Genomic DNA, 57,520 nt, shown 5'->3' on the forward strand with positions numbered 1-57,520 from the left:
CCTTGATGAATGGACGCTGCCAGTCCTCCAGGAATTCGATGTAGGCGTTGAGCTGCTCGGTGAACCGTGAGGCCATCACGCCACCGAACACCCGGATCACCGGCTGCGCCTCCAGGTAGGACGAGGCCTCACCGTTCATCCGTTCCACCCAGGTCTGCGAGACCGGGATCTTGGCGGCGGACTGGATGACCATGCGGTACAGCGTGATCAGGTATCCCAGCACCGGGATCAGCAGGATCAGGGCCAGTCCCCAGTCCACGGTGAACAGGTACACGAGCACCGCGATCGGGGCGACGACCGCGGACACCGCGTCGATGACGGCATGGGTCACCAGGTAATGCAGTGAGAGCGTGTTGTCGGCGACGAGGCTCTTGATTGAGCCCGCGGTGCGGGAGGTGAACCAGCCCAGCGGAATTCGGGCGAGTTTGGTCAGAAGACTCTGTCGCAGATCATGATTGAACCTAGCATCGACCGTGTGGAGCCAGAACAGCAACGCCGTCTCCAGGAGCACCCCCACCCCCAGCAGGCTCAACGCGAGCAGGCCGATGAACCACAGTTGTGAGGTGTCGGCGCCCGTCAGCAACCGCCGGGCGAGTTCGACGAGCAGCACGTACGGGGCGAGCTGCACCAGGGTGACGATCAGCTGCAGCACGCCGGCCAGCATCAGCGTGGGCCGCAGTGGCGCGAGGAGTCGGCCGGCTGCCGCCGCACGCCACTGACCCTGCTGTGCCGCCGGTTGCGCAGCCGCGGGCTCCGATGCAGGTCGCTCCGCGACGGCCTCGGCCGACGCCCGCGGTGCGCCGTCCGCTGCGACCACCGGCGTCACGCCGACGTCGCCGCCGACGGACTCAGCATTGGTGTCGGGGCCCTGTTGTTCCGGACCGCGGTCGGTGCCCATCGCCTTGCCGCGGGCCCAGTAGGCCTGCGCGTGGATCTCGGACCGGGGAAAGCCGAATTCCTTGAGGCGCTTTCGGATCTCCTTCAGCGAGGCCGATTCCGGTCCGGCCCACACGTACCAGTTGGACCAGTCACGATTCTCCAGTGACGTGGCGAGTGAGGTGGCGTCGGCACGACCGACCCACCGCAGGCGCAGCCGCGGATGGGTGACGATGGCGAGGTCGCGGTCGGCCGGGTCGTGTTGTTCGAGGTAGGCCTCGATGGGGATGTCGTCGGGGACCGCGGCGATGATCGAGTTGATCGCCGGGACGGATGCGGAATCGCCGATGAGCAGATATCCGGCGGGCCGGTTCTTCTCGGGCACCTCGAACGGGGTGGAACTCATGTACATCACCGACAACGTCTGCCCGGACTCGGCCTGCCGGGCCCACTGCGCCGCCGGACCGGACGGCTCGTGCAGGACGAAGTCGATCGCGAAGGTCCCGGCGTCGGCGTCGGCCTCGGAGAAGGTGTAGCCGCGCTGATGCTCGCGTCCCTGGCCGTCGGGGAACCAGCCGCGGACCCACGACGTCGGGCCGGCGAGCGCCTCGTCGAAGAGGGTGTCGGAGGTGAATCGGACCCGAATGCAGTGCGAGGTTCGTTGTTCGGTTCCGGTCACCGTGACGAGATGGTCGCGCGCACCGAACGCGCGCATGACCGCTCCGCCGAACCCACGTGACATGACGCCCCCATCTTCGTTGCAGTGGTCGGTCGCCGAAGCGACTTAGGCCACGCTAACAAAGTGGGCGCGCTATGCCGAGGGTTCGGTGCGGGAAGAATCACCGCCGTTCGGCAATGATCACCGTCGTTTGACGATGGCGCCGATCCCGACGAGCGTCAGGACGACCCCGGCGTGCGCCGTCAACCACAGGCCGATCCCGACGTGCACGCCGAGGGCGGCGAGATCTCCGACGCTGCCGATGTCGACGACCGCGACGATGACGGTGAGCACGCCCGCGAGCAGTGCGACGATGCCGGCGATCGGGTGGATCGCCGATCGCTTCCGGATCAGGGCACTCACCATGCCGAGTACGGCGGCGAGGGCGCCGAGCACCAGGGTGATGATCCCGTCGGTGGCACCGACGTCGGAGGTGCCGATCCCGTTGACGGTGATCAGGCCGCTGACCCAGGGCAGGAAGGCGGCGACCGCGGTCAGCAGGCCCGCGCCGACGATCCCCCACGCGATCACGCCGACGGCTCGCGACACCACTGCCGGTGCCTGAGGTTGCGACGCGTCGGTGAGACCGGGTGCCGACGGCGGAAGATGGTGGCCGCGCGCAGCCGGGATCTGGTCGGCCGGATGTGGGGCGTCGAATCGCGGGACCATCGGGCCGTGGGAAGCAGTTCGGGAGACGACGACCGTCGGCTCACCGCTCTGGAACCGACTGTGCTGGGCCCCGTGGGCGTGAGCCGGGTGGACGGCTCGTCCGGGAACTGGGCGTCCGGGAAGTGGGTACGACGGGAATCCCTGGTGCTGCTGGGGTGGTCTCATGATGTCTCTCGGGTTCGGTGTGGCTGGGTGCACCCACCGTAGGAGGCGGTCACGCTCGGGCGCACCACTCACTCATCTCTTTGTGGGACGTGGCCTGACCTGCACCGAATGTGAGTAGCGGACTACTCGTGTGGCCCCGATCGGGCGGCGTCGCACGGAGGCTGAGAGGACTCGTCGGGCGTTCCTCCGATCGAAGGAATCATCGCGCGGACGACCGATCCACGGGTGATACTTCTACGGGCGCTCCCTGCCACCGGAGTACATCTCCATCGATCGCACTTCTGGAGGCCCCGTGTCGGTTCCCGTCTTCACCCCACTGCCCGGCGAACGCGTCATCCACCATGCCGAGTTCACGCCTCGCCTGATCCTCCGGCACCTCAAGGTGACGGTGATCCTGACCGATCAGCGGGTGTACATGTCCGAACCGCATACCCTGTTCGCGGTGATACCGCATGGCGGGTACACGAATTCGGTTCCGCTGAACACTATTTCCGATGTCGCGGCCGGCAATCACACGTCGTCGCGGGGACTGTTCTGGGGAACCTGCTCGATTCTGCTGGGATTGCTGATGCTGATCCTCCCCGGAATCGCCGGCGTGGGGCACGGGGTCGGTTTCGTGATGTTTCTGCTCTTCGGGATCGCGGGTGTGATCATGATCGTCACCGCGGGATCGGTCGGGTTGCGGATTCGCAGCTTCGGCGGCCAGAGTTCGGCGGCACCCGCGGCGGCCGTCGAACGACCGCAGCTCGAGGCGCTCGCCCACATGATCCTGGCGCAGATGCTGGTCGATCGGTCACGTACTCCCGGTTCACCGGCACCCCTCTCGCCGACACCCATCTCGCCGGCGCAGAGTTCCCCGGCTGCCGGTCCGCCGGTGTCCGCCCCCACGCCGGCGCCCCCGACGCCCGCTGCCCCGACACCGGCCCCGCTGCCGCCGATACCGGCACCCGCGGTCGGGCCGTCGGCCACCACCATGCCGCCTCCGCCTCCCGCATATCCGCCCGCCCCGGCGGCACCGACGGCCTCGCGACCACCGCAGACAAATGGGTGGACGACGCACCGCAGCGAACGTTCTCCCGCGGGCCCGGCGACCGCGCGCCCGGCAACCGGTGCCACCCCGACGCATCAGCGAGCCGACCCGTCGGCGACCGACTTCATCGCCCGGCCCGGTGTGGCGTCGAAGGACACCCCTCCCGGTGGCCCGCCGCCACCGGGACGGTGATGCGCCCTACTGCACCTTCGCCGCTGCCGCCGCCAGCTGCGGTGTGAGTCCGTTGAGCGCGAATCGCAACGATTCCGGTGTGCCGGCCGACATGGCCTGCGCGATCGGGTCGGTCTCCCCCAGCTCGATCGCCCGGCCGTCGCGCACCACCGGCAGCGAATTGATCAGATTGTCGTTCTGTAGGTCGGCCAACGGCATACCGATGGTGGAAAAGACCGCGACCTGAGAATCGAGGGAGGACACCTTCTCCACCGGGACGCTGGCGAAGAAGCCTTGTGCCTGCAGCGACTTCACCGGCCCGAACTCGACGAAGCCCAGTTCGGCGATGGTGTCGAAGCGGGCGTCACCAGGCAGGTAGGCGCCGTAGGCGGTACCGAACTTGGTACCCCAGACGAAGGTCTTGCCGGCGAAGTTGGGGTTCTGCGAACGGATCTGCGATTGCAGGTCGGTGGTCTCGGCGATCTGTCGCTCGCCCTCACTGGACTTGCCGAGCGCGTTGGCGATCAGTTGGGTTTGCAGCTTCCAGTTGATCGCGTAATCCGGGGTTCCCTCGGGGGCGGTGACCACCGGGGCGATCGCCTTGAGGCTGTCGGTGACCTTGGAGTCGGCCTTGGCGCGGACGTTGAGAATCAGATCCGGTTTGAGTTCTTTGATCTGCTGATAGTTGAAGTCGCCGGCGCTGGCGGCGGAGATGATCGTCGGCGTCGAGTCCCCGAATTCGGCGCTCGCCCACGATCCGACACCCTTGTTGGCCTCGCCGAAGGACATCCAGTCGTAGATGGCGACCGGTTTCACACCGAGGCTCAGCGCGATCTCGCCGTCCGACCAGCCCAGGGCCACCACGCGCGGATTGTCCGGCAGGCCGAGGTCCGGGGTTTCCGACGGATTCGAGTACACCTGATTCTCGGTCGAATCCGATTGCACACAGCCGGTCACGACGAACAGTGCCGCGAGCACGATTCCCAGCAGGCTCAGCAGTCGTCGTGGTGATGGGAACATGTGATCTCCTCTGATCGATGTGGTGGTACGAATGTCAGGATTTGGCACGCAGATTCGTGGTGTCCCCGGGCACCTCGTCGAAGGACACCGCGCCCTCGCCGAGTGGAATGACCAGCGGCGTACCGGTTTCCGGGTCGTCGATGATGCGGGATCGCACCCCGAAGGTGCGTTCCACCATTGCCGCGGTGATCACCTCGCCCGGTGGTCCCTGTGCGATGATCTCGCCGCTGCGCATGGCGATGATGTGGGTGGCATACCGCGCGGCCTGGTTGAGGTCGTGCAGGACCGCGACAAGTGTGGTGCCACTGCCGTTGAGCGTGGTGCACAGTTCGAGCACCTCGAGTTGATGGGCGAGGTCGAGGTAGGTGGTCGGCTCGTCGAGCAACAGGATCGGTGTCTGCTGCGCCAGGGCCATCGCGATCCAGACCCGTTGGCGCTGACCGCCGGACAGGGCCTGCACCTGCCGCTGGGACAGGTCGGTGAGGCGGGTGACCTTGAGCGCGAAGTCGACGGCCGCCTGATCGTCGTCGGTCCACTGCCGGAACATCGTCTGGTACGGGAACCGCCCGCGCGACACCAGATCGATGATGGTGATGCCCTCGGGCGCGATGGACTGCTGCGGCAGTAGCCCGACCTCGCGGGCGAACTCCTTGCCGCCGAACGACTTCACGTTCTTCTCGTCGAGGAGGACCGCACCGCCGGTCGGGGCGAGCAGCCGGGACAACGCGCGCAGCAGGGTGGATTTGCCGCAGGCGTTGGGGCCGACGATGACGGTGAACGATCCGTCGGGGACGACGACGTCGAGGCCGTCGATGATGGTGTGTTCGCCGTAGCCGACGACGAGGTTCTCGCCGGTGAGCCGCCCGGTGGCCGCGGCGGTGGTCGGTTGTGCGGCCGGTTCTGCGGTCATGGCCGGGCCTTTCGTGACTGGGCGATGAGCAAGCCGAGCAGGTACACCCCGCCGAGGGAGGTGGTGACGACGCCGACGGGCAGTTGCACAGTGGGCGCGAGGATGGTGCGGGCGATGGCGTCGCAGCTGACCAGCAGCGCCGCACCGACCGCCGCCGAGGTCACCAGCGGGATGCCGGGACTCGGCGAGATCCGGGCCGCGAGTTGAGGGGCCACCAGCGCGACGAACGCGATGGGGCCGGCGATGGCGGTGATGACGGCGGCGAATCCGACGCCGAGGACCAGCAGGATCACCTGGGTGCGGTTGACGTCGACGCCCTTGGACTGGGCGGAGTCGGCGCCGAGTTCGAACATCCGCATGTGCGGCGCGACCACGATGAGGAACGGCACGAGAATGATCAGGCCGATGATGACCGGCAGGGTGTCGGACATGCGGATGTCGTGCAGGTTGCCCATCCCCCAGGCGGCCGCGGACGCCGCGTTCTGCAGGTTGGCCGTCGCGATGAGGTAGCCGTTGAACGCGACCAGCATCGCGTTGATACCGATGCCGACGACGACGAAGCGGTATCCGCTGGTGCCGCCACGCATGCCGAGGAAGTAGACGGCGGCGGCGGTGAGCAACGAACCGATGAGGGCGCCGAGGGTGGCACCGGTGTAGTCGAGGTTCATCACCAGCATCGCGATGAGCGCACCGGTGTAGGCGCCGGTGGTGAATCCGATGATGTCGGGACTGCCCAACGGGTTTCGGGTGATGGTCTGGAAGATGGCCCCGGACAGGGCGAGTGCGGCGCCACCGACCATGGCGATGACCACGGTGGGCAGGGCGGCCGCCACGAGGTCGGCGGGTGCACCGGAGACCTGTCCGGCAAGCACTTTCAGTGTCTGGACGAAGCCGAGGCTCGGGCTGTCGGTGGTGCTGACACCCATCGAGAACACCGCGACCACCAAGGCCGCGAGGACGAAGAAGACGGAAATGGCCAGGGCCGCCATGTCGACCTTGAGGCTCAGCCCGGCGACTCGGATGAACCGGACGCGTCGCGGCCATCGCGCGGACTCGGTTAATGTCGCCTCTGTTTCGGGTGCGGGCTCCTTGATCGTCATTCGCCGGTGCCTCCTTTTCTGCGGACCAGCGCGATCAGGACGGGTGCACCGATGAAGGCGGTGACCATGCCGACGGGCAGCTCACTGGCGGTGGCGACGCGGGCGACGAGGTCGGAACCGACCATCACGATGGGGCCGACGATCATGCTCACGGGCAACAGCCACCGGTTGTCCGGGCCGAAGAGGATCCGGACGACGTGCGGGACCATCAGACCGACGAAGGTGATCGGGCCTAGGGCCGCGGTTGCGGTGCCGCACAGCACGGTCAGCAGGACGAAGCCGGCCAGGCGGACACGGCGCACCGGGATACCGAGGGCCTGGGCGCGATCGTCGCCGAGGGCCAGTCCGTTGAGGTACGGGATCAGGATCATCGACAGCGCCGCGGCGGCGAGGATCGGGATCCAGACCGCCGACACCTCCGGCCAGCCGCGGCCGTCAAGGGTACCGACCTGCCAGGAGCGGATGGTGTCGAAGGACTTCGGGTGGATCATCGTGAGTCCGAAGCCGATGCCGCTGAAGATGGAACCGGCGGCGACACCGGTGAGGACAAGTTTTTCCGGGCTGGTCCCGGACATGCCGCGGGAGCCGACGAAGTACACGACGGTCGCCGCGACAAAGGCGCCGATCACACCCGCCACCATGTAGCCGGTGGTGCCGGTGACGCCGAACGCGACGGTGGCGACGACCATCGCGAAGTAGGCGCCGGAGTTGACGCCGAGGATGCCCGGATCGGCGAGGGGGTTGCGGGTCAGGCCCTGCATGATGGTGCCGGCCGCGCCGAGGGCGATACCGACGAGCAGGGCGAGCAGGGTCCGCGGCACCCGGTTGTTGCGGATGACCTCCAGCGTCGTCGGGTCACCGGTGTTGAACAGGGCGTGCCAGGCGTCGGCGATCGTGTAGTCACCGGATCCGACGAAGAAGCCGACGAAGGTGAGGCCGACGGCGACGCCGATCAGGATGAGCAGGATCGCCGCGTGCGACAACGACCCCAGCCGGGCGCCCGGGGATGAGGGCGCGGATGGCCGCGCCGCAGGTTCCGCGGTGTCGACGCTCACGTGCACCACCTGGCGGTTCCGCTGACTTACCGATATCTGTCAAGCAGACTATAGGTGAGGCACTCCTAAATCTCGGGGTGATTGAAGGGCCGCGGTGCGTGGTGTTGTCTCGTGTGATGACCGATATCGCCGTGGCCTCGTGGAACACGCAGTGGGCGCCGCACTCCGGACGCGGAGTCCGGGTGAAGGCCCACATCGCCGACCTCGACGCGGACATCCTGGTGATCACGGAGGGGCAACACTGGTTGCTTCCCGACGGTGGTCACGCGGTCGATGCCGGTACCGACTGGGGTTACGACGCTCCGGTTCATCGACGCAAGACGCTGTTGTGGTCGCGGTGGCCGCTGACCGACGTCGTCCGGTGTGATCGAGGGGCGGGCAACGGGCGGGTGGTGGCCGCGCGGACAACGACACCGATCGGACTCGTCCAGATACTCGGCGTCTGCATCCCGTGGATGAGCGCGCACGTCACCACCGGCCGCAAGGACACCCCCAACTGGTCCGAGCATCTGGAGTGCTGCGACCAGATCGCGGAGATCGTGGCCGGGTGTGAGCCCGACGTGCCGGTGATCATGGCCGGCGACTTCAATCAACGGATTCCGCGCGGTCGGCAACCCGTCCGCGTCGCCGAGCGTCTGTCTCAGGTGTTGGCGCCGTTCACCGTTCACACGGCCGGGGACGTCGAGCACGGGCCGCTGATCGATCACATCGCGTCGACGCTCGAGTGTGTGGGGATGCGGACCTGGCCGGGACGCGACGACGGTGGGGCACTGAGTGACCACTCCGGGGTGGTGTGCCGGTTACGATCGGCGAGCACGGACCAAACCTCGGCGTAGGGAGACAGTGCATGCCGGACACACAGGTGACCACCCCGAACGGCAGCATCGACGCGGTGCTGGCGACACCGTCGACGCCGGGCCCGTGGCCCGGCGTGGTGATCGTGCATGACGCTCTCGGCGTCACCGACGACCTCCGCGACACGGCCCGGCGTTTCGCCGATGCCGGCTATCTGGCGATCGCGCCCGATATGTATTCGCGGGGCGGACGCGTGAGGTGCATACGGTCGGTGATGCGGGATCTGATTGCCGGCAACGGCCGGTCGGTCGACGACATCCTTGCCGCCCGCGATCACCTCGCCGCCCTGACAAACGACTGCACCGGACAGATCGGCGTCGCCGGGTTCTGCATGGGCGGCGGATTCGCACTTCTCGTGTCACCGAAAGGTTTTGGTGCGTCGGCGCCGTTCTATCCGTCGATCCTTCCGCGTTACGACACGCTGGTGGAGGGGGCGTGCCCGATCGTCGCGAGCTTCGGCAGCCGTGATCCGCTCAACATCGGCACCGGCAAGCGCCTCCGAACGACCCTGGACCGCAAGGGAATCGCCAACGACGTCAAGGTGTACCAGGGCGTGGGCCACAGTTTTGCCAATCAGATGCCCGGGCAGCCGATCGCCCGGATCGTCGGATTCGGTTACGACGCCACGGCCACGGCGGATGCGTACGAGCGCGTCTTCGCGTTCTTCGGTGAGCATCTCGTGGGCGCGCAAGCCTGACTCGGCCGGTGAGTCGCCTGACATCCTTGCCACTGACGAATCATCGACTGGCGCGGGTGGTTCTCGTCGACGCGGCACTCCCGCGTGCACGCAGCTATTGCAAAGCATGCGCGAATGAAGAGAAATCGCGGCGGCGAGAGCCGACCGCGTTGGGGTGAGCTGAGCTGCTCGTGGTGGGCGAAGGGGGACTTGAACCCCCACGTCCCGAAGGACACTGGCACCTGAAGCCAGCGCGTCTGCCATTCCGCCACTCGCCCGTGACCGCCGATTTCTCGACTGGCATGACCGGTGATCGTTGGGTTCGATCAACGGCCTGGAGAACGATAGCACGCACCCCACCCGGAAAGAAAAATCGTTCCGCCCGACCCAAATCCCGCGGATTGTCATTCGAGCGGAGGGCATGTCGGGGGTGGACGTCAAAGTGCTGGTCAGGGATCATTTCCAGGACCCGGGGCAGACATCCGGTGCCGTGGTGCGCGTGATGCGGGCGGTACTGCAGTTGCTTGATGACAGCCCTGGCCGTCAGTATCGGTATCATCCATGAAGGCCATACGCACGGCGACACGCCAGACAACAGCCGCGAAGGGAGGTCGACGGTGGGGATATTGCAACGCTTCGAGCGCAAGCTCGAGGGAGCTGTCGATGATGGCTTCGCACGCGTCTTCGGTGGCGAGGTCGCTCCGCAGGAGATCGAGAACGGCTTGCAGCGCGAAGCCGAGGAGTCATTGGAAGATCTCGGCGGCGGTACCGTTCTCGCCGCCAACAGCTACACCTTGCTGTTCAGTCCGACCGATCACGAGCACATCGCGGCCGAGTACGAACTGAATCGCAAACGTTTCTCCAAGCATCTGGAGAACTACATCAAAGACAACGGGTGGCAGACATACGGTGAGGTGGTCGTCGAGTTCGATCAATCGCCCTCGTTGCATACAGGTATCTTTCGTGCGCGCGGCACGGTCAACCCCGACGCCCGGCCCCGGCCGGCGACGGGAGGCCCCGCCCCACGTCCCCAGTCACAACCGCATCCCGACGGTGCGGCCCGAGAAGTAGGAGCCCCAGAAATGACCCAGAACCCCGGATACGACCAGCGCAGGGGCCCGGATCCGGCCTATGACCAGGGCGGCTACGGCCAGCAGGGCGGGTATGACTACCAGGGCTATGACCAGCAGGGGTACGGCCAGCAGGGCGGCTACGACCCGCAGGCCTACGGTCAGCAGGGTTACGACCAGGCCGGCTACGGCCAGCAGCCGGGCCACGCCTCGCAGCCCGGATACGGCTCGCAGCCGGGTTACGGCCAGCAGGGCTATGAGCAGCAGGGCTACGACCAGGCGGGCTATGGCCAGCAGGGCGGCTACGACCAGGGCTACGCGCAGCCTCAGCCGGGTTACGGCCAGGGCTACGAGCAGGGTGGCTACGGCCAGCAGGGCGGCTACGGATACGACCAGCAGGGTTACGGCCAGCAGGGCGGCTACGACCAGGGTTACGCACAGCAGGGGTACGAGCAGGGCGGTTACGGCCAGCAGGGCGGCTACGGATACGACCAGGGCTACGGCCGCCCGGCCGCCGGTTACGCGCCGACCGCGATCACTCTTCTTCTCGAGGACGGCAGCAACCGCACCTTCCAGCTGCGAGAGGGCTCCAACGTCGTCGGCCGCGGACAGGACGCCCAGTTCCGTCTCCCCGACACCGGCGTCTCGCGTCGTCACCTGGAGATCCGTTGGGACGGCAGCACCGCGATGCTGACCGACCTCAACTCCACCAACGGCACCACCGTCAACGACGTCCAGGTCAACAGCTGGGAGCTCGCCGACGGCGATCGCATCCGCGTCGGACACTCCGACATCACCGTGCGTTTCCAGTAGCGGCAATACCCCGGTCGACCTCGGCGATCGTCCACGGCAACCCGCGTTGCCGTCGATCGTTGATATGTAACTGACACATCCGAATGGCCGAAGACCGGGATCCAGCCCATAAGATGCACTCGGGTCCGTTGTGCGGTCCCCTGTCGGCCTGCCCTCGTATCCTGGGGGGCCGATTGCCGATCGGTGACGAAAACGCACAAGTGACGACGAACGCACGGAGGTGGATGACGACATGCAGGGGTTGGTGCTGCAACTGACCCGGCTGGGGTTCTTGATTCTGCTCTGGCTGTTCGTCTACGCCGTGATCCGTACCGTGCGTGCCGACGTCGCGACCGCCTCCGGTTCGCGGATGCCCCGGTTCCGTTCGAGCGGTGACAAGAACAGGGGCAAGCCGACGACCCGCGGGGCGGCGAAGTATCTGGTGGTGACGCAGGGCAACCTCGCCAACACCCGCATTACGTTGGGCGCCCAACCGGTGCTGCTGGGTCGCGCCGACGACTCCACCCTCGTCCTCACCGACGATTACGCCTCAGAACGCCACGCACGCCTGTCCCGTCGGGGGGATGACTGGTATGTCGAAGACCTGGGCTCCACCAACGGCACCTACCTGGACCGGTCCAAGGTGACCACGGCGGTGAAGGTGCCGTTGTCCACGCCGATCCGCATCGGCAAAACCGTGATCGAGCTCCGCCCGTGACACTCGTATTGCGCTATATCGCGCGCAGCGACCAGGGTTTGGTCCGAGCCAACAACGAGGACTCCGCGTACGCGGGGCCGCGCCTGCTCGCCCTCGCCGATGGTATGGGCGGCCACGCCGCGGGCGAGGTGGCCAGCCGACTCGTCATCGAGGCGCTGCGGTCACTCGACGACGACGACGCGAGCAGCGATCTGCTCGGCGCGCTCAATCACGCCACCCAAGTCGGTAACCACGCCATCGCCGCGCAGGTCGAGGAGAAACCCGAACTCGACGGCATGGGCACCACGCTCACCGCAATCCTGTTCGCAGGCAACCGAATTGGCCTCTGCCACATCGGCGACTCGCGCGGCTACCTCTACCGCGACGGGGAACTGACGCAGATCACCCGCGACGACACGTTCGTGCAGACCCTCGTCGACGAGGGGCGCATCACCCCGGAGCAGGCACACACCCATCCGCAGCGCTCGCTGATCATGCGGGCACTGACCGGCGCCGAGGTCGAACCGACCCTGACCGTCCGGGAGGCCCGCGCCGGTGACCGCTACCTGCTGTGCAGCGACGGCTTGTCCGATGTGGTCAGCGAGGAAACCCTCGCCGAGACCCTCGGTTCGATCACCGACTACCGCGAATGCGCCGACCGCCTCATCGAGTTGGCGCTGCGCGGCGGCGGACCCGACAACGTCACCGTCGTCCTCGCCGACATCGTCGACACCGACTACGGCGACTCGCGACCCATCGTCGGCGGCGCCGCCGGGCACGGCGCGGACGCCTATACCCCCGATCCCAAGACCGCTGCCGGCCGGGCCGCGGCCCTGCGCCCGCCCCTCGCGGCGCCGCAGCAGCCGACGATCCTGCCCGACGAGGAACCGGCCGCTCGGCGCGGCCACAAGGGACGCTGGATTGCCGGTGCCGTCGCACTTCTCGTCGTGGCGGCACTGCTCGCCGGCTTCTTCTTCGTCCGCTCGTACCTGCATCGCACGTACTACGTCGGCGAACAGGACGGCAACGTCGTGGTGTTCCAGGGCTCGCCGGATTCCGTGCTGTTCTACACGGTGCAGAATCTCTCGCAGAAGGGCTGCATCGTCGATCCGGCGTCGAAGGACGCGGAGATCACGTTCATTCCCGCCGACAGCACTGACCAGTGCACCGAACTGAAGATCAGCGACCTGCAACCGGCGCCGCAGGGCACCGTGCGTGATCACGGGATCTCCGGCATCTCGCTCGACGACATCCCGGCCAGGACGTCCGAACTGGAACTCAAGGATCCGTGCCCGCCGGCCCCACCGGTCGAGGACAAATCGACGCCGGCACCCGCCACGCCGGGTGCGCCGGAGACCAGTGCTCCGACGACCACCACCCCGCAGCAGGCGACGTTCGCGCCGGCGACGGCCGTTCCGACACCCGCACCCGCGACGACCACACCCGAAGCGTCCCCACCGAACGCATCGTCACCGAGCGAATCGTCACCGGCGACCTCCGCCCCGCCGAGCACGACGCCGAACGAGCCACCGTACTGCCGCCAGGTTGGCGAATGACCCAGACCGCGGCCTCGACGCATGCGCCTGCCAGCCAGCCCGAGCAGTCCGGACGCACCGCCGAACTGGTGTTGCTCCTGTGTGCCATCGGGTTGGTGACGGTGGCGCTGCTCATCGTCCAGAGCGCCCAGGGCGAGTCACTGACCTGGGATATCGCCAAGTACGTCGCCGCGTACGTGGCGCTGTTCGGTGCGGGGCACTTCGTGATCCGGCGCTATGCGCCCTACGCCGATCCGGTGTTCCTGCCGATCGTCGCGGTCCTCAACGGGCTCGGTCTGGTGCTGATCCACCGGCTCGACCTCGGCTCCGGCAACACCGGTGAGTCGATCAATCCGACCACCCGCACCAACAACGCCGACCAGCAGTTGCTGTGGGCGTTCCTGGGGATGATCGCGTTCGCGGCCATCCTGATCCTCATCCGCGATCACCGGACGCTCTCGCGATACGCCTACACCCTCGGCCTCGGTGGCCTGATCTTCCTCGCGATCCCGGCGATCCTGCCGTCGTCGCTGTCGGAGATCAACGGGTCCAAGATCTGGATTCGCACCCCGTTCTTCAACATTCAGCCCGGCGAGTTCTCCAAGATCCTGATCATCATCTTCGCCGCGGCGTTCCTGGTGTCCAAGCGGGATCTGTTCACCACCGCGGGGAAGCATTTCCTGGGCACCGACTTCCCGCGGGCCCGCGACCTCGGGCCCCTGCTGGTGGCGTGGGCACTGGCGATCGCGGTCCTGGCGTTCGAATCGGACCTGGGTACCTCACTGCTGATCTTCACCACGGTCCTGACGATGGTGTACGTCGCCACCGAACGGGTCAGCTGGCTGGTGCTGGGCCTGGGCCTGTTTGCCGTCGGGGCGATCGTCGCCTACAACCTGTTCAGTCACCTGCAGGTACGCGTGGCGGTCTGGCGCGATCCGTTCGCCGACTTCTACGACACCGGCTACCAGATCGGTCAGAGCCTGTTCGGTCTGGCCACCGGCGGACTGTTCGGCACCGGACTCGGATCGGGGCGGCCCAACGCCGTGCCGTTCGCCAACACCGACTTCATCATCTCCACCATCGGTGAAGAACTCGGCCTGTTCGGTCTGGCCGCGATCCTGATGCTGTACCTGATCTTCGTCATGCGCGGCCTGCGCACCGGCGTCGCCGTGCGCGACAGCTTCGGCAAACTGCTGGCCACCGGGCTCTCGTTCACCATCGCCGTTCAGGTCTTCGTTGTGGTCGGCGGCGTCACCAAGCTGATCCCGCTGACGGGTCTGACCACACCGTTCCTGTCCTATGGTGGTTCGTCGTTGCTGGCCAACTACGTCCTCGTCGCCCTGCTCATCCGCGTCTCCAACGCGGCCCGCGAACCCGATCCCACCAAACGGCGCCCCTCGCCGAAATCGGTGGACTCCCTGCCGACGCGGGCGGTGAAGAAGGCGTGAACACACCGATCCGCCGGGTGTCGATGGCCGTCGTCGTGCTCATCGTCATCCTGCTGGCGAATGCCACCTACGTGCAGGTCATCAAGGCCGACTCGCTGCGCAACGACACCCGCAACGACCGTGTGCTACTCGACGAGTACTCCCGGCAGCGCGGTGCGATCATCGCCGGCGGGCAGGTCATCGCCATGTCGCAGGCCACCGACAGCCGCTACAAGTACCTGCGACGCTATCCGCTGAACCCGCGGGCCTTCGCGCCGATCACCGGCTACTACTCGATCCAGTACGGCTCGGCGGGACTCGAGCAGTACGAGAACTCGATCCTGACCGGCAACGACGATCGGCTCTTCGGCCAGCGATTCACCGACATGTTCTCCGGGCGTGACCCGCGAGGCGGCAACGTCGTCACGACCGTCGACCCACGACTGCAACAGGTCGCCTACGACCAGATGAACAGCGGCGCCACCTGCGACGGCCCGTGCCGCGGCGCGGTCGTCGCGCTCGAACCGAGCACCGGCAAGATCCTGGCGATGGTCTCCACCCCCAGCTACGACCCGAATCTGCTGTCCAGCCACGACCAGGCCACTCGCGAGGCCGCCTGGGCGGTCGACACCGGACCCGACAAACGACTGCAGAACCGGGCGACCGACGAGATCTACCCACCCGGGTCGACATTCAAGATCGTGACGACATCGGCGGCGCTTCGTGACGGACGCGACGCCAACACGCAGCTGACCGCGGCGTCCACCTTCCAGCTTCCCGACTCCACCGCATCGCTGCCCAACTACGGGGATGAGACCTGCCCGGGCGGTAGTGGCACCGTCAGCCTGGCCGACGCCGTGAAGTACTCCTGCAACACCGCGTTCGCCGATCTGGTGCTCAACAAGATGGACGACGCGACGGCCAAACTCAAGCAGACCGCGTACCTCTACGGCTTCAACCAGTCCGGACCGAACATCCCGATGCCGGTGGCGCAGTCGTCGACCGGCGAGATCGCCGATCGTGCCGCCTTGGCGCTGTCGTCGATCGGGCAGAAGGACGTGGTGGTGTCGGCGGTGCAGAACGCGATGGTGGCCGCGACGGTGGCCAATGCGGGCGTACGTATGCAGCCATACCTGGTGGACAAGCTGCAGTCGGCCGACCTGCGCACGCTGTACACGACCCCACCGACCAACATCAACTCACCGATCACCCCCGAGCAGGCGGCCAGCCTGACCTCGATGATGGTCGGGGTGGAGAATTCCTCGGGGACGAGCAGCCCCGTGCAGATCGCCTCGAAGACCGGCACCGCCGAGCACGGGGACGCGTCGACCTCGACGCCGTATTCGTGGTATATCGCCTTCGGACCGTCCAACGACGCGAAGATCGCAGTGGCCGTCGTGGTGGAAAATGGGAAGTTCGGTGTGAGTTCGGTCGGTAATACTGTCGCCGGACCCATCGGCCGAGCGGTGATCAATGCGTATGTAGGAGGTGGACGATGACGTTGCAGAACGGCTCCATCATCGCCGACCGCTATCGGCTGATGCGTCTCATCGCCACCGGCGGTATGGGACAGGTCTGGGAAGCGCTCGACACCCGGCTCAATCGCCGGGTCGCGGTCAAGGTGCTCAAGGCGGAGTACTCCGACGACCCCGAGTTCGCCGCACGGTTCCGCACCGAGGCGCAGACCACCGCCAAGCTGAACAATCCGGGCATCGCGAACGTCTTCGACTACGGCGAGACCGCCGATCGTGGTGGCGGCACCCTGGCGTATCTGGTGATGGAACTCGTCGACGGTGAACCGCTCAACGCCGTGATCTCACGGATGGGCCGGCTGTCGGTGACCAACACCCTCGACATGCTCGAGCAGACCGGCCGCGCGCTGCAGGCCGCGCACGGTCAAGGCCTGGTGCACCGCGACGTCAAGCCCGGCAACATCCTCATCACACCCACCGGCCAGGTGAAGATCACCGACTTCGGCATCGCCAAGGCCGTCGACGCCGCACCGGTGACGCAGACCGGCATGGTGATGGGCACCGCCCAGTACATCTCCCCGGAACAGGCCACCGGCGACGACGCGACCGCGGCGTCGGATGTGTACTCGCTCGGCGTCGTCGGCTACGAGGCCCTGGTGGGTCGTCGACCGTTCCTCGGTGACGGCGCCATCACGGTGGCGATGAAGCACATCCGGGAAACCCCGCCGCCGCTGCCGGAGACGATTCCGGCCAACGTCCGTGAACTCATCGACATCACCATGTCGAAGGAACCGAAGCAGCGTTACCCCAACGGCGGCGCCTTCGCCGACGCGGTGGCCGCGGTGCGGGCCGGTCATCGTCCGCCACGGCCGGGTGCCGCGGGTGCCGCCGGCGCGGCAGCTGCAGGGGCCGCACTCGGTGCCGGGGCAGCGGCCGCGGCGCGTCCGTCCACCCGCGCGATGAGCGGCAGCGCCACGGCTGCGGCCACACCCACCCAGCCCCCTCGGACCGCAGCCTCCTCGACCTCCGACAGCGGATGGACCACCGGGCAGAAGGTGCTCGCCGGGGTGGCCGCAGCGTTGCTGGTCGGTGCGATCGCGCTGATCGGCTACTACTTCGCCAGCGCCAACGACGACACACCCAGCACGCCGCTGCCGTCGTCGACGACGGTCACCGAGACCACCACCGAGCGGACCACGCAGACCACCGACGAGACGACAGAGGAGACCACCACCCGTCGTCCCACACGGACCACCACCACCGAAGAGACCACCACCGAGGACACCACGACCCCGCCCACCCAGACGACCGAGACGCCGACGACGACCGACCCCGGGGCGGCGACCGGAACCGGCCCGTTCTGTCCGCCGATCTGCTTCTGAGCGCATGATGAGCACCCCACATCACCTCTCCGACCGCTACGAACTGGGCGAGACGCTCGGTTTCGGTGGCATGTCCGAGGTGCACTACGCCCGCGACCTGCTGCTCAACCGGGATGTCGCGATCAAGGTGTTGCGCGCCGATCTGGCCCGCGACCCATCGTTCTATCTGCGGTTCCGCCGAGAGGCGCAGAACGCCGCGAAGCTCAATCACCCGACCATCGTGCAGGTCTTCGACACCGGTGAGGCGGAGACCGAGGACGGTCCGCTGCCGTTCATCGTGATGGAGTACGTCGACGGTGAGACCCTGCGGGATGTGTTGCGCCGCAACGGTCCGGTGGCCCCGCGGCAGGCGATGACGTGGATGGCCGATGTGGCCGCGGCGATGGACTTCTCGCATCGCAACGGCATCGTGCACCGGGACATGAAGCCGGCGAACGTGATGATCGACTCGTCCGGGGCGGTCAAGGTCATGGACTTCGGCATCGCCCGCGCCATCAACGACTCCACCTCGACGATGACGCAGACGAGCGCGGTGATGGGCACCGCCCAGTACCTCTCCCCCGAGCAGGCCCGCGGCATCAAGGTGGATCCGCGCAGCGACATCTATTCGATGGGCTGTGTGCTGTTCGAGCTACTCACCGGCGAGCCGCCGTTCACCGGTGACTCCCCCGTCGCCGTCGCCCACCAGCATGTCCACGAGGATCCGCGGTGGCCGTCGGAGGTGCGCCCGGAAATCCCGCCGGAACTCGACTCCATCGTCATGAAGGCGATGAGCAAGAACAAGGACAACCGCTACCAGTCGGCGGCGGAGCTGCGTTCGGACCTGATCAAGGTGCTCGCCGGTGGGAAGCCGTCGGCGCCGCTGCTGATGAGCGAGGACGACCGCAACTCCCTGCTCGATTCGGGTCCGCGGCGGGCTCTGCGCGCCGATTCGGGTCGCGTCCCGGTCGCGGGCAAGCATAGCGCCGACGACCCGCCGTCGCGGCGTCGCTCCCCGTGGCTCATCGGGGGTTCGGTGGCGGCGGTCGCGGTCCTGGTGCTCGGGCTGCTGCTGTGGTGGGCGCCGTGGGCGTCGGACAGCGACGCGCAGAAGGTGGCCGTGCCTGCGGTGTCGGGTCTGTCGGCGGCCGATGCGCGGACCGCCCTGGAGCGTGCCGGGTTCACGGTGAACCAGGTCGACGAATCGAGTGAGACCGTCGACGCGGGCAGCGCCACCCGCTCGGTGCCCGGCGCGAACGTGCCGACCGCGGAGGGGTCGACGGTTCAGCTGTTCATCTCCAGCGGACGGCAACGCCAGCGGGTTCCCGACGTGCGCAACAAGTCCGAGGCCGAGGCCGTCGCGATGCTCAAGGACGACGGCTTCACCAACGTCCGGGTGGACAAGGTGGATTCGCGGACCATCGCCGAGGGGCGGGTCGTCGACACCAATCCGGCGATCGGCACCGACGCCCCGATCCGCGATCCGCTGGTCGTGCGCGTCAGTACCGGCCCGAAGGAGGTGACCGTCCCCAGCCTGGTCGGCCAGTTCGAGTCGGCCGCCCGCTCCGAGCTGGAGCAGCTCGGTCTCGAGGTCGCCGTCGTGGAGGGTGACTCGGAGCTGCCGCAGGGCCAGGTGATCAACGCCTCACCCACCAGCGGGACGACCGTCGAGCAGGGGTCCACGGTGCAGCTGACCATCTCGCGCGGCAACATGATCGTCGTGCCCAACCTGTCCGGACAGACCGTCGATCAGGCCCGATCCACGCTGCAGCGGGCCGGGTGGAACGGGACCCTGACCCAGACGACGCGCAATGTGGCGCTGGGCAGCTCCGACGACGGCAAGGTGCTCTCGCAGAGTCCGGGAGACGGGGCCAAGCTCCTCAAGAACGGTTCGGTTTCCGTCGTGGTGGGACGCGCGAGTCTGCTGCCCGGCTGATGCGGTGATCCCGGCGTTCGTCAGCCGAAGTGCGCGCTGAGCGTGGGCCCGATCGCCTCGGCCATCTCCGCCTCCAGCGCCCGCACCGCGGACTCGTCGATCGTGATGGCGCAGATCGTCAGCCAGTTGGCCAGCATGCGATGACCGCCCTGGGTGAGCACGCTCTCGGGATGGAACTGCACCCCGTGGATCGGCAGCTCGCGATGCTGCAGACCCATCACGATGCCCGACTCCGTGCGTCCGGTGACGACGAGGTCGTCGGGGATGGTCTCGGGAAGCACGGTCAGCGAGTGATAGCGGGTCGCGGTGAACGGATCCGGCAGTCCGCGCAGCACACCGACCTGATCGTGGAAGACCTTCGACGTTTTCCCGTGCAGCAGTTCCGGTGCGCGGTCGACGGTGCCACCGAACGCCGCCCCGATGGCCTGGTGGCCCAGACACACCCCGAGCAGCGGGACCCCGCCGTCGGCGGCCACCCCGACCAGCGGCATCGTCGCACCGGCGCGCTGCGGGGTTCCCGGGCCCGGGCTCAACAGCACACCGTCGAAACCGGCGACCGCGGCCCGCAGTGACTCGTCGGTGAAGGCGCCCTCGTCGTCGGTGAGCCGGGGGTCGTCGTTACGCCACACTGTCGCCTCGACGCCGAGCTGGCCGAGGTACTGCACCAGGTTGTAGACGAAGCTGTCGTAGTTGTCGATGACGAGGATGCGGCCGGTCGACGACGACACAGGTGTTGGGCTGGTCATCTGTGTGAGATTACCCGCCCTCCTTCACCCGTCTCGTGGCACCGACCTGGTGCGATACCGTAGAGGGCAAACGTGTATGTCCTACGACGTACACGTCGCCAGTACAACGCGAGGAAGTCATGCCGAAGTCAAAAGTCCGGAAGAAGACCGATTACACCATCAACCCGGCCAGCCGCACGCCGGTCAAGGTGAAGGTCGGTCCCTCTAGCAGCATCTACGTCGGCGTCATGCTCGGTCTCATGCTGCTCGGGCTGGCCTGGCTGATCGTGTACTACCTCGCGGCGAGCGCCACCACCTACGGCGGCGAGGGCCAGGCCCTGCATTGGATGGCCAACCTCGGTGCGTGGAACTTCCTGATCGGCTTCGCATTGATGGTCGCTGGCCTGTTGATGACCATGCGGTGGCGCTGACACCGGCGTCCGAGAGACCGCATCGGTGCTGGTCACAGCGGTGTTCGCGTTATCCACACTGTGTAAATTACATGTGTGTAAGTCATCCCCACTGTGAGTAAGTCCTGTGGATAACTCTGCCGATTCCTCCACACGTGCGTGGGCGACGCCCATGCCCGCGGTCGCCGCGCTGCTCGTCGGCGGTGCCGCGCTGCTGCTGTGTGCGATCCTCGTCTCCACCGATGCGGCGGGTCGCACGATCATGGCGATCGCCGGGGCGATGCTTCTCGGATTCGGTGCCTACGCGGCCCTGATCCGGCCGCGCCTGTCGGTGACGACCGATCCGTCGCCGACGCTGGCGATCCGGCGGATCGGTGGGGAGATCACCCTGACGCCCGCCGAGGTGATGCGGATCCGGATTCTCTCGATGCGGCGGATCGGTAGGCGCTCGGGCCAACTGGAGATCGATTACGGCCCGGCGGACTCCGAACCCAAGCTGATCGTGTTCAGCCGCTGGGATCTGGGCGCCGACCTGCTCGACGTCGTCGACGCCCTCGCCGACGCGGGCTATCCGGTGGAGGATTCACGACGCTGATGCCGTGTGAACGGCCGTCTCAGCGTACGTAGACCATGATCGGGCCGCTGTAGGTCACGGCGACGATCACGCTGATGGCGATCGCGGAGACCAACAGCAGGGCGGCGCCCGACCAGCCGACGATGTTCGCAGCAGACTCTGATCGACCCGACGCCGGCAGCAGCCTCGGGGCGAAGATGAAGGCGGCCGTCGACGCGGCGCCGAAGATCAGTCCGCCGACGTGGGCGGCCATCGAGATGCCGGGGATGGTGAACGACATGACGAGGTTGATCGCGATGATCGTCAGCACCGGCGCCGGCGATATCCGCAGGCGCAGGACCACCACGAGCATCGCGCCCATCAGGCCGTAGATCGCGCCGGAGGCGCCCGCCGATCGGGTCTCGTTGCCCTGTAGCAGCATCACCGCAGCGCTGCCGCCGAACAGTGCGGTCATGTACACCATGACGAAACGACCTATGCCCAAAGCGATTTCGAGGTCACGTCCCAGGATGTACAGCGACACCATGTTCACCGCGAGGTGAATCAGGCTGTAGTGCAGGAAACCGGCGGTGAGCAGTCTCCAGTACTCGCCGAGGAAGACGTTGCCGCGGACGAGTTCGCCGTGCAGCAGCGGGGCGGAGATCTGCACGTCGAAGGAACCCGCCGCGTACACGGTGTAGGCGAACACCGCGACGTTGATCGCGATCAGGGTGTAGGTGGCGATGGGGCGCCGTGCCGTGCGGACGCGGGCGACGACGGGCCGCACCCCGCGGTCACCGAAGCCGGGCCGCGTCACCTGCTGCGTTCCCTGATCGCGGACGCAGTCGACGCACTGCGCACCGACCGCGGCCGGTCGCAGGCACTCCGGACAGGCCGGCCGCCCGCACCGCGTGCAGGACAACGCGGTGGGGCGGTCGGGATGTCGGTAACAGACCGCCGTCGGACCGGCGGTGGGGATGGTCAGGCGACCTCGATCTTCTCGATGACCACGGCGTCGAGCGGACGATCGGAGCGGTCGGTGGAGGTGGTGGCGATCGCGTCGACCACCTGCTGCGACGCGGGATCGGTGATCTCACCGAAGATGGTGTGCCGACGGTTCAGGTGCGGGGTGGGGCCGACGGTGATGAAGAACTGCGATCCGTTGGTGCCAGGTCCGGCGTTGGCCATCGCCAGCAGGTAGGGGCGGTCGAACTGCAGCTCCGGGTGGAATTCGTCCTTGAAGCGGTACCCCGGTCCACCGCGACCGGTGCCGGTGGGATCGCCGCCCTGGATCATGAAGCCCTCGATGACCCGGTGGAAGACCGAACCGTCGAAGAACGGACCGGAGTTGCCGCCCGATGCGTTGGGCTCGCTGTACTCCTTGGTGCCCTCGGCGAGACCGACGAAGTTGGCAACGGTCTCGGGTGCGTGATTGCCGAACAGGTCGACCTTGATGTCGCCGCGATTGGTGTGAATGATGGCGGTCTGTGTTGATGTGCTCACACACCCATCCAACCAAATCGTGACGACGTGGTGGGCGACTAGCACCGGACGTTTCCACCTGGCACCCTGTGGGCATGTCGAAGAAGTACGTGTTGTTGCTCGTCGGGGCGGCGGTGGCCGCGGTGTCCACCACCGTCGGCGCGGTCATTCTCCTCCGACGCAGTCGCACCGAGATCCCGCCGGTGTCGGCAACCGTGCCCCGGGTGGAGGACTTCGCCCGTGACGACGCCGTGGACTCCGTGGCGCCCGGCGCCGGCGCCCAGACGCCCGATATCTCGACCGACGGTTCGGCCAACGGTTCGGCCGAGGCGTCCTGAGGGTAATTTGGACCGGTGAGTTCCGACGACAGCCGCCCTCCGGGCGAGCCTCGCCCCGATGGCGCCTCGAGCGATGATGCGCCGGGCGGATCGTCGACGTCGTCGACATCCGGCTCCGGTGGATCCACCGGCGGCTGGTCGGTGCCCGGATCCGGTGACACCCCGACTCAGTCCCCGACGCGGACGCCGAGTGCCGGCCCGGCGTCGAGCGAATCGTCACCATCAATCCCCCGACCGAGTACCGGTGGCGCGACCACCCCAGACGAGGGCACCGGCGCGGCGTCCGCACCGTGGGAACGCCCGCCCACCGCGCCGCTGAGCGGCTCCAATCCCTCGCTGCGGGTTCCGCGGCCGAGCGCGCCGCCCGGTCCGGTACCGCCGAGTGCTCCCGAAAACGTTTCCTCTCCGCGTGGTCGGCCCGCGCCGGGTGCTCCTTCGCCCGGTACTCCTGCACCGCCGACCGCGCCCGGGTCGTCGAACCCACGGTTGCCGGTGGCCGATGCCGGTGTCCCACCCCGCCCCGATCGGATGTCCTCCACGGGCCAGGGACCACGACCCCCACAATCGTTGGGCGGCACCGATTCTGGGCCTCGTCCGGCGCCGATGTCCACCACCGGTCAGGGACCACGACCGGGGGTGCCGTCGACGACGGGGCCGGGACCACGACCGGGCCCCGGGGTGCCGTTGACCACCGGTCAGGGACCACGACCGGACGGACCCTCGACCACCGGCCAAGGCCCACGACCGGGGTGGCGTGGTGGCCCGCCGCCCGGCGCACGCCCCGGTACGGGCACACGGATGCCGCCGCCACCCGGACGGCGACCACCGCCCGGCGCACCGATCCCGCCCGGCGCACGTCGGCCCGGCCCTCCGCCCGGTGTTGTCGGCCCGCAGCGCCCGCCGGGTGTCCCCGTCGGCGAGCCGTCGGAAACCCAGAAGGCGACCGACGCGCCGAACAATCTCGCAGAGAACAACCCCACACCGAGCAATCCCGGGAATCCGGCGCTGGCGTACTCGGCTGTCACCGAGAAGAGCCCCGCCGATCCGATCCCCGGGGCGCCCGAGCCGCGGCAGGCCGCGGAGACCACCGCGGCACCGTCACTGTCCAAGGAGTCGCCCGTGTCCGGGCAGGGAACCAGCACGCGCCGTCCCGGCGCGCCCGCACGACCCACCAAGTCGGGGGCAGCACCGAGATCCGGTCCCACTCCGGGGACCAACACCCTCGCCATCTGGGCGATGGTGCTGTCGGTGCTGGGATGTGTGTCGCCGGTCGGGCTGTACCTCGGATACCGTGCACGCGGCCAGATCCGTCGGACTCGTCAGTACGGTGAGGCCTTCGCCCAGGTCGCTATCGTCGTCGGCTGGGCATACATCATCGCAGCTGTCGTCGCCATCATCGCGTATGTCTTGTTGCTCGTCCTTCGTTGAGCAAGCTGCAGTTGATGGTTCAACGATCGTGTCATCCGACCCGACGACAGGCTGCGTGAACTTCCGACCCGCTATCACAGATTTATTTGTGATCCGGCATGTCTGATTGTCCAGAGCTGATGACCTGGGCTATTTCCGTTCATGCCGTCGCGTCGATGATGTGTCCCGTAGCATCGGCTTCATGATCAGACGTCCACTTCTGATTTTGTCCGGCCTGGCCATGGTGGTGGCAGGCGCGCTTCTCGGTCCCGCACCTCAGGCTGCGGCGGCTCCCAACTGTCCCGATGTCGAGGTCGTATTCGCCCGCGGCACCGTTGAAACCGCACCTCCTGTCGGCGTCACCGGCGAATCGTTCGTCGCAGCGCTACGTAGTCAGCTTCCCGGTCAATCGGTGGCTGTCTACGGCGTGAACTATCCGGCAGGCAGCAACTTCAACAATCGCGTCGCCTTCGTCGAAGGTGTGGTGAAGGGTGTCAACGACACCCAGCGGCGCGTCAACTACCTGGCTTCGGCCTGTCCGTCCACGGACATCGTCGTCGGCGGGTACTCACAGGGCGGGGTCGTCGCGACCTACGCCCTGGGGAACAAGATCCAACTCGAACCCCGGTATCAGCAGTACGAGGACCAGGTGCCGCCGGCGTTGAGTCCCGACGTCGCGTCGCACGTGAAGGCCGTCGTGCTGTTCGCTCCGCCGTCGGAGCAATGGATTCGGCAGGTCGGTGCCCCACCGATGAATGTCGGTCCGCTCTACGCGCGCAAGACGAAGAGTTACTGCATCGCCGGTGACGTCGTCTGTGACGGTGCGCCCGTGGGTCAACCCAACGGGCTGCACGTGCTGTACGCGGTCAACGGCATGACCGTTGACGCTGCACGGTACGTCACCGCGCACCGCTAGACCTCACCTGACCAAACCAGTCCACCCCTCGCCGTCGGCGGGGGGTGGACGTGTCTTACCCTGCGCCATGCGCGGAGGATGGGTGGTGTTGGTGAATGTGGGTGATACAGCAGCTGCGTTGTCGCATACGACCCACATTGAGATCAGGGTGAAGAGATAGACGAAGAGGTGGTGGGTGGTGGAGCCTAGGAGATTCGAACTCCTGACATCTGCCTTGCAAAGGCAGCGCTCTACCAACTGAGCTAAGGCCCCTCGCCGACCGTGTGATCGACGTTTTCGGGTCGGGATCTCGCGCTGCGAAACCGCTGCTGCGAGTGATCCCAGTGGGCCTAGGAGGACTTGAACCTCCGACCTCTTCGTTATCAGCGAAGCGCTCTAACCGCCTGAGCTATAGGCCCTTGAACCGAGGACAGAGATTACCCGACGTAGTGCCCGGACACCAAAACGCCTCCGGAGCACCGGCTCTGACCTGCGCCGATCCTCTAGTCGAGGTCGGCGAGCGTGACCTCGAGTCCGCCGACCATATCGGCCACCAGGTTGTAGATGTAGGCACCGATGGTGGCCAGCGCGGTGATTAGGATTCCGTTCACGACGCCGAGGATGCCCGCGTACAGAAACACGCTGCCGGCACCGATGATGTCGCCACTGGTGGCACCGTCGGCGGTCACCAACGTTCCGAAGGAACTGTTGACCTGTTCCCACACACCCATGCCGTCGAGGACCAGGTAGAGCACGGCCACGGCGATCATCCAGATCACAAAGCCGACGATGGCGAGCACGCCGACCACCTTGAAGGTCGCCCACGGATCGAGACGGCGGACCTGAACGGCGGCGCGCAGGGCTCGTCCGGAGCCGACCTGCGTCGGTGCGGAGCGGGTCGCCACACCGGCCGCAGCCGCAGCGGCACCCGCTCGTGTCGCCTCGCCGGAGGTGTGGTGGATCTCGTCGAGGTCGGGCAGCTTCTCCCCCGCCGACGGTTCGCGTGCGATCGTCCGCGTCGGTGTCTCCACGAACCGGCCGCGGGGTGCCTCTGTCGTCGGTGCGGCCGGACCCACCGGCGGCGCGTCGAGCTTCTTCACCGGTGCCTGCTGGCCACTCATGCTCGCGGCGGCGGTGCCACTGCCGGTGACCACGCCGCGCGGGGTGCCGGTGCGGCCGTTGACGATCTGTTCGGTCGGGGCGCTGCTCGACGGCATCGGGGCCTGCGCCGAACCAACCGGGTTGGTGCCGTCGGGGCCACCCGGACCACGCTGCCACGGCGGCACCAGACCACCGCGCTGCGGACCCGGCTGGGGACCGGACGTCGACGGGGAAGCTCCGGACGGCGATCCGGCAGTGGGAATGCTCGTCGTGGTGGCCACGTCATCGGAGGCACCCGACGCCGTGGGTCCCTTCGCCGGGGACGGCGATGTCTTCTTGTCCGGGTCGTTCGGTTGGCTCACTGGCGTCTTATCCTCACTCGGCACGTCCGCGGTGGCTTCCTACTGCTCTGGCCGCAATGGCTCCACCCTAACCGTTGTGGCCGTCACACAAGTCGAGCCACGACGCTGTTCCGGCGTCGCGGCCCGTCTTGTGTCCGAATTGTTTTGTTGGCGAAGTGGCCCTCGCCTACCCGAGGGTCCTCTACTCGGCGTCGGGGTCGGGTTCGTCGGCGTTGCGGGCAATCGCCAGCAGCGTGGTCCCCTCATCGAGGTTCATCAGGCGCACACCCTTGGTCTGGCGACCGGCCTTGCGGACCTGCTTGGCCGCCGTGCGGATGACGCCGCCACCGGAGGTGATGGCGTACAGCTCGGTGTCGTCGTCGACGATGAGGGCGCCGATCAGGGTGCCGCGTCGACGATCGTGCTGGATCGTCAGGACGCCCTTGCCGCCACGTCCCTGCACCGGGTAGTCATCCATGCCGGTGCGCTTGGCGTAGCCGCCCGACGTCGCGACCAGCAAGTATGTGCCCTCGCGAACGACATTGAGCGACAACAGCTGATCGTCCTCGTTGAACCGCATGCCCTGGACACCCGAGGTGGCCCGGCCCATCGGACGCAGTGCCTCGTCGTCGGCGTGGAACCGGATCGACTGCCCCTTGTCGCTGACCAGCAGCAGGTCGTCGTCGGCGCTGCACAGCTGTGCACCCACCAACTCATCCTCACCGCGCAGATTGATCGCGGTGATGCCGCCGGAACGGTTCGAGTCGAAGTCCTCGAGCTTGGACTTCTTCACCAACCCGTTGCGGGTGGCGAGCACCAGGTACGGGGCGTCGGTGTAGGCCTTGATCTGGATGACCTGCGCGATGCGCTCCTCCGGCTGGAAGGCCAGCAGGTTGGCCACATGCTGACCGCGGGCGGTGCGGTTGGCCTCCGGCAGTTCATACGCCTTGGCGCGGTAGACCCGGCCCTTGGTGGTGAAGAACAGGATCCAGTCGTGGGTGGAGCACACGAAGAAGTGCGCCACGATGTCGTCCTGCTTGAGGCCGGCACCCTGCACACCCTTGCCGCCGCGTCGCTGACTGCGATACAGATCGGTCTTGGTGCGCTTGGCGTAGCCGGTCTCGGTGATGGTGACGACGACGTCCTCGCGGGCGATGAGATCCTCGTCGGTGACGTCGCCGTCGGCGGCGATGATCTTCGTGCGACGTTCGTCGCCGTACTTCTCCACGACGACGGTCAGCTCGTCACGCACGATCGACCGTTGACGCTCGGGCCGGGCGAGGATGTCCTTGTAATCCTCGATCTCGCGCTCGATCTCGGCGAGGTCGTCGATGATCTTCTGCCGCTCCAACGCCGACAGCCGGCGCAGCTGCATGGCGAGGATCGCATCGGCCTGGATCTCATCGATCTCCAGCAGATCCATCAACCCGGTGCGGGCGGCCTCGGTGTTGGCCGACGCGCGGATCAACGCGATCACTTCGTCAAGGGCGTCAAGAGCTTTCACCAGACCGCGCAGGATGTGGGCGCGCTCCTCGGCCTTGCGCAACCGGTAGCGGGTACGCCGCACGATGACGTCGATCTGATGGGCCACGTAGTAGCGGATCATCTGGTCCAGGCGCAGGGTGCGGGGCACACCGTCGACGATGGACAACATGTTGGCGCCGAAGCTGGTCTGCAACTGGCTGTGCTTGTAGAGGTTGTTCAGCACCACCTTGGCGACCGCGTCGCGGCGCAGGGTGACGACGACGCGCAGACCCACACGATCGGAGGAGTGATCCTCGATCTTGCTGATGCCCTTGAGCTTTCCCTCGTTCACCTGCTCGGCGATGGAGGCGATCATGTTGTCTGGGTTGACCTGATACGGCAACTCGGTGATGACGATCTGGGTGGCGCCGCCCTTGGCTTCCTCGATGGAGGTGACGCCGCGCATGCGGATCGAGCCGCGGCCGGTCGTGTAGGCGTCCTTGATCCCCTGACCGCCGACAATCAAACCGGCCGTGGGGAAGTCGGGACCCTTGATGCGCTCCATGCACGCGGCCAGGGTGGTCTCGTCGTCGGCCTCGAAGTTCTCGAGCGCCCAGAAAATGGCCTCGGCGACCTCGTTGAGGTTGTGCGGCGGGATGTTGGTGGCCATACCGACGGCGATACCGCCGGATCCGTTCATCAACAGGTTCGGGATACGCGCCGGCAACACCGTCGGCTCGTTGGTCTTGCCGTCGTAGTTGGGCGTGAAATCGACTGTGTCCTCGTCGATGTCGCGCAACATCTCCATGGCGAGGGGGGTCAGCCGGGCCTCGGTGTAACGCATGGCGGCGGGGCCGTCGTTGCCGCGGGAGCCGAAATTGCCCTGACCGTCGATCAGCGGGTAGCGCATCGACCACGGCTGGGCGAGCCGCACCAGCGCGTCGTAGATCGCCGAGTCACCGTGCGGATGGTAGTTACCCATCGTCTCCGCAACGGGTTTCGCCGATTTGACGTAGCTGCGGTCGGGACGGAAACCGGCGTCGAAGGATGCGTAGAGCAGGCGGCGGTGTACCGGCTTGAGACCGTCGCGGACCTCGGGGAGCGCACGGCCGACAATCACGCTCATCGCGTAATCGATGTAGCTGTTCTGCATCTCCTGGCCGAGATCGACCGGTTCGACGCGGTCGCCTTCGCCGCCGGCGGGCGGCAGTGTGGTGTCAGTCATGAAGTGTCCTTGTCAAGGTGTCGACGTCTGCTCACGCGGGGGGCGTGGAATCAGACATCAAGGAAGCGAACGTCTTTCGCGTTGCGGGCGATGAAGCTGCGGCGTGCGACGACGTCCTCGCCCATCAGCACCGAGAAGAGTTCGTCGGCAGCGGCGGCGTCGTCGAGGGTCACCTGACGCAGTGTGCGGGTGACCGGGTCCATGGTCGTCTCCCACAGCTCGCTCGGGTTCATCTCGCCGAGACCCTTGTAACGCTGGATGCCGTCGTCGGTGTTGATCTTCTTGCCGTTCTCCAGACCGGCGGCCACCATGGCGTCGCGTTCCCGGTCGGAGTAGGCATACTCGGCCTCGGCACCCTTCTGCCACTTGAGTTTGTAGAGCGGCGGCTGCGCCAGATAGACGTGGCCGTGCTCGATCAGCGGTCGCATGAATCGGAACAGCAGGGTCAAGAGCAGCGTCGAGATGTGCTGGCCGTCGACGTCGGCGTCGGCCATCAGCACGATCTTGTAGTACCGCAGCTTGCCCAGATCGAACTCGTCGTGGATGCCGGTGCCGAACGCGGTGATGATCGACTGGACCTCGGCGTTCTTCAGCACGCGGTCGATCCGAGCCTTCTCGACGTTGATGATCTTGCCGCGCAACGGAAGGATCGCCTGGTACATCGAGTCGCGGCCGGTCTTGGCCGAACCGCCGGCGGAGTCGCCCTCCACCAGGTAGATCTCACACTTGCTGGGATCGTTGCTGCGGCAGTCGGCCAGCTTGCCGGGCAGGCCACCGATGTCGGTGGCGCTCTTGCGGCGCACCAGATCTCGCGCCTTGCGGGCCGCGAGCCGGGCGTGCGCGGAGTCGACGGCCTTGTTGACGATCACCTTCGCCTCGGCCGGGTTGGCCTCGAACCAGTGCTCGAGGTGCTCGCCGGAGGCCTTCTGCACGAAGCTCTTCACCTCGGTATTGCCGAGCTTGGTCTTGGTCTGGCCCTCGAACTGCGGTTCGGCGACCTTGACCGAGATGACCGCGGCAAGTCCTTCGCGGATGTCGTCGCCGGTGAGGTTGGAGTCCTTCTCCTTGAGCAACTTCTTGTCGCGTGCATAGGAATTCACCACGCGGGTCAGTGCCGCACGGAAACCCTCCTCATGCGTGCCGCCCTCGTGGGTGTTGATGGTGTTGGCGAAGGTGTGCACCGACTCGGAGTACCCGTCGTTCCACTGCATCGCGATCTCGACCTCGTGGCCGGTGCCCTTGCCGGTGAAGCCGATGACCGACTTGTGGATCGGGTGCTTGGTGCGGTTGATGTGCTTGATGTAGTCGACCAGGCCGTCCGGGTAGTGGTACGTCCGGGTCTTGGGTTTCGCTGCGGCAGCGGCCTTTTCGGCTTCACTCTTGACGGCTTCGGCGGCCTCCGGGTCACCGCTGTCGGCGTCGCCGTTGGGATCGCCGGGCGGTTCGATTGCCTTGGGTCGCTCGTCGGTGAGGGTGATGGTCAGACCCTTGTTGAGGAAGGCCATCTCCTGGAGGCGACGCGACACCGTCTCGGCGTTGAACTCGGTGGTCTCGGTAAAGATCCCCGCATCCGGCCAGAACCGAACCGTGGTGCCGGTCTTGCGGGTAGGCTCACCCTTGATCAGCCCGTCCGGCTTGGACGCGGTGAACGTCTCGTTCCAGTGGTAGCCGTCGACATCCACCTCCACCTCGACCTTGGTGGACAGCGCGTTGACCACGGAGATACCCACGCCGTGCAGACCACCGGACACCGCGTAGGCATCAGAGTCGAACTTGCCGCCGGCGTGCAGCTGGGTGAGCACGACCTCGACGGTGGGCACACCGGTGGCATGCATTGCGACCGGGATACCGCGGCCGTCGTCGACGACCTGGACACCGCCGTCGGCGAGCAGCGTCACGTCGACCTTGGTCGCGAAGCCGGCCATCGCCTCGTCGACCGAGTTGTCGACGACCTCCCAGATCAGATGGTGCAGACCCCGCTCACCGGTCGAGCCGATGTACATGCCGGGTCGCTTACGCACCGCCTCGAGACCTTCGAGGATGCTGATCGACTCGGCACCATATTCGGACGGCTTCTTTCGGGGCTTCTTCGATCCCGAGCCACCGGTCTTGTCGCTGCTTTCGGCCACGAGGTGCTAGCGCTCCTGTTCTGCTCTCGATGGGCCCGACGCCATCGGGGGTGATCAGCACAAAATCGCCCGCGCGGTCACCGGCGGCGTACAACCTTTGCTGCGCGTGCACCGGCGCCCTGTCACGGGCTGCTGATCCCCCAGTCGGGACAACACGGTCCAGTGTACTGCCTCAAACGAGTAGGAACCCGCATCAGGGGCCGCTGAATCGCGCGCAGACCGATTTTTTTCGACATCTGCCGGTCCGGTCGTGGTCCGTGGAGAAAATCTGCCTCAGATTCTTTCCTGGCGAGAAATCACCCGGCGCGGGCGCGGCCATCTCAGCCGTAGGTGTCCCGCGGTCCGCGACCACCCCGCACATGTCGCTCACCCTTGCGCCACGACGGCCCCTTGGGGCCGGTGATCCGCAGGGACGTCACCACCCCGTCGCCGATGGCCGCGGCGATCTTCGCCAGGATCTGGGCCTGGACGTACCGTAGCTGCGTCGCCCACGCCGTCGACTCGGCCTGCACATGTAAGACCTTCTCGCGCAACGACGTTGGCTGCGCGTGGGCGGCGATGTCGGCTCCGACGATCTGTTCCCACATGCCGAACAGGGTGCCCTCGGCGATCTGCGGCTGCCAGCCGCGCTCACGCGCGATGCCGCCGACGAGGCGTCCGAATGGTTGCGGATCCCGGGAGTCGGGGCCCGCGCCGGACCAGCTGCGGCGCCCACCCCGCCGCACCCCGGACGAGCGGCGCGACGGTGATGCCCGTCCCTGACCGACGGACTTTCCGGCGGCGCGGGCCGAGGCACGGGCCTCTTCCAGTGCCCGGCGGGCACGCTCGTATCCGCTCATGCCGTCGGGACCCACCGGCCGCGGATCGGCGGACTCTGACTCGGTCATTCCGACAGTCTCCCCTCGACCTCCGACAGCATCGACTCGGACACTGACGGCTCGGACACTGTCGGCTCGAGGGATTCCGAAACAGCGGTGTCCGGGGGCTCGGGAGCCGGCTCCGCCGTCCCGGCGTCGTCGGTGACGGCCACCACCGTGGATTGGCGAGTGCCGTCGACCTCGACCAGGTCGACGCTGATGCGTCGGCCCCCGAGGCCCTCGGGGATGTCGTCGGCGACGGCGGCGGTGATGAGGATCTGCTCTGCGCCGCTGGTGAATTCGGCTAGTTTGCGTCGTCGCGCGGCATCGAGTTCGGCGAACACGTCGTCGAGCATGATCACCGGTTCGACGCCCTCCGCACGGGTCAATTCCACCGATCCCAGCCGCAGCGCCAACGCCAGCGACCACGATTCGCCATGACTTGCGAAGCCCTTCGCGATGTCGTCGCCGAGGATCAGGTCGACGTCGTCGCGGTGCGGCCCGACCAGCGACATCCCGCGGTCGATCTCCTTGTCACGCATCGCCGCGAGCCGGGTGAGCAGCACCTCACGGATCTGCTCGGGGTCGGCGGCGAGCCCGGCCGGCGGAAGGACGTCGTCTCCCGCGGAAGCCCGGTAGCGCAGATCCGCCGGTCGGGAATGCGGCGCGATGGCGGCATAGGAACCGGAGAAGTGTGGTGCCAGTTCGGTGAGCAGGTCGATGCGCGCGGCGGTGACCTGGCTGCCGTGCTCGGCCAACGCGCCATCCCAGACGTCGAGGGTGCTGATCACCGAATCTGCCTCGGATCCACCGCGACGCAGGGCGGCGCCTGCGGTCTTGAGCAATGCCGACCGCTGTCGGAGCACCCTGTCGTAGTCGGCACGGGCCGCCGCCCACCGCGGTCCGCGCTGGGCCACGAGTTCGTCGACGAAGCGCCGGCGATCGGCCGGATCGCCGCGCACCAGCAACAGATCCTCGGGGGCGAACAGCACAGTCCGTAAGACGCCCAACAGATCTCGGGGCCGGCGTTGCGGGGAGGTGTTGAGCCACGCCTTGTTGGCACCCTCGGCGTTGATCTGCAACGACGCCGTCAGTTCGCGGCCCGCATTCTCCACGGTGGCGGTGACGGTCGCCGACGACATCGACGAACGAACGAGTGGCGCATCGGAACTCACCCGATGAGACCGCATGGTGGCGAGGTAGAACAGGGCCTCGACGAGGTTGGTCTTTCCGAAGCCGTTGCGGCCGGTGATGATGGTCGGCCCGGGACGCAGTTCGAGATCGACACTGCGCCACGACCGGAAGTCGCGCAGGTGCAGTTCGCGGACGAACACGGCTCAGGCGGTCGGCGAACTCGGCGGTGCACCACTGGACCCGACCGAACGGCCCGTGGTATCACGAACGGCGTGGCCGCCGAACTGATTTCGTAACGCGGACACCGCTTTCAGAGCCGGCGACCCGTCCTGGCGGGAGGCGAAGCGGGCGAACAGCGCTGCGGAGATGACGTTGGCCGGAACCGAGTGCCGGATGGCCTCCTCGACGGTCCAGCGACCCTCACCGGAGTCGGTGGTGTAGTCGGAGATACCGGCCAGTCCCGGATCCTCCTGCAACGCCCGTACCAGTAGATCCAGCAACCACGACCGGATGACCGTGCCATGAGTCCACGCCCGCAGCGTGCCCTCGACGTCGGTGATCAGCGGCTCGGCCGACAGCAGTTCGTATCCCTCACCGTAGGCGTGCATCAGTCCGTACTCGATGCCGTTGTGCACCATCTTGGCGTAGTGACCCGCCCCGACCGGACCGGCATGCACGAATCCGTCGGCCCGGTCACCCTCCGGTCGCAACGCGTCGAAGATCGGCATGGCGCGCTCGATGTCGGCCTCGAAACCGCCCACCATCAGCCCGTAACCGTTCTCCAACCCCCAGACACCGCCGGACACACCGCAGTCGATGTAGCCGATTCCCTTGTCTCCCAACAATTTCGAGTGCTGATGATCGTCGGTGTAGCGGGAGTTGCCACCGTCGATGACGATGTCACCGGGGTCCAACGCGTCGGCGAGGGAGGCGATGGTGGATCGGGTGGGGTCACCGGAGGGAACCATCACCCAGATCACCCGCGGCGCATCGAGGGCGGCGACGAGATCGGTGAGGGATCCGACGTCGGTGACGTCCGGACGCGGGTCGTAGCCGACCACCTGGTGCCCGGCGTCAGCGATCCGGGTGCGCATGTTGGCACCCATCTTTCCCAGTCCGACGAGGCCCAGTTGCATCGCAGTCCTTCCGATCTGAGTGCCGAGATGTGGTTGAGCGACAACGATTTTCGCAGACGATCACTCGTCGCGGACGGCGGTCGTCTGGCGACGTCCGCGGGACGGATCAGCCGGGCAACCGGACCGGCATCAGCAGGTAGCTGAACGCGCTGTCGGGAGCGACGAACGCACCGGATTCGTCGGCGACGGGGGCCTCACCGTTGGAGATCCGCAGCACTGCGGGCCGGCTCGGCGTCGTGAAACCGAAATCCACCGACTTCGCGTTGATCGCCGACAATCCGTCCTGTAGGTACCCCGGGTTGAACGCGATGGTCAGCGGTTCACCCTGGAAGACGACCTCGAGTTCTTCCTCGGCCTTGCCGGCCTCGTCGCCGCCGGCCGTCAGCAGCACCGAGCCCTCGGTGAACTCCATCCGGACCTGCGCACCGCGCTCGGCCACCAGCGCAACACGCTTGATCGCCTCGATGAGCGGAGCACTCTCGATGGTGGCGACCGCGGTGTGCGACGCCGGCAGCAACTGCCGGAACTTCGGGAACTCCGCGTCGAGCAGCCGGGTGGTGTTCTGCTTGGTCGCGCCCATAATCCCCAGGATCCCTTCGGCACCGATGGCGTCGCCCGCTCCGAAGGCCAACCGGACCGAACCGGTCCCCTCGGCGCCCGCGGTCTTCGCGCTCTCCGACAGGGTCTTGGCCGGCACCAGCACCGCACCGCTCACGTCCGGCTGCACCGGTTCCCATTCCAGTTCACGCACCGCGAGCCGGAAGCGGTCGGTCGCGGCCAGAACCACCGAATTACCCTCGATCTCGACCCGCACACCGGTGAGCATCGGCAGGGTGTCGTCGCGACCGGCGGCCACCGCAACCTGTGAGACCGCCTCGGCGAACACATCCGCGGGGATGGATCCGGTGACCGCGGGCACCTCGGGAAGCTGCGGATAGTCCTCGACCGGCATCGTCGGCAAGGAGAACTTGGCGCTACCGCAGGCGATCGCGACCCGGGATCCGTCCAGACTCACATCGACCGGTTTCGACGGAAGTGCTCGGGTGATGTCGGCCAGCAAGCGGCCCGACACCAGGACCTTGCCGGGTTCGGCGATCTCCGCGGAGATCGACTCCTGGGCGGAGACCTCGTAATCGAACCCGGAGATCGTCAGGCCACCACCGGTCGTCTCGTCGGAGGCATCGAGAACCACACATCCGAGCACCGGAACGGGGGGACGGGACGGCAGGCTACGGGCAACCCAGGCAACGGATTCGGAGAACTCGTCGCGCGCGACACGGAACTTCATAACGGGGGATGCGTCCTTCTCTCGGTTGCGTCTGCCGGGTTCGGAAATCGTCGTCGCCGATGCGTGGTCGGTGCCGGGCAGCGCACGGGCAGGCGGCCACGATCGAGGATCGGGAGTTCCCACTCTAGAACGCCGATACGACCCGGTGGGTGATTGGGGTCAAGTCGCCACGCCGGGAGATCGGCGATCTCGACCGGCCCGGCCCGCATGTGTGTACACACATGCTTCTTGAAAGAAGATCTCTTGAAGAAGAGATCAACAATAGTTGTAGGCACTGTGGATCCTGTGGAGTTCATGCCATCGTTCGAGGACAGTGGGCATTCGGTGCTGTGGATGGCCGGTGGAGGAATGCTGGACGTCTGACCCCGTCGATGTGGATGACCGGTGTTGTTCGTTTTCTGTCCACCCTCTGTGCACAGCTTGGGGCCAGAAATCCCACGATTCATGCACATGTGGCGACCTGGGGATTTGCGGCCTGACGGGGCACGTGCCGAGCCGGGATCCGGGGGGTTCACACGTCGCGCACCTGGGCACGGGTTGAGAGTTGGTGTCCTGGGACGACGTCCCCGGCGTGCGAGCACGGCCCATAGGGACAGCCGCAGCGCGGCGAGAGCCACGCTGCACGACGAAAGCCATGGCACGACAAAAGACCACCGAGCGCGACACGAGATCGCGCGGACCGGTCTCGGTGAGGTGGGTAGCGGAGCGGTGTCAGCGCTCGGCGCGCTGCTTGATCCGGGCGGTGAGTTCCTGGACGTAGTCGTAGACCTTGCGACGCTCGGCCATCTCCTTGCGGATCTTGCGTTCGGCGTACATGACGGTCGTGTGATCGCGGTCGAAGGTCTCACCGATCTTCGGCAGCGACAGGTCGGTGAGCTCGCGGCACAGGTACATCGAGATCTGGCGGGCCTGGGCGAGCGACCGCGTCTTGCCGGGTCCACGGAGTTCCTCGACGGAGATGTCGAAGTATTCGGCGGTGATGGCCAGGATGCTGGCGGCGCTGATCTCCAGCGAATCGGAGTTCGGCAGCAGCGCCTGCAACACCACGTCGGCCAGCGACTTGTCGAGCGCGGCGTTGTTGAGTGAGGCGAACGCGGTGACGCGGATCAGCGCACCCTCGAGCTCGCGGATATTGCGTTCGATCTTGGAGGCGATCAGCTCGAGGACGTCGTCGGGAACGGCGATGTTGTCCATCTGCGCCTTCTTGCGCAGGATCGCGATCCGGGTCTCCAGATCCGGCGGCTGGACGTCGGTGATCAGTCCCCACTCGAAGCGGGTGCGTAGCCGATCCTCCAGTGTCGCAAGCTGTTTCGGCGGGCGATCGGAGGAGATGACGATCTGTTTGCTGGTGTTGTGCAGCGTGTTGAAGGTGTGGAAGAACTCTTCCTGGATACCTTCCTTGCCGATCAGGAACTGGATGTCGTCGACGAGTAGCACGTCGACGTCGCGGTAGCGGCGTTTGAACGCCACCCGACGGTCGTCACGGAGAGAATTGATGAAGTCGTTGGTGAACTCTTCGGTCGAGACGTACTTCACGCGCATCCCGGGGAACAGGCGCTGGGCGTAGTGGCCGGCGGCGTGCAGCAGATGGGTCTTGCCGAGCCCGGATTCTCCCCAGATGAACAACGGGTTGTAGGCGCGCGCGGGGGCCTCGGCGACGGCGACCGCCGAGGCGTGGGCGAAACGGTTGGACGCGCCGATGACGAAGGTGTCGAAGGTGTACTTCGGGTTGAGGCTCACCGGGGAGGTCGCCGACGACGTGCTCGTGGGCCGCTCCGCGAAATACGACGACCAGTCCGTGGTCGCGGATCCGTTGGTGGCGGCCGGGCTGTGCGTCACGGGTGTTGCGGTGCCCGGCGCCGGCGGGGGTGGGGTGTCGAAATTGGTGGACACCGGTTGGCCCGCGAAGGTCTCGCCGGTGGGTTCGGCACCGAATGCCGGTCCCCCGACAGGACGCGCCGGCGGTGGCGTGGCGGCCATCGGATCCGAGGGTGTGTCGTCCTCGACGGGCTGCGGAGTGGTGGTACGCACGCCCAGGTCGACGGGTTGGCCGAGCATCCGACTCAACGTCGTGCGGATCGTGTCCCGAAGATTGCGTTCGATCTGTTCCTGCACCAGCGGGGTGGGTACCGCCAACAGCGCGAACCCCTCGGCGAGGGTGAGTGGCTGCACCAACGACAGCCATGCCTTCTGTTGCCTCGAGAGGGGTTCGTGGTCGGCGGAATCGTCGTTGAGTTCGGCGACGACCTGCTGCCACACCTCGCCGAACGAAGCGCGATCGGTAGTCACAGCTGATCCTCCTGCCCGGCGCCACGAACGGTTGGGTGTCACTGCGCTCGAAATGCCTGAAACGGCCGACCCCGCTGGTCCGTCGCCACGACGAAAGTACCAGGATCGGATGGGGTCGACGTTCCCTTGGCGACGCTGGGGAGACTTGTCCACACGGTTATCCACATCTGTGAATAAAAGGGGGAGCCACGGCCCAGGAAGGACGGGGACGCGCTGCGCGACAGCGGCGCGACAACGTGGGAGAACCGTAACAGACCGGCCCTGCACCCTCCAGCGGAATCCCGCGGACGACGGCACGGTTTACGTCCCTGGCCTGGCCGATTGGCGCTCGTTTGATTTGGCCCGGCCCGCTCCCGTACTCTCGACTGGTCATCCAGGTTGCGGATTTGCGGTGGATCACGTCGTCTGTGCCGGTCGTCACGAGAGTGTGCATCACTCGAGTCGCGGCCGGTGGGGGTGGCGCCACCAACCGGCACGAGTCCGGCACCGCGTCAGGATAAGCAGAGACCACCACACGATGTGGGAACGCTGTGCAAGTCGGCGTGCCACATCCCAGAGCACAAGGAGTCACCGTGGCCAAGGGCAAGCGGACTTTCCAGCCCAACAATCGTCGTCGTGCGCGCGTGCACGGGTTCCGTCTGCGTATGCGCACCCGCGCCGGCCGCGCGATCGTCAATTCCCGTCGCAGCAAGGGCCGCTCGAAGCTCACGGCCTGATCTCGATCTGCGCCTGCCGATCGCGGAGCTGCGTCTCCCGGTCGGTTCGTAGTGTTCGATGATGTCGGCCGATCATCGGATCTCTCATGGATCCGACTTTTCCCGCACACTCAAACGCGGTGTGCGGTCGTCCACTCGTGATCTCGTCGTCAGTGTCGCGGTAACGCCGACCAGGTGGCCCGACCCGTCGGGTCGTCGGCGCACCGTCGACATGACCGGTGGTCCCTGGTTGGGACTGATCGTCAGCAAGTCCGTCGGCTCGGCGGTCGTGCGACACCGGGTTGCACGTCGGATCCGGGCCGCTTTCCGATCCGTGATGGATTCAGCGCCTGCCGACGAGACGTTCGTTGTGGTTCGGGCCCTCCCAGGCGCTGCGTCCGTCGGCAGCGACCAACTCGCCGAACAGTTGCGCGAGGTGTTCGGGCGTCGCCGTATCCGCGAGCTGGCTCCCAACGCAGCGCCGTCGGCCGGCGGGCTGTCTGCCGATGGGCTGTCTGCCGATGGGCTGTCGACCGGCAGAGTGTCGGGAGTTCGGGAATGACTCGCCCCGTGACCACTGACTCCCCCGCCGCCGATGACGTGGGTAATGGCGCGGCCGATGGCGAGGCCGAGGTCGGTCTGTCGGCTCGGTGTCTGCGAGCACTCCATCTCCTCCCCCGCCGCACGGTCATCTTCCTGATCGAGCTCTACCGCACCTGGGTCTCTCCGCTGCGATTGCCGACCTGTCGGTTTGAACCGACCTGTTCCGGGTATGCGGTGGAAGCACTTTCGATGCACGGCTTCTTCCACGGCGGAGCACTCGCGCTCATCCGGCTGTGCAAGTGCGGCCCGTGGCACAAACCTGGTTATGACCCGGTACCCGAGCGCGGGTTCCGGCATCGTCCGCCATCACCAGAGGAGACATCGGAGGCCGGTCAGCCCGGCGGCGATCCTCCCGACGACGAGGGACAGACGTCCAACCGCACCGCCGACGACGGCGTAGGCGCATCTACGAGAAGTGAGGGATAGCTGACCCGTGCTGAACTTCATCTATTGGCCGGTATCCGCAATCATGTGGTTCTGGCACTGGCTGTTCGACTTCGTCACGCCGGATAGTGCTGGTGGCGACGGCATCGCGTGGGCGTTGTCGGTGGTGTTCCTGGTCTTCACCCTGCGTGCGATCCTCTACAAGCCCTTCGTGAAGCAGATTCGCACCACGAAGAAGATGCAGGAGATCAATCCGCAGCTGCAGGCGATCCGGAAGAAGTACGCCAAGGATCGGGTCAAGATGACCGAGGAGATGCAGAAGCTGCAGAAGGAGCACGGCTTCAATCCCCTGCTCGGATGTCTGCCGATGCTGCTGCAGATCCCGGTGTTCATCGGTCTGTTCCACGTGCTGCGATCGTTCAACCGGACCGCGACCGGAATGGGTCAGCTGGGGATGTCTCCGGAGGAGACCCGGTCGGTCGGCAACTACATCTTCAACGTCGACCAGGTGCAGAACTTCCTCGACGCCCGCCTCTTCGGGGTGCCGCTGTCGTCGTTCATCACCGAGCCGAAGACAGAGTGGGCGGCGTTCGTTCAGTCCGGCCAACCGATCGACTTCGACCGCTGGGACATCGCCATCGTCGTCATCCCGATGATGATCGTCGCCTCGATCGCGACCCACATGAACTCCCGCGCCTCGGTGGCACGTCAGCCCGCGGCCGCCCTGGAGAACCCGCAGACCCGCATGATGAACATGCTGGCGCTCTACATCTTCCCGCTGGGCATCCTGGTGACCGGACCGTTCTTCCCCGTCGCCATCCTCCTGTACTGGATGAGTAACAACATCTGGACCTACGGCCAGCAGCACATCGTGTTTGGTCGGATCGAGAAGGAAGAAGAAGAGGCGCGGCTCGCCAAGCAGGAGAAACTCAAGGCCAATGCGCCCAAGCCGGGTGTGAAGCCGGACCGCTCCAAGAAGCAGGGTTCCACGTCGAACTCCGACGACGATGAGTCGACGCGGCTGTCGCTGACGAAGAGTGACGACGAGACAGATGCCGCGCCGAAGAAGTCGTCGGGCGGGGGCTCGACGAGTGACTCGGCGACGGCGGAATCGGTGGTCGAGAACGAGTCGGCCGCGACGCCCGACACCAAGCCGCGGCCCGGCCAGAAACCGGCGCGAGCGTCCGGTGGATCCGGTCCCGGGAACAAGAACCAATCCGCAGCCAAACGCGGCGGCGGCAAACGAGGGAACCGCAAGGGCGGTAGACGCTGACCGCGAGGTCGCGCACTGCATTCCCGGCCGGCGGATCGACCGGCCAGACATAGACCTGACAGGTACGAGCAAGAAGGTGGAACCCAGATGACAGCAGAGACTGCGACTCAGGGAGAGCACGACGTGAACGCTGAGGCGGTGTCCCAGGAGGCCGTGGCCGAGGGGACGGTGGCCGAGGAAGCGGCGGGTGCGGATTCGGACGGTGCGGATTCGGACGGCGCGGCGCAGGGTGCTGACGCCGATGAGACGGACGTCGATGACGCCGCCACCGACGCGAATGCTGAGGATGCTGAGGCTGAGGACGCTGAGGCTGAGGATGCCGAGGACGACGACGAGTCGGAGGAGGACGGTGACGGGCTCTTCGAGGAGGGCGAGATCGCCGGTGACTACCTTGAGCAGTTGCTGGACGTCCTGGACTTCGATGGCGACATCGATCTCGACGTCGACGGTGACCGAGCGATCGTCAGCATCGACGGCGGCGATGACCTGACGAAGCTCGTCGGACGCAAGGGCGAGGTCCTCGACGCCCTGCAGGAGCTCACTCGCCTTGCCGTTCAACAGGTGACCGGAGATCGCAGTCGACTGATGCTGGACATCGCTCGCTGGCGCTCCGATCGTCGCGACCGGCTGGCGCGTTTGGGTACCGAGGTTGCCGAGCGAGTCCGTGCGGAAGGCGACCGTGAGGCGCTGGATCCGATGACCCCGTTTGAGCGCAAGATTGTGCATGACGCGGTGGCCGCTGTGGACGGCGTGATCAGCGAGAGTGAGGGCGTGGAGCCCAAGCGTAGGGTCGTGGTAATCAAGGTCGATTGACCGACGGTCCGCTGATGCGGATGGTAGCGAGCAAGGGAGTCCCGGTCGTGTGGCCGGGACTTCGTTGTTCCTGGGGTGGAAACTACATTGATGTTATTCCGCTGTTTCACGTGAAACGGCGGTGAGCGATCAGCGACAAGGATGGTCTGTTTCACGTGAAACCTGAGCCTTCGGAGGATCAGAGCCCGTACGAGCCGTCGGTTACGGGTGACTCCCCTCCCCCATCGGCCGCGGCGGTGTTCGGTGATCGCTTGGACGCAGCGGAGCGGTACCGACACTTTCTTGCTACGGACGGTACGGTCCGCGGGCTGATCGGCCCGCGCGAGGTGCCGCGCTTGTGGGACCGTCATCTCGTCAACTGCGCGGTGATCGGTGAGTTGATCGACGAGGGGCAGTCGGTGCTCGACATCGGTAGCGGAGCCGGCCTTCCGGGGATCCCGTTGGCGATCGCGCGTCCGGATCTCAGCATCACCCTGATCGAACCGCTCCTCCGGCGGACGACCTTTCTGGAGGAGGTTGTCGAGACACTCGGTCTGAATGTTCGCGTGGTACGGGGTCGTGCCGAGGAGAAGACGGTGCTCGCCGAAGTGGAGCCGGCCGAGGTCGTGACGTCGCGGGCCGTCGCACCGCTCGAACGACTGGTTCGATGGTCGGCTCCACTGATCTCTCCGGCGGGCCGCTTGGTGGCCATCAAGGGCTCGTCAGCCGAGGACGAGATCGCTCGTGACTGGCAGCGTGCTGCGAAGCTCGGGATCGTGGACCTGAAAGTACAGACGTGCGGCGCCGACGGGTTGGAGCAGGCGACGACGGTGATCGTGGGGTTCAAGCGTGGTGGCCCGGGGCGATCAGGCGAGAAGGACGCCGGCGGCGAGAACCAGCCTCGTCGGCATGCGGGACCGAACTCGTCGGCCCGGAAGACAGGGAGGTAATTGGTGCGGATCGGTCGGAGAGCGCAAAATAGGAGGGCGTCATCGAGTGCCTCCGATACCTCTGAGGACACCCAATCTGTCGGGCAAAGGAGTCCCAGCGTGGTCGAGAAAGACCCGAAGGTTTCACGTGAAACGTCACACAACGGCGCGGGCGGCGCCACGCAGGATTCTCTCGACGACACACCGATCGCAGCCGCGGCGGCACGAGCCAGTCAGGTTCTGACGCCGGGTGCGTCCGGTCAACTCCCCCACCCCGCCGCCACCCGGATCCTCACCGTCGCCAATCAGAAGGGTGGGGTCGGGAAGACCACCACCGCGGTCAACCTGGCGGCCGGGCTGGCGGTGCATGGACTGCGGGTGCTCGTCGTCGATCTCGACCCGCAGGGCAATGCGAGCACGGCACTGGGCATCGATCACCGGGCACCGGACATCGCCTCGGTGTACGAGTTACTCATCGGCGAGGTGACGATCCGCGATGCGGTTCAACAGAGTCCCGCCAACGAGAACCTCTTTTGTGTGCCCGCGACTCTCGATCTCGCCGGCGCCGAGATTGAACTCGTGTCGCTCGTCGCCCGCGAGAATCGGCTGCGCAACGCACTGAGCGACGATTCCATCGCGGAGTTCGGATTCGACTACATCTTCATCGACTGCCCCCCATCATTGGGACTGCTGACGGTGAACGCGATGGTCGCGGCGCGCGAAGTGCTCATCCCGATCCAATGCGAGTACTACGCCCTCGAGGGTGTGGGTCAGCTACTCCGCAACATCGAACTCGTGCAGGCGCACCTGAACAAGGATCTGCATGTCTCAACGATCCTGCTGACGATGTACGACGGACGCACGAAGCTCGCCGATCAGGTCGCTGAGGAGGTGCGCCGACACTTCGGCAGCAAGGTCCTGTCGACCATCATTCCGCGCAGCGTCAAGGTGTCCGAGGCCCCGGGCTACGGGATGACCATCATCGAGTACGACCCGGGTTCACGTGGATCAATGAGCTACCTCGACGCCGCCCGAGAACTCGCGATGAGGAGCCAGACGACCGAATCCGGTGTCAGTCCCTGACGCCGCTCGGCCTGCGTGCCTCAGGCCGTCACCTATTCAGCAGTCGAGAAGCACCAGTTCATGAACACCGTCGGGTCGAGAGGATTTCCGTGAGTCAGAAGGACACTGCGCGACGAGGAGGGCTCGGCCGCGGGTTGGCGGCGCTGATCCCGACGGGCCCCACCGAGGGTGATCCGACCGCGCCGAAGTTGGGTGCGGCGGCTGCCGATGTGGTGATCGGTACCGGCAACGGCGGCGCGGCCGGCGCGGCCACGAAGAGCCGTACGTCGACCGCCCGTCCGGACACCACCGATGCCGTCTCCCCCGCCGGAACCGTCGACGAGGTCGGCGCGGTCTACCGCGAGATTCCGCCCAGTCTCATCCAGCCCAATCCGCAACAGCCCCGAAGTGTCTTCGACGAGGACGCTCTCAACGAACTGATCCACTCGATCAGGGAGTTCGGTCTCATGCAGCCGATCGTCGTGCGGCGGCTGCCGAAGCCCACCGCCGACGGCGTCGAGTTCCAGCTCGTCATGGGCGAGCGTCGGTGGCGGGCCAGCCAGGAAGCCGGCCTCGACGCCATTCCGGCGATCGTGCGGGAGACCCCCGACGGTGACATGCTTCGCGATGCGTTGCTCGAGAACATCCACCGCGCACAGCTGAATCCCCTGGAAGAGGCGGCGGCGTATCAGCAGTTGCTCGACGAGTTCGACGTGACACATGAGGAGCTGGCGAACCGGTTGGGGCGCTCGCGGCCGGTGATCACGAACATGATCCGTCTGCTGAAGCTGCCGATCCCGGTGCAGCGTCGCGTCGCCGCGGGTGTGTTGTCGGCCGGGCACGCTCGTGCATTGTTGTCGCTGGAGGTCGGCAGCGACGCGCAGGAGGCTCTCGCGGCGCGCATCGTCGCCGAGGGTTTGTCGGTACGCGCGACGGAGGAGGCGGTGACACTTGCGAACCGCGATGACGGCTCCGCAACCGCCCCGTCCCCGACAGCCAAACGCAAGCCGATGCAGATGCCCGGGCTTCAGGACCTCGCCGAGCGGCTGTCCGATCGTCTCGATACCCGGGTGACGGTCAGCCTCGGCAAGCGCAAGGGCAAGATCGTCGTCGAGTTCGGATCCGTCGACGATCTCCAGCGGATTGTCGGTTTGGTCGACCCAGGGAAGTGATATCACCGACGATTTTCCACGACCAACCACCCTCGGGAGTAACGTCACAGTGACGCATCTAGTTGCGCGAGTCCTGCGGATTGACGGAAGCCTTTGCAGCTCAACGTTTTTCGGGGACAGCGCGGTGACAGGACGGACGATCTGACATGGAACCGGTGATCTCGCGTCTGAATCTCGAATCCTTCGAGTCGCTACCACCGCACGCTCGACGATGCGTCTTCTGGGAGGTCGATCCAGGAACGGTGGGCGGCGACGATCTCGACACCGTCTGCGTTGCCGACACCTCAACGTTCGAGAGCGAGTTCGACAAGGAAGCGTGGATCTCCTCGGTGCTCCTCGAGTGGGGTGCGTGCGGACAGTTCGCCACCGATCCGTCGACCGGCGTCGTCGTGGGTACCGCCTTCTATGCACCGCCCGGACGCATTCCGCGGTCCCGGCTGTTTCCGACGTCGCCCGTCAGTGCCGACGCGGTGCTGCTGTCGTCGATTCACGTGGAACCGGGGTACGAGGAGGTCGCCAGTCCCCTTCTCGACGCCGTCGTCACCGATCTCATTCGACGTGGTGTGCGCGCCGTCGAGGCGTTCGGGTTGGTGCGCGCCGGCGGTTCTGCCGATGATCGTGACTCCGATCCGACCGGTGTGCGCGATATCAGCGAATGGTCGGATGAGGAGATCGTGAACGTGGCACGAGAGATCCTCGACAACCCGCAACCGGATCTGTGTACGCGGTGTCTGATCGATGCGGCGTTCCTAAAGGCATCCGGCTTCGATGTGGTCGCCTCACACGCGCGTTTCCCCAGGTTTCGTCTCGAACTGGACGAAGGCCTGGGGTGGAAGTCGGAGGTCGAGGGCGCCCTGGAGAAACTGGTCGTGATGGCGGCGATCGATCTGGCCGGAAAGACTCGGACGTTCGCGCCCATCGGCAGGCGCGCTACGTAGTCGACGCGTTATGGGTGACGCGTTGTGAAGAGGCAGGCGTGCTCCGAAAAAGTTTCGGAGCACGCCGAATTGGGCTCCTGATTCAGGAAATCTCTTCGGCGGCAAGAAGATCGGCGAACGTGTACGTCCCGGTGGGCCGGTCGTCGTTGCCGAGTAGATACAGTCGTTTGACCGCGACGAGGATGGCCTCGGCAATCACGTTGCGGTAGTTGGGATCCTCGATCGTCTCGGCGTCGTCGGGATTGGTGATGTACCCGACGTCGATCATGGCGACCGGCATCCTGGTGAGCCGCAACAGTTCCCACGTACGCTCGTGCGTTCGGCAGTCGATCAGCGGGGTGCGCGCGGCGACCTCGCGCTGGATGAACCCGGCGAGGTTGCGGCCGATCGTGGAATACGAGCCGTGGCTGTTGCCGAAGTAGAAGGAGGCCACGCCGCTGGCGGTCGCGTTCGGGTAGTGGCCGAAGCGCAGCGAGATCATCAGGTCGGCATCGATCATGTTGGCGACGCGGGCGCGATCCTCGTCGGTGGGTGCTCCCCGACCGTCGTGGGACAGGAACGTTTCCATGCCGGCGGCGGCCATCCGGCCTTCGAGCCGTGCAGCGAGATCCCAGAGCAGTCGGCTTTCCTGGTCGGCGAGCGCGCCGGTGGACAGGTCGTGCATGCCGCCGGTGCCGGGGTCGATGACGATACGTTTGCCGGAGAGCCGGGGGCCGGAGCGACGGACGTGCTCCTCCTCGCGGATCGCGTACGGGGAACCGCCGGTGACGCGGGTGCCCAGACGTTCCAGCGACCGCAGAGTGGACGGTCCGCAGATGCCGTCGGCGGACAGACCGTACTCACTCTGGTACAGGCACACCGCGTTGTGGGTGGTCTCGCCGAAGACACCGTCGACCAGCGCCGTGTAGTAGCCGAGATTCTGGAGACGCCCCTGCAGGGTGGCCACATCGTCGCCCACCATCGGGGACGACAGACGGTAGAGCAGTACTCGCGCTCCGAGTTGGTAGGACGCCTCACGCAGGGCGCGGTAGGTGGCGGGGCCGACGATGCCATCGACGATCAGTCCGCGCTGCTGCTGGAACGCGCGGACGGCGTGGTCGATGTCCTCGTCGAAGGTGTGTCCGCGGATCTCGTCCGCCGAACCGTCGCCGTCGGCGGCGTGACGTCCGCGCGTGACCGGCATGAGGCCTTGTCCGGCGAGGATGGATCGGATCTCGGCGACGGCCGAACCCTGATCACCCAGTCGGAATGTTGGCATCTCAACTCCTTGTTGGCGCGGGACGCGTCGTTGTCCTTGCGCTGCATGGTCACGCCGATCGCGCTGGGAGGCTCTGGGTAGAGGCGAGCGCGCACCAGGCGGACCAGGTGCATTCTGTCAGTTCCGCCGTACGCGGACCAAACCGAACACGGGCACAGAAACATCACGGACGTCGTCACCAGCGAAAACACCGATGACGACGCCCGTGTGGAGGATGTCACCCCCGCATGTCAGGCGTTGGAGCCGACCACCGAATCGAGTTCGCGCAGCAGGGCGGCCTTGCCCTTCGCGCCGACGATGGTCTTGGTGGGCTTGCCGTTCTCGAAGAGGATCATGGTCGGGATCGACATGATCTGGAAGTCACGGGCCGTGGCCGGGTTGGCGTCGACGTCGAGCTTGGCGACGGTCAACTTGTCGGCGTGCGCGCCGGCGATCTCCTCCAGGACCGGTGCCACCATGCGGCACGGACCGCACCAGGTTGCCCAGAAGTCGACGAGTACCGGCTTGTCGGATCCGAGGACGTCGTCCTTGAAGGTGGCGTCGGTGACGGCCACGGTGTTGGCTCCCATGAGTGTTCCTCCTGTTGTTGTCGTGATGGTCGGTATTGAGGTCTGGAGTGTCAGCTGTGTGCCTCGACGACGACCACGTCGCCCTCGATCGGCGTGGGTTCGATGTCACCCTGCTCGGCGAGCCACCGTTCGGCGTCGATGGCCGCGGCGCAGCCACTGCCGGCGGCGGTGATCGCCTGGCGGTATGTGTGGTCGACGAGGTCGCCGGCGGCGAAGACGCCGGGTATCGAGGTATAGGTGGTCCGGCCCTGGACCTGCACGTATCCGTCGGAGTCGAGGTCGATCTGACCGCGCACGAGTTCACTGCGCGGGTCGTGGCCGATGGCGACGAACATGCCGGTCACGTCGACGGTCTCGGTGTCGCCGGAGCGGGTGTCGATCAGTTCGAGGCCGGTCACCGAGCCGTTGCCGATCACCGATTTGACCGCGGAGTTGGTGACGAAGCGGATCTTGTCGTTGGCGCGGGCCCGCTCGAGCATGATCTTGGACGCCCGGAACTCCTCGCGTCGGTGGATCAGGGTGACGCTGCGCGCGAACTTGGTGAGGAAGGTCGCCTCCTCCATCGCGGAGTCGCCGCCGCCGATGACGGCGATATCCTGATCCTTGAAGAAGAAGCCGTCGCAGGTCGCGCACGCCGAGACTCCTCGGCCGAGCAGCTCCTGCTCACCGGTGATCCCCAGGTAGCGGGCCGCGGCACCCATCGCCAAGATCACCGCGTGCGCCCGGTAGGTTTCGCCGGAGGCCACGACCTCCTTGACCTTTCCCTGCAGGCGAACTTCCTCGACGTCCTCCATCCGCAGGTCGGCGCCAAACCGGATGGCCTGCTCACGCATCTCGTCCATCAGGGCCGGGCCCTGGATTCCGTTCTGGAAGCCGGGGAAGTTCTCCACCTCGGTGGTGGTCATCAGGGCGCCGCCGAACTGGGTTCCCTCGAAGACGATCGGGGCGAGTTCCGCACGTGCTGCGTACACCGCCGCGGTGTATCCCGCAGGACCTGATCCGATGATGATCAGTTCGTGGATCTGCTGGGTGTCTGACTGGGTCACTTCGTCCTCCGTGCTCGTTTCACATCACCTGCAGCCAAAAAATTCCCTGGTCGCAGGGGTGCGTGTACCGGCTTTCAACACAAGGGTATGCGGAAGTGTTCCCTGTCAGCGCGGGCACCGGGGGTGCGGGCGTCGTGGCTCCCCCACTCGACGGACGACGTGGGCCCGGGTCATCCTCCGATCGTGGTACGCGAGACGGTTTCCGGATTGCCGGTGTCGCAATCGGGTCCGACCACCAGCGCGAGGAAACGACCGGCGACACCGGTGCCGAGGAGGATCACCACCTGTTGTGTGCCGTCGACGGTCACCGGTCCGGAGCCCAGGACCGGTGTCGACGCGGGGATGCCGTTGGCAGCGGTGCATCGTCGAAGTGCATCTGTTGAGGCGAACGGCGAACCGTCGGTGCGGCCCAGGACCGACAGTGCCGCTGCGCCATCCAGGGCGGCGGGCGGTGCGGGAACAGAGAGGCTCGACGACGGCGCGCTTGGCTGCGCCTCCACGGAGCCGGTGGGCTGCGAGGGCCGAAGCACAAGCACCGCAGCCACGACCCCGACGATGAGGATCGCGGCCGCAGCGAGGATGGCGTAGGTGCGTGGCCCGGCACCTCGCCGCCTTCTTGTTTCCGGGCCTCTCATGGCCGGGTGCAGGGTGGTCTCCGCGGCGATTGCAGCAAGAGTCTCTTGAGTGCGTGCACGGACCCAATCCGGTGGCGGGGCGTCGACGTCGTTGTCCACAGCATCTTCGGTGTCGCCCAGGGCGCGCAGTTCGTCACGGACCCGCCCCAGGGCCACAAGCGTGGCCTGGGCATCCGCGTCCTCGGCGATATGCGCGCGAACGTGCGCCGTCGTGGCGGCGTCGAGGTTCCCGGCGTGGAACTCGGCGAGCAGTTCCGGGTCATAGGGCGGTGAGGGGAAGCGTGATGAATCCTCGGTCATCGTCGCCTCCTTGGATGGTTCGCGTCGGTCGACGCGGTCGGCATGGCTGTCTCCCCGGTGTAGTCCATATTGCTGATTGGACGCACGCGTGGGCCCCGCGGTTCCCTCCGTGTCCAGATTTCTGAAATCAACTGTCGGCGCCCCTGAGGTAGCCGAGGAGGTCGGCCAGGCGATAGCGCCCTCGAGCACTTCGGCTCTTGAGAGTGCCGACCGGTACACCGAGGATCTGCGATGCTTCGTCCATCGTGTACCCCTCGATGTCGATGGCGATGACCGCGGCCCGTTGATTCGCGGGCAGCTGGTCGAGCGCGTCCTCGATGGCGAGAGTCAGTTCGACACGACCGTACTCGTCGGCGCTGCCGGCCAGAGGATAGTTGTCTGGCTCGGAGAGAGAAATAGTTCGTTGACTTGCGTTGCGGCGCATGCGATCCAGCGAGGCATTCACGACGATGCGGTGCAGCCATGACGTGACTCGTGCCTCACCGCGGAATGCTGCCGCTGTCCGGTGTGCGGCGATGAGTGCTTCTTGGAGTGCGTCGGCGGCGTCGTGGGGGTTGCCGGTGGTGCGTACGGCGATGCGCCAGAGGTAGTTCTGGTGGCGGGTGATGAGGGTGGTGAATGCTGTTGGGTCGCCGTGGGTGTGGGCGGTGAGGAGTTGTTCGTCGGTGCGTGTGTCGCTGTGTTGTCTGGCTCCCCCGGGCATGGTGGTCAGGGTAGTGGGGTGTCGGGTGGGTGGTGGTGGTGTTGGGGGGTGGTTGTGGAGAAGTGAGGTGGGTGTGGGGTTGTACTGAACACGAGTCTGTGAGATCGTTCATCACCAATTGTTCTTACTGAATATCCGTTGGTTGGGGGTGGAAGGATTGTCGTGCCCGTATGTCGGGCCACTGACCGACGAGATCGATGCGCCAGAAGTAAGGGGATTTCCGAGAGATGGCAAAGCCTCTTTCGGAGGTGGAGTTGACCACCAGGCGATTCTCCGCAGAGGAGTTCTCGCCAAGCTGGATCATGGCCACGGGGAAGCCCTTGTAGGAATTGGCTTGTCCCGCAGGGAGAGAGACCTTCAACGGTGAAGGCCACCGGAATCATCCAGAGCATCCGGTGGGCACCACTTGGAGGACGCCAGATCAGACGGATGACGAGTTAATGATCCTGCGACGTGAACTGCGGAGACGCCTTGATCATTTTCGTGGGTGACGTCGCCGCCGTGCCGAGGGCAGTCCGGCGGAAGTGCGCGGTCGTCGCCAGACTTGCAGGGGGTTTGTTTAGCGTGGGAGCCAGCTTCGACTACGTCCAGATTCGGAGTACGCGGCGTTTCATGGACGCCCAGAGTGACGCGCGATTCATCTCGTGGTTGAAAATGCAAGAGGCGGCTGTTCCTTTGGTGTTTACCACCGATGACGTCCCCGAACTTCGGGTGGAATTGTACTCTCCGGAATCGATCGGATTTGTTGAGAAATCGCTCTTGGACACTTTCAATGACGAATCTGAATTCTGGAGAACCGATTCTTCGACGGCGCGGACAATGCGATTTGTCTACTACATCGGCGAATGTTTTCGGGTTGCGTACGAGGGCTTATGGGTCGCCCTACCTCGCGACGATGGTGCGGGGGTTGTCCCTGTAGTCGACCTGCCGTTTCGTGAAACGTTCATTGACCCTATCGATTTGTCAGGCATTGCCGTTGTACGGCGCACCGGTACCGAGATAGCGTGGATGTTCGCTCGCGCGGGAAGCTCTTTTGAAGAGTGGACAGATCAGGGGCGGCCACCGACTATTCCGCTGGGAACACTCTCGGAAGAGCCCATTTGATGGTCCGAGCAACCGATGTTCGCGGATTATCGATACCGCGTGGAGCAAGGGAGTGACATCAGTCGAATGGCGATGAGTGCGACAGCGTGGCGGACGATGATCACGTCGGCGGCCGTGCGACTCGGGCCGCAGTGGCGGGTTGTCGGGACCGGTCGGCGGACGGTGTTGATGCGGACCGGTATCGAGTGGTGGGTGCTCTACATCGGGTATGAGCCGACCACTCTGGGTCGGGTGTTCGCCTATTCCGCGTTCCTGGGCCGGCCCTTGCCGCCCACGCTGGTCGGTGATTCAGGCGTGAACGGAGACCGCTTCGTTTTTTTCCGGGGGAAGAGCGGATTCGGACGACGGACGGACTCATCTCTGAAACGGGCATTGCTGAGTTCGCCGAGGTGGTTCCGAGGTTTGCGCTGGACCCGGTTGTCGACATCAGGTCGTATCTCGCCGACTGGGAGAAGGTGCTGGCAAGGGACGTCAAGAGTGGCCAGCTGGATTTGTTCACGGGGAAGTCCCGTCAGATGTTGGTGATCCTGCGGGTGGTGTGTTCGGCGAAGCCGACTGCGGGTTTGATCGAGGACGTGCAGTGGGTGCTTGATGATTCGTTGGTGAACCAGAATGGTGCCAGCCCGACAGCGAAGTGTTCTTTGCCGAGATGCTCGAGGTGTTGCGCGGCGGTGATCGCCCGGGTGTGGAGGATCTGATCTCACGTCCTCGTGACGCCAGTCTGGCGAAGCTGGGTGCATCACCAGATATGGTGCAGCCATTGATCTTTCCGACGCCGTTGGTGTGAGACGGGCGAATGGAGTCGCTGTGAGTACGTACGGGTTCGCGTTGATTGCCGATGTCGCAAATGTCGATGACGCCGAGCGGGTGGTGGCCCAGTCTCGCGCCGCGCTCGGCGAGGATTGGGATCCTCAGCAGTGGGGGTTCGATCCGTTCGACGGATTTGCGTCGGAAGTCACCTCGGGCGACGGAGCGGCTCGGGTGTCGGTGGTGGCGGAGCGGATGTTGCCCAACAGCCGTGAGGCGCAGTTCTTCGCCGGCATCGGCGACGGGCGTGCGGCGCTGTGTGAGGACCTCGACGAGTACGGGGTGATGTTCTCGGTGTGGCGCCTGAACGCCGACGGCGCGCAGTGCGTGTACCGCGCCCATGTGCATGACCCGGACTCCGAACCGGCCCCGGGAGCCATCGAGATGATGGTGACCGGGCCGGATGCGGCGGCAGCTGCCGCCGACCTCTATGACGCGGACGCTTCAGCTTTCCTTGCGCTGGAGCAGGATCCGTCCCCGGTGGCCGGCCTCTTGGGAATCGTCGGTAGCCCGTTCGAAACGTGGCTGTCGGCGCTCGGGCTGCGGTGGCCCGAGATTCAGTAGCCACCCCATTACGACGACCCCACAGTCACGCAGAAAGTACTGCGTGCCGCAACCACCGGCGTGATCCGCGCGCTGCGGCCCGACGTCGCGTCGGCGTCCGCCGGAGCCGCTCTGCGTGGTGCACGGGGGTCTCAGTGGTTGTTTGCAACAGGTGCTCGGTGGACGCGCCGATCAACTCGACGTGGATCTGCTGGATTCACAGCGGTGGACCCACAGCGATTCACCGCACTGAATCGACACGTTGGGATGCTGGTGGAGTTCGCCGCACCGCTGCAGTCGTTCGGCGTCGATGACGCCGCCACCGTGGTGCCCGCCATCGACGCGGATCATTGACGTCCTCGACTGCACGGCTCAACCCGCCGCCGAACGCCTCGGTCCGGTGGTTCTAGTGCGCCTCGTCGTATGCGTCGACGATCTCCTTGGGGAGCCGACCACGAAGCGGCACTTCGTAACCCGCCTCGCGAGCCCATTCCCGAATCGTCTTGGTATCCGCGCCGCCCTTGCCGTTGGTGGACGGACTTGCGGCGGGAGCGGTGACGCGTGGTGCGGTGGACTGTCGCCGACCGCCGGTCCGGGTGGACACCTCGAGCAGCTTCGACACCGGGACGCGACCGTTCTCGATTTTATCGAGGTTGGCCTCAGATACGTCGAGTTGATAGTCAACGCCCGACCACGACCAGGAAATGGTGTGTGCCTCGTCGATATCGAGCTCACGGCCGTCGATGTCGTCGATGATCGACACAATCTGTTTCTTTGCCACGAGCAGAGGATAACCTACGGGTCCCCCATGCCGGGGACGCCGCGCCCCCGATTCAGTCCGCAACGGCAAAATGCGCAATAACCTTGGTGGGCGTCAACCGCACCACCAACTCGCCCGGAACCGCATTGCGACGTCCGTACTGACCCGCCAACTCGGGACCCATGTAGCGTTCGGCGATACGCGTTGCGGTATCCAGTAAATCGTCGGAATCGTCACCCACCGTCGCCACGCCCTGCACCTGAACAAACGAAAAGGGCGGCCGTTCATCGTCGACGAGCAGAGTCATCCGCGGATCACGTTGCAGTGCGCGACCTTTCGCGGTCGACGAACCGGTGTTGAAGACGAGCTGACCGTCGTCGACGATAAACCAGATCGGTGCGACAAGTGCCCGTCCGTCGCGTGCCACAAAACCCACTTTGCCGGTCCGCGTACCGGCGGTGAGAAAGTCGATCACGTCATCGGTCAATTCAGAATTCGACATGTCACCATCATGCCTGTTGCAGCAACCGGGCGTGGGTCGCGATGAACATTTCGACGCTGACGTCGAGGACGGTATCGAGACCGACATCGGTGGTGGTGCCGATATCGACGGGATCGGCGGCGATGGAGGTGAAATACCAGTCGACCAGGAGCTGGGTGACGGCACCGACGAGGCCGATCGCGGCCAGACGCTGCGGAATGCTCACCGCTCTCTCCCCCATCGCCAGCGCGAGAACGAGATTTGCCCACTCGTGAATGGCGCGCAGACGAGTGGATTCGACCTCCGGGTCGACGCCGACCACCTCCACCAGCATGACGCGAGCCCGTCGCGGGTCGCAGGCGATCGCGTCCATGAAGGCCCCGAGGGCCGCACGCGCGGCGGCCGGAACCTCGGCGGGCGCGACGCCATCGGGCCCGGTGAGGTAGACATCGGCGGCCGTAACGGTCGCCGACCGCGCGATCTCGACGCAGTGGTCGTACACCGCGATGAGTAACGCGGAGCGGTCGGCGAAGGACTCGTAGAAGTACCGCTGGGTGAGGCCGGCCCGCTCGCAGAGACGTTTCACCGACACATGCGGATACCCGACCTCCCCGAACAGATCGAGCCCGGCCTCAATGAGTGTGGCGCGCCGCCGTTCACGCCGCTCGTCGGCGTCGGCGCCGCCGTATCGCCGCCCCTCGGTGGTTGTTCGTGCACCGGGCATGTCGTCTCCCTCACCGATAGAGCCGCCGACGAATCGTGGACAGGCGAGCATCTGACACGCTACCATGTCACATACCTATCTGACACGAGGCTGTGTCAGATAGTGGAAGGAAGGAATGCCGATGGATCTGCTACCCGCCCCCATGCATGAGCCCACGCTGCTCGCGGTGCCCTTCTTCCTCGCGTTGTTGCTCCTGGAGTGGATCGCCGCGTGGAAACTCGAGGATCACGACGACGACGGCCGCGCGCCATCCGGCGCGTACGAACGTCGGGACGCGACCGCCAGCATCTCGATGGGATTGGTGTCCATCGCCACCAGCGCCGCCTGGAAACTGGCCGGTCTGCTGGTCTACACGGCCATCTTCGCCTACCTCGCGCCGTGGCAGTTGCCGATGACGGCCTGGTACACCTGGGTCATCGGGTTCATCGGCGTCGATGTCCTCTACTACTGGAACCACCGGATCTCCCACCGGGTGCGCCTGGTCTGGGCGACCCACCAGGCGCATCACTCCAGCCAGTACTTCAACTTCGCGACAGCTCTCCGTCAGAAGTGGAATATCAGTGCGGCACTGGTGATGTGGCTACCACTGCCCTTCCTCGGGATTCCGCCGGCCGTCGTCTTCGCGTGCTACGGGATGAATCTTGTCTACCAGTTCTGGATTCACACCGAGCATATCGATCGGATGTGGCGACCGATCGAGTTCGTCTTCAACACGCCGTCGCATCATCGAGTCCATCACGGCAGCGATCCGGACTACCTCGACAAGAACTACGCCGGCGTCTTCATCCTGTGGGACAAGATTTTCCGTTCCTTTGCTGCCGAAACCCACCGGCCGCACTACGGTCTCACCAAACCAGTGGGCACCTACAACATATGGACGCTGCAGACCCACGAGTACGCCGCCATTGCCCGCGACGTGCGCCGCGCGGACCACTGGCGGGCCCGACTGGGATATGTCTTCGGTCCGCCCGGCTGGGCTCCGGCGGTGTCACGTGACATCAGCCGCCCCGGACGGCAGGTGTCTGTCGGATCAACGGAACCCGGACTCTCGGCGGAACCACGCACAATATAGTTCGCCATGCTAAAGTCTCCCTGAGTTTGTGGGGGGAGCCCGACCGTTCGTCACGTCCCGGCGAACGAGCGGCGCCACGGTCTGCTACGTCCACCACCGATGTCTCGCCCCTCGAGCTCGCACCACCGATTCCGGTGGATGCCGTCGGCGTGGCCCGACCCACGTCCACATCCGAAAAGAGGGTTCTGCATGATCATTGACGGAGCAATCGCCAAGCGCACGCTGTGCACGGTCGCCGCGGTGGCGGCGGTCGGGCTCGTCGGCACCGCCTGCTCGTCCGACGACGACTCCACCGCCGCGTCATCGGAAACGATGAGCACAATGGCCTCAGATGACATGGCGGGGATGACGGGCATGTCCGGCGAATCGACGACCGCAATGGCGACACCCACCAACATCACCACCTCCACTCCGCTGACCACGGCCGACGGTGCGAACATCACCATCGACAATGAGGCCATCGCCGCGTCCTACGGCGAGCGCGGTGGACCGCAAGGCTACCTCGGCAAGCCCCTCGGACCGGTGGTGACGCTGCCGACCGGCGGTTCGTTCATCACCCTGCAGAACGGGTCCTTGTACCAGAACCCGCAGAGTGGCAAGGTCTTCGCGGTGCACGGAATGATCGGTGACGCCTGGGGTGAGCACAACCACGAGAACGGTGAACTCGGATATCCGACCAGTGACGAGACCCGTACCGACGGGGGCCTGCGTCAGACCTATGATCACGGCACCATCACCTTCATCAACGGACGCGTAACGGTGACTCCGAGCTGATCCCGCGGATCGACGGGTACGCCACAGCAGTCAGTCCTCGTTGAGCCGCGCGATCAGCTCGGCGAGAAGGGATTCGGCACGCTCCGGCTCGATGACCTCCAGCAACGCCATCACCGGCGCTAGCTGATCGGGCAGTGCCACCGACCCTGCTCCCCCACTGCCCAGGCCGAGCGTCGCCAGAACATCGTGGGCCGCAACCGAATCGAGTGCACCACTGCACCCCAGTTGCGGTATCGCCGTCACGATCTCCGACAGGTCCACCGGTGGCGCACCCCGCACGGCGTCGGCACCGGTGACCAAGGCGGCACACAGGTCGTCGACCACATCGGCGGTGACGGGGGTGACGGTGAGATGAGTGGTGTGCGGATGGTCGGAGCCGAGACCGGGTTGCGGCTGCAGCACCCACCCCAGGCCACGGACCTGATCGGCCCACAGATGAGGATCCACCCGATCAGCTTGTGGCACCGCGGTATCCGACCGAACCGCAAAGAGCGGACCGACCGGGTCACCGACGACAGACAGACCCCGGATCCCCGCGACGCAGGCTCGCACAGCCTCCGTGGCGCTGCGCGTACGAGCGGTGAGCG

At 66.1% G+C, this 57,520-nt stretch carries 56 protein-coding genes and 3 tRNA genes (2 of these 59 only partly in view); 30 read left to right on the forward strand and 29 right to left on the reverse strand.

All coding sequences use genetic code 11. The features are described 5' to 3' along the window. On the reverse strand, window positions 1-1,618 hold the 5' portion of the coding sequence (locus ACWDPV_RS13180) for an ABC transporter ATP-binding protein/permease (protein ID WP_449743329.1). The gene continues 1,016 nt to the left of window position 1, outside the view; only the first 1,618 of its 2,634 coding nucleotides appear in the window; the start codon lies at window positions 1,616-1,618; the stop codon falls past the left edge of the window. Window positions 1,619-1,735: 117 nt separating this feature from the next. Further along, window positions 1,736-2,263, reverse strand: coding sequence for a hypothetical protein (locus tag ACWDPV_RS13185; protein WP_449743330.1), 528 nt, complete (start codon window positions 2,261-2,263; stop codon window positions 1,736-1,738). A gap of 457 nt (window positions 2,264-2,720) precedes the next feature. Here ACWDPV_RS13185 and ACWDPV_RS13190 point away from each other — a divergent pair, with 457 nt between their 5' ends. Continuing rightward, the gene (locus ACWDPV_RS13190; protein WP_449743331.1) at window positions 2,721-3,650 is read left to right on the forward strand and encodes a hypothetical protein; all 930 of its coding nucleotides are present in this window, start codon (window positions 2,721-2,723) and stop codon (window positions 3,648-3,650) included. Window positions 3,651-3,656: 6 nt separating this feature from the next. On the opposite strand, the gene ACWDPV_RS13195 is transcribed toward ACWDPV_RS13190, so the two are convergent. From ACWDPV_RS13195 to ACWDPV_RS13210, 4 genes are read right to left on the reverse strand one after another with little or no spacing between them, the layout of a single operon-like run. Beyond that, on the reverse strand, window positions 3,657-4,649 hold the full coding sequence (locus ACWDPV_RS13195; protein ID WP_449743332.1) for an ABC transporter substrate-binding protein: 993 nt from the start codon (window positions 4,647-4,649) through the stop codon (window positions 3,657-3,659). 34 nt (window positions 4,650-4,683) lie between these two features. Beyond that, window positions 4,684-5,559, reverse strand: coding sequence for an ABC transporter ATP-binding protein (locus ACWDPV_RS13200; protein ID WP_449743333.1), 876 nt, complete (start codon window positions 5,557-5,559; stop codon window positions 4,684-4,686). Continuing rightward, window positions 5,556-6,659, reverse strand: a complete 1,104-nt coding sequence (locus ACWDPV_RS13205; protein WP_449743334.1) for a FecCD family ABC transporter permease — start codon at window positions 6,657-6,659, stop codon at window positions 5,556-5,558. The genes ACWDPV_RS13200 and ACWDPV_RS13205 overlap by 4 nt, the downstream gene beginning before the upstream one ends. After that, window positions 6,656-7,714: a FecCD family ABC transporter permease gene (locus tag ACWDPV_RS13210; protein WP_449743335.1), complete on the reverse strand. Its 1,059-nt coding sequence runs from the start codon at window positions 7,712-7,714 to the stop codon at window positions 6,656-6,658. Before ACWDPV_RS13210 ends, ACWDPV_RS13205 begins: the two co-directional genes overlap by 4 nt. 116 nt (window positions 7,715-7,830) lie before the next feature. Here ACWDPV_RS13210 and ACWDPV_RS13215 point away from each other — a divergent pair, with 116 nt between their 5' ends. Continuing rightward, window positions 7,831-8,550 (forward strand): endonuclease/exonuclease/phosphatase family protein, encoded by a 720-nt coding sequence (locus ACWDPV_RS13215; protein ID WP_449743336.1) that lies wholly within the window; start codon window positions 7,831-7,833, stop codon window positions 8,548-8,550. An 11-nt stretch (window positions 8,551-8,561) separates the two neighbouring features. Continuing rightward, complete coding sequence (locus tag ACWDPV_RS13220; protein ID WP_449743337.1) at window positions 8,562-9,266, forward strand: dienelactone hydrolase family protein; 705 nt, start codon at window positions 8,562-8,564, stop codon at window positions 9,264-9,266. A gap of 171 nt (window positions 9,267-9,437) precedes the next feature. Here the strand turns inward: ACWDPV_RS13220 and ACWDPV_RS13225 are convergent. Beyond that, window positions 9,438-9,523 (reverse strand) — tRNA-Leu (locus tag ACWDPV_RS13225). 38 nt (window positions 9,524-9,561) lie between these two features. On the opposite strand from ACWDPV_RS13225, the gene ACWDPV_RS13230 reads away from it, so the two are divergent. The 8 genes from ACWDPV_RS13230 (at window position 9,562) to pknB (ending at window position 19,535) form a co-directional block, all read left to right on the forward strand. Next, window positions 9,562-9,810 (forward strand): hypothetical protein, encoded by a 249-nt coding sequence (locus tag ACWDPV_RS13230; RefSeq protein WP_449743338.1) that lies wholly within the window; start codon window positions 9,562-9,564, stop codon window positions 9,808-9,810. A gap of 52 nt (window positions 9,811-9,862) precedes the next feature. Next, on the forward strand, window positions 9,863-11,128 hold the full coding sequence (locus tag ACWDPV_RS13235) for an FhaA domain-containing protein (protein WP_449743339.1): 1,266 nt from the start codon (window positions 9,863-9,865) through the stop codon (window positions 11,126-11,128). A 232-nt stretch (window positions 11,129-11,360) separates the two neighbouring features. Then, the gene (locus ACWDPV_RS13240) at window positions 11,361-11,825 is read left to right on the forward strand and encodes an FHA domain-containing protein FhaB/FipA (protein ID WP_449743340.1); all 465 of its coding nucleotides are present in this window, start codon (window positions 11,361-11,363) and stop codon (window positions 11,823-11,825) included. Next, window positions 11,822-13,360, forward strand: a complete 1,539-nt coding sequence (locus ACWDPV_RS13245) for a PP2C family protein-serine/threonine phosphatase (protein ID WP_449743341.1) — start codon at window positions 11,822-11,824, stop codon at window positions 13,358-13,360. The genes ACWDPV_RS13240 and ACWDPV_RS13245 overlap by 4 nt, the downstream gene beginning before the upstream one ends. Then, the gene (locus ACWDPV_RS13250; protein WP_449743342.1) at window positions 13,357-14,787 is read left to right on the forward strand and encodes an FtsW/RodA/SpoVE family cell cycle protein; all 1,431 of its coding nucleotides are present in this window, start codon (window positions 13,357-13,359) and stop codon (window positions 14,785-14,787) included. Before ACWDPV_RS13245 ends, ACWDPV_RS13250 begins: the two co-directional genes overlap by 4 nt. Beyond that, window positions 14,784-16,265 (forward strand): peptidoglycan D,D-transpeptidase FtsI family protein, encoded by a 1,482-nt coding sequence (locus tag ACWDPV_RS13255; RefSeq protein WP_449743343.1) that lies wholly within the window; start codon window positions 14,784-14,786, stop codon window positions 16,263-16,265. Before ACWDPV_RS13250 ends, ACWDPV_RS13255 begins: the two co-directional genes overlap by 4 nt. Further along, complete coding sequence (locus ACWDPV_RS13260; protein WP_449743344.1) at window positions 16,262-17,620, forward strand: protein kinase domain-containing protein; 1,359 nt, start codon at window positions 16,262-16,264, stop codon at window positions 17,618-17,620. The genes ACWDPV_RS13255 and ACWDPV_RS13260 overlap by 4 nt, the downstream gene beginning before the upstream one ends. Before the next feature lie 4 nt (window positions 17,621-17,624). Further along, complete coding sequence (gene pknB, locus ACWDPV_RS13265; protein WP_449743345.1) at window positions 17,625-19,535, forward strand: Stk1 family PASTA domain-containing Ser/Thr kinase; 1,911 nt, start codon at window positions 17,625-17,627, stop codon at window positions 19,533-19,535. Window positions 19,536-19,555: 20 nt separating this feature from the next. On the opposite strand, the gene ACWDPV_RS13270 is transcribed toward pknB, so the two are convergent. Then, window positions 19,556-20,281, reverse strand: a complete 726-nt coding sequence (locus tag ACWDPV_RS13270) for an aminodeoxychorismate/anthranilate synthase component II (protein WP_449743346.1) — start codon at window positions 20,279-20,281, stop codon at window positions 19,556-19,558. Window positions 20,282-20,400: 119 nt separating this feature from the next. Between ACWDPV_RS13270 and crgA the strand changes: the two genes are divergently transcribed. Further along, window positions 20,401-20,691 carry a cell division protein CrgA gene (crgA, locus tag ACWDPV_RS13275; RefSeq protein ID WP_348805407.1) on the forward strand — a complete coding sequence of 97 codons (291 nt, stop codon included), beginning with the start codon at window positions 20,401-20,403 and terminating at the stop codon, window positions 20,689-20,691. Between the two features lie 106 nt (window positions 20,692-20,797). Then, complete coding sequence (locus ACWDPV_RS13280; protein ID WP_449743347.1) at window positions 20,798-21,265, forward strand: PH domain-containing protein; 468 nt, start codon at window positions 20,798-20,800, stop codon at window positions 21,263-21,265. Window positions 21,266-21,284: 19 nt separating this feature from the next. Here ACWDPV_RS13280 and ACWDPV_RS13285 read toward each other — a convergent pair whose 3' ends face one another. Together ACWDPV_RS13285 and ACWDPV_RS13290 are read right to left on the reverse strand one after the other, a co-directional pair. Then, the gene (locus ACWDPV_RS13285) at window positions 21,285-22,208 is read right to left on the reverse strand and encodes a rhomboid family intramembrane serine protease (protein WP_449743476.1); all 924 of its coding nucleotides are present in this window, start codon (window positions 22,206-22,208) and stop codon (window positions 21,285-21,287) included. Then, on the reverse strand, window positions 22,205-22,726 hold the full coding sequence (locus tag ACWDPV_RS13290) for a peptidylprolyl isomerase (protein ID WP_348805410.1): 522 nt from the start codon (window positions 22,724-22,726) through the stop codon (window positions 22,205-22,207). The genes ACWDPV_RS13285 and ACWDPV_RS13290 overlap by 4 nt, the downstream gene beginning before the upstream one ends. A gap of 74 nt (window positions 22,727-22,800) precedes the next feature. On the opposite strand from ACWDPV_RS13290, the gene ACWDPV_RS13295 reads away from it, so the two are divergent. The 3 genes from ACWDPV_RS13295 (at window position 22,801) to ACWDPV_RS13305 (ending at window position 25,366) form a co-directional block, all read left to right on the forward strand. Continuing rightward, window positions 22,801-23,043, forward strand: coding sequence for a hypothetical protein (locus ACWDPV_RS13295; protein ID WP_449743348.1), 243 nt, complete (start codon window positions 22,801-22,803; stop codon window positions 23,041-23,043). 798 nt (window positions 23,044-23,841) lie between these two features. After that, the gene (locus ACWDPV_RS13300) at window positions 23,842-24,471 is read left to right on the forward strand and encodes a DUF4190 domain-containing protein (RefSeq protein WP_449743349.1); all 630 of its coding nucleotides are present in this window, start codon (window positions 23,842-23,844) and stop codon (window positions 24,469-24,471) included. Between the two features lie 184 nt (window positions 24,472-24,655). Next, window positions 24,656-25,366: a cutinase family protein gene (locus ACWDPV_RS13305; protein ID WP_449743477.1), complete on the forward strand. Its 711-nt coding sequence runs from the start codon at window positions 24,656-24,658 to the stop codon at window positions 25,364-25,366. Window positions 25,367-25,542: 176 nt separating this feature from the next. Here the strand turns inward: ACWDPV_RS13305 and ACWDPV_RS13310 are convergent. The 10 genes from ACWDPV_RS13310 to dnaA form a co-directional block, all read right to left on the reverse strand. Continuing rightward, a tRNA-Ala gene (locus ACWDPV_RS13310) sits at window positions 25,543-25,618 on the reverse strand. A 72-nt stretch (window positions 25,619-25,690) separates the two neighbouring features. Beyond that, window positions 25,691-25,764, reverse strand: a tRNA-Ile gene (locus tag ACWDPV_RS13315). Window positions 25,765-25,848: 84 nt separating this feature from the next. Further along, a complete protein-coding gene (locus ACWDPV_RS13320) occupies window positions 25,849-26,808 on the reverse strand; it encodes a DUF3566 domain-containing protein (protein WP_449743350.1) in 960 nt (319 codons plus the stop codon). A gap of 181 nt (window positions 26,809-26,989) precedes the next feature. Next, window positions 26,990-29,476: a DNA gyrase subunit A gene (gene gyrA / locus ACWDPV_RS13325; protein WP_449743351.1), complete on the reverse strand. Its 2,487-nt coding sequence runs from the start codon at window positions 29,474-29,476 to the stop codon at window positions 26,990-26,992. Between the two features lie 50 nt (window positions 29,477-29,526). Next, window positions 29,527-31,605, reverse strand: a complete 2,079-nt coding sequence (gene gyrB / locus ACWDPV_RS13330) for a DNA topoisomerase (ATP-hydrolyzing) subunit B (RefSeq protein WP_348805418.1) — start codon at window positions 31,603-31,605, stop codon at window positions 29,527-29,529. A 320-nt stretch (window positions 31,606-31,925) separates the two neighbouring features. Continuing rightward, window positions 31,926-32,492: a DUF721 family protein gene (locus tag ACWDPV_RS13335; RefSeq protein WP_449743352.1), complete on the reverse strand. Its 567-nt coding sequence runs from the start codon at window positions 32,490-32,492 to the stop codon at window positions 31,926-31,928. Then, a complete protein-coding gene (gene recF, locus ACWDPV_RS13340) occupies window positions 32,489-33,796 on the reverse strand; it encodes a DNA replication/repair protein RecF (protein ID WP_449743353.1) in 1,308 nt (435 codons plus the stop codon). Before recF ends, ACWDPV_RS13335 begins: the two co-directional genes overlap by 4 nt. Before the next feature lie 3 nt (window positions 33,797-33,799). Continuing rightward, window positions 33,800-34,732: a phosphogluconate dehydrogenase (NAD(+)-dependent, decarboxylating) gene (gnd, locus tag ACWDPV_RS13345; protein WP_449743354.1), complete on the reverse strand. Its 933-nt coding sequence runs from the start codon at window positions 34,730-34,732 to the stop codon at window positions 33,800-33,802. A 106-nt stretch (window positions 34,733-34,838) separates the two neighbouring features. Next, on the reverse strand, window positions 34,839-36,020 hold the full coding sequence (dnaN, locus tag ACWDPV_RS13350; protein WP_348805423.1) for a DNA polymerase III subunit beta: 1,182 nt from the start codon (window positions 36,018-36,020) through the stop codon (window positions 34,839-34,841). Between the two features lie 711 nt (window positions 36,021-36,731). After that, window positions 36,732-38,309 (reverse strand): chromosomal replication initiator protein DnaA, encoded by a 1,578-nt coding sequence (dnaA, locus tag ACWDPV_RS13355; RefSeq protein ID WP_449743355.1) that lies wholly within the window; start codon window positions 38,307-38,309, stop codon window positions 36,732-36,734. A gap of 572 nt (window positions 38,310-38,881) precedes the next feature. On the opposite strand from dnaA, the gene rpmH reads away from it, so the two are divergent. The 9 genes from rpmH to ACWDPV_RS13400 all read left to right on the forward strand — a co-directional run bounded on the left by rpmH (window position 38,882) and on the right by ACWDPV_RS13400 (window position 46,157). Then, on the forward strand, window positions 38,882-39,025 hold the full coding sequence (rpmH, locus tag ACWDPV_RS13360; protein WP_348805425.1) for a 50S ribosomal protein L34: 144 nt from the start codon (window positions 38,882-38,884) through the stop codon (window positions 39,023-39,025). 58 nt (window positions 39,026-39,083) lie between these two features. Then, window positions 39,084-39,566, forward strand: coding sequence for a ribonuclease P protein component (gene rnpA, locus ACWDPV_RS13365; RefSeq protein ID WP_449743356.1), 483 nt, complete (start codon window positions 39,084-39,086; stop codon window positions 39,564-39,566). Window positions 39,567-39,574: 8 nt separating this feature from the next. Beyond that, window positions 39,575-40,033 carry a membrane protein insertion efficiency factor YidD gene (yidD, locus tag ACWDPV_RS13370; protein ID WP_449743357.1) on the forward strand — a complete coding sequence of 153 codons (459 nt, stop codon included), beginning with the start codon at window positions 39,575-39,577 and terminating at the stop codon, window positions 40,031-40,033. Between the two features lie 7 nt (window positions 40,034-40,040). Beyond that, window positions 40,041-41,264: a membrane protein insertase YidC gene (yidC, locus tag ACWDPV_RS13375; RefSeq protein WP_449743358.1), complete on the forward strand. Its 1,224-nt coding sequence runs from the start codon at window positions 40,041-40,043 to the stop codon at window positions 41,262-41,264. Between the two features lie 87 nt (window positions 41,265-41,351). Next, complete coding sequence (locus ACWDPV_RS13380) at window positions 41,352-42,077, forward strand: Jag family protein (protein ID WP_449743359.1); 726 nt, start codon at window positions 41,352-41,354, stop codon at window positions 42,075-42,077. A gap of 146 nt (window positions 42,078-42,223) precedes the next feature. After that, window positions 42,224-43,006, forward strand: coding sequence for a 16S rRNA (guanine(527)-N(7))-methyltransferase RsmG (gene rsmG / locus ACWDPV_RS13385; RefSeq protein ID WP_449743478.1), 783 nt, complete (start codon window positions 42,224-42,226; stop codon window positions 43,004-43,006). Window positions 43,007-43,105: 99 nt separating this feature from the next. After that, window positions 43,106-44,068, forward strand: a complete 963-nt coding sequence (locus ACWDPV_RS13390; RefSeq protein WP_449743360.1) for a ParA family protein — start codon at window positions 43,106-43,108, stop codon at window positions 44,066-44,068. Between the two features lie 89 nt (window positions 44,069-44,157). Then, window positions 44,158-45,219 carry a ParB/RepB/Spo0J family partition protein gene (locus tag ACWDPV_RS13395; protein WP_449743361.1) on the forward strand — a complete coding sequence of 354 codons (1,062 nt, stop codon included), beginning with the start codon at window positions 44,158-44,160 and terminating at the stop codon, window positions 45,217-45,219. A 146-nt stretch (window positions 45,220-45,365) separates the two neighbouring features. After that, window positions 45,366-46,157, forward strand: coding sequence for a hypothetical protein (locus ACWDPV_RS13400; protein WP_449743362.1), 792 nt, complete (start codon window positions 45,366-45,368; stop codon window positions 46,155-46,157). Window positions 46,158-46,239: 82 nt separating this feature from the next. Here the strand turns inward: ACWDPV_RS13400 and ACWDPV_RS13405 are convergent, their stop codons facing one another. From ACWDPV_RS13405 to sigM, 5 genes are all read right to left on the reverse strand, one after another. Continuing rightward, on the reverse strand, window positions 46,240-47,415 hold the full coding sequence (locus ACWDPV_RS13405; protein WP_449743363.1) for an N-acetylmuramoyl-L-alanine amidase: 1,176 nt from the start codon (window positions 47,413-47,415) through the stop codon (window positions 46,240-46,242). Window positions 47,416-47,645: 230 nt separating this feature from the next. Further along, on the reverse strand, window positions 47,646-47,984 hold the full coding sequence (trxA, locus tag ACWDPV_RS13410) for a thioredoxin (RefSeq protein ID WP_348805435.1): 339 nt from the start codon (window positions 47,982-47,984) through the stop codon (window positions 47,646-47,648). 50 nt (window positions 47,985-48,034) lie between these two features. Beyond that, window positions 48,035-49,030, reverse strand: a complete 996-nt coding sequence (gene trxB, locus ACWDPV_RS13415; RefSeq protein ID WP_449743364.1) for a thioredoxin-disulfide reductase — start codon at window positions 49,028-49,030, stop codon at window positions 48,035-48,037. 170 nt (window positions 49,031-49,200) lie between these two features. Next, a complete protein-coding gene (locus tag ACWDPV_RS13420) occupies window positions 49,201-49,965 on the reverse strand; it encodes an anti-sigma factor family protein (RefSeq protein WP_449743365.1) in 765 nt (254 codons plus the stop codon). 127 nt (window positions 49,966-50,092) lie between these two features. Continuing rightward, a complete protein-coding gene (gene sigM, locus ACWDPV_RS13425; protein WP_449743366.1) occupies window positions 50,093-50,668 on the reverse strand; it encodes an RNA polymerase sigma factor SigM in 576 nt (191 codons plus the stop codon). A gap of 612 nt (window positions 50,669-51,280) precedes the next feature. Here sigM and ACWDPV_RS13430 point away from each other — a divergent pair. The 3 genes from ACWDPV_RS13430 to ACWDPV_RS13440 all read left to right on the forward strand — a co-directional run bounded on the left by ACWDPV_RS13430 (window position 51,281) and on the right by ACWDPV_RS13440 (window position 53,476). Then, the gene (locus ACWDPV_RS13430) at window positions 51,281-51,772 is read left to right on the forward strand and encodes a hypothetical protein (protein ID WP_449743367.1); all 492 of its coding nucleotides are present in this window, start codon (window positions 51,281-51,283) and stop codon (window positions 51,770-51,772) included. Between the two features lie 807 nt (window positions 51,773-52,579). After that, window positions 52,580-53,143, forward strand: a complete 564-nt coding sequence (locus tag ACWDPV_RS13435; RefSeq protein ID WP_449743368.1) for a hypothetical protein — start codon at window positions 52,580-52,582, stop codon at window positions 53,141-53,143. 204 nt (window positions 53,144-53,347) lie between these two features. Beyond that, on the forward strand, window positions 53,348-53,476 hold the full coding sequence (locus ACWDPV_RS13440; protein ID WP_449743369.1) for a hypothetical protein: 129 nt from the start codon (window positions 53,348-53,350) through the stop codon (window positions 53,474-53,476). 52 nt (window positions 53,477-53,528) lie between these two features. Here the strand turns inward: ACWDPV_RS13440 and ACWDPV_RS13445 are convergent, their stop codons facing one another. The 3 genes from ACWDPV_RS13445 to ACWDPV_RS13455 are packed head-to-tail and all read right to left on the reverse strand — an operon-like array spanning window position 53,529 to window position 55,087. Continuing rightward, complete coding sequence (locus tag ACWDPV_RS13445) at window positions 53,529-53,903, reverse strand: histone-like nucleoid-structuring protein Lsr2 (protein ID WP_449743370.1); 375 nt, start codon at window positions 53,901-53,903, stop codon at window positions 53,529-53,531. A gap of 52 nt (window positions 53,904-53,955) precedes the next feature. Next, window positions 53,956-54,384 carry a PPOX class F420-dependent oxidoreductase gene (locus ACWDPV_RS13450; RefSeq protein ID WP_449743371.1) on the reverse strand — a complete coding sequence of 143 codons (429 nt, stop codon included), beginning with the start codon at window positions 54,382-54,384 and terminating at the stop codon, window positions 53,956-53,958. 7 nt (window positions 54,385-54,391) lie between these two features. Continuing rightward, entirely contained in the window at window positions 54,392-55,087 is a 696-nt protein-coding gene (locus tag ACWDPV_RS13455; RefSeq protein ID WP_449743372.1) for a TetR/AcrR family transcriptional regulator, read from the reverse strand. Between the two features lie 121 nt (window positions 55,088-55,208). Here ACWDPV_RS13455 and ACWDPV_RS13460 point away from each other — a divergent pair, with 121 nt between their 5' ends. Together ACWDPV_RS13460 and ACWDPV_RS13465 are read left to right on the forward strand one after the other, a co-directional pair. Next, window positions 55,209-56,159 (forward strand): sterol desaturase family protein, encoded by a 951-nt coding sequence (locus tag ACWDPV_RS13460; RefSeq protein WP_449743373.1) that lies wholly within the window; start codon window positions 55,209-55,211, stop codon window positions 56,157-56,159. A gap of 189 nt (window positions 56,160-56,348) precedes the next feature. Beyond that, window positions 56,349-56,933 carry an LGFP repeat-containing protein gene (locus tag ACWDPV_RS13465; protein ID WP_449743374.1) on the forward strand — a complete coding sequence of 195 codons (585 nt, stop codon included), beginning with the start codon at window positions 56,349-56,351 and terminating at the stop codon, window positions 56,931-56,933. Between the two features lie 30 nt (window positions 56,934-56,963). Here the strand turns inward: ACWDPV_RS13465 and ACWDPV_RS13470 are convergent, their stop codons facing one another. Then, window positions 56,964-57,520, reverse strand: partial view of a pyridoxal phosphate-dependent decarboxylase family protein gene (locus tag ACWDPV_RS13470; RefSeq protein WP_449743375.1) — the final stretch only. The gene runs 943 nt beyond the window's last position; only the last 557 of its 1,500 coding nucleotides appear in the window; its start codon lies beyond the right edge, outside the window; its stop codon occupies window positions 56,964-56,966.

This window comes from Gordonia sp. NPDC003504, assembly GCF_053587995.1.

Bases quoted from the DNA above. Each gene is read 5' to 3' on its own strand.
- ACWDPV_RS13185 (WP_449743330.1), bottom strand. From the start codon at position 2,263: ATGGTCCCGCGATTCGACGCCCCACATCCGGCCGACCAGATCCCGGCT.
- ACWDPV_RS13195 (WP_449743332.1), bottom strand. From the start codon at position 4,649: ATGTTCCCATCACCACGACGACTGCTGAGCCTGCTGGGAATCGTGCTC.
- ACWDPV_RS13200 (WP_449743333.1), bottom strand. From the start codon at position 5,559: ATGACCGCAGAACCGGCCGCACAACCGACCACCGCCGCGGCCACCGGG.
- ACWDPV_RS13205 (WP_449743334.1), bottom strand. From the start codon at position 6,659: ATGACGATCAAGGAGCCCGCACCCGAAACAGAGGCGACATTAACCGAG.
- ACWDPV_RS13215 (WP_449743336.1), top strand. From the start codon at position 7,831: ATGACCGATATCGCCGTGGCCTCGTGGAACACGCAGTGGGCGCCGCAC.
- ACWDPV_RS13220 (WP_449743337.1), top strand. From the start codon at position 8,562: ATGCCGGACACACAGGTGACCACCCCGAACGGCAGCATCGACGCGGTG.
- ACWDPV_RS13240 (WP_449743340.1), top strand. From the start codon at position 11,361: ATGCAGGGGTTGGTGCTGCAACTGACCCGGCTGGGGTTCTTGATTCTG.
- ACWDPV_RS13250 (WP_449743342.1), top strand. From the start codon at position 13,357: ATGACCCAGACCGCGGCCTCGACGCATGCGCCTGCCAGCCAGCCCGAG.
- ACWDPV_RS13260 (WP_449743344.1), top strand. From the start codon at position 16,262: ATGACGTTGCAGAACGGCTCCATCATCGCCGACCGCTATCGGCTGATG.
- pknB (WP_449743345.1), top strand. From the start codon at position 17,625: ATGATGAGCACCCCACATCACCTCTCCGACCGCTACGAACTGGGCGAG.
- ACWDPV_RS13270 (WP_449743346.1), bottom strand. From the start codon at position 20,281: ATGACCAGCCCAACACCTGTGTCGTCGTCGACCGGCCGCATCCTCGTC.
- crgA (WP_348805407.1), top strand. From the start codon at position 20,401: ATGCCGAAGTCAAAAGTCCGGAAGAAGACCGATTACACCATCAACCCG.
- ACWDPV_RS13295 (WP_449743348.1), top strand. From the start codon at position 22,801: ATGTCGAAGAAGTACGTGTTGTTGCTCGTCGGGGCGGCGGTGGCCGCG.
- ACWDPV_RS13300 (WP_449743349.1), top strand. From the start codon at position 23,842: ATGCCGCCGCCACCCGGACGGCGACCACCGCCCGGCGCACCGATCCCG.
- gyrA (WP_449743351.1), bottom strand. From the start codon at position 29,476: ATGACTGACACCACACTGCCGCCCGCCGGCGGCGAAGGCGACCGCGTC.
- ACWDPV_RS13335 (WP_449743352.1), bottom strand. From the start codon at position 32,492: ATGACCGAGTCAGAGTCCGCCGATCCGCGGCCGGTGGGTCCCGACGGC.
- gnd (WP_449743354.1), bottom strand. From the start codon at position 34,732: ATGCAACTGGGCCTCGTCGGACTGGGAAAGATGGGTGCCAACATGCGC.
- dnaN (WP_348805423.1), bottom strand. From the start codon at position 36,020: ATGAAGTTCCGTGTCGCGCGCGACGAGTTCTCCGAATCCGTTGCCTGG.
- rnpA (WP_449743356.1), top strand. From the start codon at position 39,084: ATGATGTCGGCCGATCATCGGATCTCTCATGGATCCGACTTTTCCCGC.
- ACWDPV_RS13380 (WP_449743359.1), top strand. From the start codon at position 41,352: ATGACAGCAGAGACTGCGACTCAGGGAGAGCACGACGTGAACGCTGAG.
- ACWDPV_RS13400 (WP_449743362.1), top strand. From the start codon at position 45,366: ATGGAACCGGTGATCTCGCGTCTGAATCTCGAATCCTTCGAGTCGCTA.
- ACWDPV_RS13405 (WP_449743363.1), bottom strand. From the start codon at position 47,415: ATGCCAACATTCCGACTGGGTGATCAGGGTTCGGCCGTCGCCGAGATC.
- trxA (WP_348805435.1), bottom strand. From the start codon at position 47,984: ATGGGAGCCAACACCGTGGCCGTCACCGACGCCACCTTCAAGGACGAC.
- ACWDPV_RS13420 (WP_449743365.1), bottom strand. From the start codon at position 49,965: ATGACCGAGGATTCATCACGCTTCCCCTCACCGCCCTATGACCCGGAA.
- sigM (WP_449743366.1), bottom strand. From the start codon at position 50,668: ATGCCCGGGGGAGCCAGACAACACAGCGACACACGCACCGACGAACAA.
- ACWDPV_RS13430 (WP_449743367.1), top strand. From the start codon at position 51,281: ATGGACGCCCAGAGTGACGCGCGATTCATCTCGTGGTTGAAAATGCAA.
- ACWDPV_RS13450 (WP_449743371.1), bottom strand. From the start codon at position 54,384: ATGTCGAATTCTGAATTGACCGATGACGTGATCGACTTTCTCACCGCC.
- ACWDPV_RS13455 (WP_449743372.1), bottom strand. From the start codon at position 55,087: ATGCCCGGTGCACGAACAACCACCGAGGGGCGGCGATACGGCGGCGCC.
- ACWDPV_RS13460 (WP_449743373.1), top strand. From the start codon at position 55,209: ATGGATCTGCTACCCGCCCCCATGCATGAGCCCACGCTGCTCGCGGTG.
- ACWDPV_RS13465 (WP_449743374.1), top strand. From the start codon at position 56,349: ATGATCATTGACGGAGCAATCGCCAAGCGCACGCTGTGCACGGTCGCC.